39 protein-coding genes are annotated in these 52,425 nt (G+C 69.3%); 20 read left to right on the forward strand and 19 right to left on the reverse strand.

Features of this window, described 5'->3' with window-relative positions:
- Positions 1–37 precede the first annotated feature (37 nt).
- Complete coding sequence (locus tag ACFWF2_RS17755; protein ID WP_379308509.1) at positions 38–457, reverse strand: Ig-like domain repeat protein; 420 nt, start codon at positions 455–457, stop codon at positions 38–40.
- Positions 458–646: 189 nt separating this feature from the next.
- Here ACFWF2_RS17755 and ACFWF2_RS17760 point away from each other — a divergent pair, with 189 nt between their 5' ends.
- The 3 genes from ACFWF2_RS17760 to ACFWF2_RS17770 all read left to right on the forward strand — a co-directional run bounded on the left by ACFWF2_RS17760 (position 647) and on the right by ACFWF2_RS17770 (position 5,573).
- A complete protein-coding gene (locus ACFWF2_RS17760) occupies positions 647–868 on the forward strand; it encodes a hypothetical protein (RefSeq protein WP_379308510.1) in 222 nt (73 codons plus the stop codon).
- A gap of 175 nt (positions 869–1,043) precedes the next feature.
- Positions 1,044–3,647 (forward strand): LuxR C-terminal-related transcriptional regulator, encoded by a 2,604-nt coding sequence (locus tag ACFWF2_RS17765; protein ID WP_379308511.1) that lies wholly within the window; start codon positions 1,044–1,046, stop codon positions 3,645–3,647.
- A 30-nt stretch (positions 3,648–3,677) separates the two neighbouring features.
- Positions 3,678–5,573 carry an alkyl/aryl-sulfatase gene (locus tag ACFWF2_RS17770; RefSeq protein WP_379308512.1) on the forward strand — a complete coding sequence of 632 codons (1,896 nt, stop codon included), beginning with the start codon at positions 3,678–3,680 and terminating at the stop codon, positions 5,571–5,573.
- 58 nt (positions 5,574–5,631) lie between these two features.
- On the opposite strand, the gene ACFWF2_RS17775 is transcribed toward ACFWF2_RS17770, so the two are convergent.
- Positions 5,632–5,970, reverse strand: coding sequence for an SHOCT domain-containing protein (locus tag ACFWF2_RS17775; RefSeq protein WP_379308513.1), 339 nt, complete (start codon positions 5,968–5,970; stop codon positions 5,632–5,634).
- Positions 5,971–5,981: 11 nt separating this feature from the next.
- Positions 5,982–6,413 carry a DUF6325 family protein gene (locus ACFWF2_RS17780; RefSeq protein ID WP_379308514.1) on the reverse strand — a complete coding sequence of 144 codons (432 nt, stop codon included), beginning with the start codon at positions 6,411–6,413 and terminating at the stop codon, positions 5,982–5,984.
- A gap of 102 nt (positions 6,414–6,515) precedes the next feature.
- On the opposite strand from ACFWF2_RS17780, the gene ACFWF2_RS17785 reads away from it, so the two are divergent.
- On the forward strand, positions 6,516–7,142 hold the full coding sequence (locus tag ACFWF2_RS17785) for a DUF4203 domain-containing protein (protein WP_379308515.1): 627 nt from the start codon (positions 6,516–6,518) through the stop codon (positions 7,140–7,142).
- On the opposite strand, the gene ACFWF2_RS17790 is transcribed toward ACFWF2_RS17785, so the two are convergent.
- Positions 7,139–7,759 (reverse strand): TetR/AcrR family transcriptional regulator, encoded by a 621-nt coding sequence (locus ACFWF2_RS17790; RefSeq protein WP_379308516.1) that lies wholly within the window; start codon positions 7,757–7,759, stop codon positions 7,139–7,141. The two genes, ACFWF2_RS17785 and ACFWF2_RS17790, sit on opposite strands and share 4 nt — an antisense overlap.
- A 116-nt stretch (positions 7,760–7,875) precedes the next feature.
- Between ACFWF2_RS17790 and ACFWF2_RS17795 the strand changes: the two genes are divergently transcribed.
- The 6 genes from ACFWF2_RS17795 (at position 7,876) to ACFWF2_RS17820 (ending at position 15,280) form a co-directional block, all read left to right on the forward strand.
- The gene (locus ACFWF2_RS17795) at positions 7,876–9,246 is read left to right on the forward strand and encodes a flavin-containing monooxygenase (RefSeq protein ID WP_379308517.1); all 1,371 of its coding nucleotides are present in this window, start codon (positions 7,876–7,878) and stop codon (positions 9,244–9,246) included.
- Positions 9,246–10,391 carry a serine hydrolase domain-containing protein gene (locus ACFWF2_RS17800; protein ID WP_379308518.1) on the forward strand — a complete coding sequence of 382 codons (1,146 nt, stop codon included), beginning with the start codon at positions 9,246–9,248 and terminating at the stop codon, positions 10,389–10,391. The genes ACFWF2_RS17795 and ACFWF2_RS17800 overlap by 1 nt, the downstream gene beginning before the upstream one ends.
- 2 nt (positions 10,392–10,393) lie before the next feature.
- The gene (locus ACFWF2_RS17805) at positions 10,394–11,434 is read left to right on the forward strand and encodes an alcohol dehydrogenase catalytic domain-containing protein (protein ID WP_379308543.1); all 1,041 of its coding nucleotides are present in this window, start codon (positions 10,394–10,396) and stop codon (positions 11,432–11,434) included.
- An 11-nt stretch (positions 11,435–11,445) separates the two neighbouring features.
- Positions 11,446–13,092: a class I adenylate-forming enzyme family protein gene (locus tag ACFWF2_RS17810; protein WP_379308519.1), complete on the forward strand. Its 1,647-nt coding sequence runs from the start codon at positions 11,446–11,448 to the stop codon at positions 13,090–13,092.
- Between the two features lie 10 nt (positions 13,093–13,102).
- Positions 13,103–14,842: an amidohydrolase family protein gene (locus ACFWF2_RS17815; RefSeq protein ID WP_379308520.1), complete on the forward strand. Its 1,740-nt coding sequence runs from the start codon at positions 13,103–13,105 to the stop codon at positions 14,840–14,842.
- A gap of 90 nt (positions 14,843–14,932) precedes the next feature.
- A complete protein-coding gene (locus tag ACFWF2_RS17820; RefSeq protein WP_379308521.1) occupies positions 14,933–15,280 on the forward strand; it encodes a hypothetical protein in 348 nt (115 codons plus the stop codon).
- A 13-nt stretch (positions 15,281–15,293) separates the two neighbouring features.
- Here ACFWF2_RS17820 and ACFWF2_RS17825 read toward each other — a convergent pair whose 3' ends face one another.
- The 5 genes from ACFWF2_RS17825 to ACFWF2_RS17845 form a co-directional block, all read right to left on the reverse strand.
- Complete coding sequence (locus tag ACFWF2_RS17825) at positions 15,294–16,466, reverse strand: NADH:flavin oxidoreductase (RefSeq protein ID WP_379308522.1); 1,173 nt, start codon at positions 16,464–16,466, stop codon at positions 15,294–15,296.
- A 128-nt stretch (positions 16,467–16,594) separates the two neighbouring features.
- Positions 16,595–17,350 (reverse strand): respiratory nitrate reductase subunit gamma, encoded by a 756-nt coding sequence (gene narI / locus ACFWF2_RS17830; RefSeq protein WP_379308523.1) that lies wholly within the window; start codon positions 17,348–17,350, stop codon positions 16,595–16,597.
- Complete coding sequence (narJ, locus tag ACFWF2_RS17835; RefSeq protein WP_379082109.1) at positions 17,347–18,027, reverse strand: nitrate reductase molybdenum cofactor assembly chaperone; 681 nt, start codon at positions 18,025–18,027, stop codon at positions 17,347–17,349. The genes narI and narJ overlap by 4 nt, the downstream gene beginning before the upstream one ends.
- Positions 18,024–19,718: a nitrate reductase subunit beta gene (gene narH, locus ACFWF2_RS17840; RefSeq protein ID WP_379308544.1), complete on the reverse strand. Its 1,695-nt coding sequence runs from the start codon at positions 19,716–19,718 to the stop codon at positions 18,024–18,026. Before narH ends, narJ begins: the two co-directional genes overlap by 4 nt.
- A gap of 71 nt (positions 19,719–19,789) precedes the next feature.
- Positions 19,790–23,500: a nitrate reductase subunit alpha gene (locus tag ACFWF2_RS17845; RefSeq protein ID WP_379308524.1), complete on the reverse strand. Its 3,711-nt coding sequence runs from the start codon at positions 23,498–23,500 to the stop codon at positions 19,790–19,792.
- Positions 23,501–24,101: 601 nt separating this feature from the next.
- On the opposite strand from ACFWF2_RS17845, the gene ACFWF2_RS17850 reads away from it, so the two are divergent.
- Positions 24,102–24,845: a helix-turn-helix transcriptional regulator gene (locus ACFWF2_RS17850; protein ID WP_379308525.1), complete on the forward strand. Its 744-nt coding sequence runs from the start codon at positions 24,102–24,104 to the stop codon at positions 24,843–24,845.
- Here the strand turns inward: ACFWF2_RS17850 and ACFWF2_RS17855 are convergent.
- Positions 24,842–25,675 (reverse strand): alpha/beta fold hydrolase, encoded by an 834-nt coding sequence (locus ACFWF2_RS17855; protein WP_379308526.1) that lies wholly within the window; start codon positions 25,673–25,675, stop codon positions 24,842–24,844. The genes ACFWF2_RS17850 and ACFWF2_RS17855 overlap by 4 nt on opposite strands.
- 221 nt (positions 25,676–25,896) lie before the next feature.
- On the opposite strand from ACFWF2_RS17855, the gene ACFWF2_RS17860 reads away from it, so the two are divergent.
- A complete protein-coding gene (locus ACFWF2_RS17860) occupies positions 25,897–26,796 on the forward strand; it encodes a hypothetical protein (RefSeq protein ID WP_379308527.1) in 900 nt (299 codons plus the stop codon).
- Between the two features lie 9 nt (positions 26,797–26,805).
- On the opposite strand, the gene ACFWF2_RS17865 is transcribed toward ACFWF2_RS17860, so the two are convergent.
- From ACFWF2_RS17865 to ACFWF2_RS17885, 5 genes are all read right to left on the reverse strand, one after another.
- A complete protein-coding gene (locus tag ACFWF2_RS17865; RefSeq protein WP_379308528.1) occupies positions 26,806–27,924 on the reverse strand; it encodes a hypothetical protein in 1,119 nt (372 codons plus the stop codon).
- A gap of 46 nt (positions 27,925–27,970) precedes the next feature.
- Positions 27,971–28,663 (reverse strand): acireductone synthase, encoded by a 693-nt coding sequence (gene mtnC / locus ACFWF2_RS17870; RefSeq protein ID WP_379308529.1) that lies wholly within the window; start codon positions 28,661–28,663, stop codon positions 27,971–27,973.
- Positions 28,660–29,235 (reverse strand): acireductone dioxygenase, encoded by a 576-nt coding sequence (locus ACFWF2_RS17875; protein WP_379308530.1) that lies wholly within the window; start codon positions 29,233–29,235, stop codon positions 28,660–28,662. The genes mtnC and ACFWF2_RS17875 overlap by 4 nt, the downstream gene beginning before the upstream one ends.
- A 2-nt stretch (positions 29,236–29,237) precedes the next feature.
- Positions 29,238–30,977: an S-methyl-5-thioribose-1-phosphate isomerase gene (gene mtnA, locus ACFWF2_RS17880; protein WP_379308531.1), complete on the reverse strand. Its 1,740-nt coding sequence runs from the start codon at positions 30,975–30,977 to the stop codon at positions 29,238–29,240.
- A 151-nt stretch (positions 30,978–31,128) separates the two neighbouring features.
- Complete coding sequence (locus tag ACFWF2_RS17885) at positions 31,129–33,564, reverse strand: arylsulfatase (protein ID WP_379308532.1); 2,436 nt, start codon at positions 33,562–33,564, stop codon at positions 31,129–31,131.
- Between the two features lie 272 nt (positions 33,565–33,836).
- Between ACFWF2_RS17885 and ACFWF2_RS17890 the strand changes: the two genes are divergently transcribed.
- Genes ACFWF2_RS17890 through ACFWF2_RS17905 form a run of 4 tightly spaced genes read left to right on the forward strand, consistent with a single transcriptional unit; the run spans position 33,837 to position 39,287 of the window.
- Positions 33,837–35,414, forward strand: a complete 1,578-nt coding sequence (locus ACFWF2_RS17890; protein ID WP_379308533.1) for an ABC transporter substrate-binding protein — start codon at positions 33,837–33,839, stop codon at positions 35,412–35,414.
- Positions 35,411–36,370 (forward strand): ABC transporter permease, encoded by a 960-nt coding sequence (locus ACFWF2_RS17895; RefSeq protein WP_379308534.1) that lies wholly within the window; start codon positions 35,411–35,413, stop codon positions 36,368–36,370. Before ACFWF2_RS17890 ends, ACFWF2_RS17895 begins: the two co-directional genes overlap by 4 nt.
- Entirely contained in the window at positions 36,367–37,230 is an 864-nt protein-coding gene (locus ACFWF2_RS17900; RefSeq protein ID WP_379308535.1) for an ABC transporter permease, read from the forward strand. Before ACFWF2_RS17895 ends, ACFWF2_RS17900 begins: the two co-directional genes overlap by 4 nt.
- Positions 37,227–39,287, forward strand: coding sequence for a dipeptide ABC transporter ATP-binding protein (locus ACFWF2_RS17905; RefSeq protein WP_379308536.1), 2,061 nt, complete (start codon positions 37,227–37,229; stop codon positions 39,285–39,287). The genes ACFWF2_RS17900 and ACFWF2_RS17905 overlap by 4 nt, the downstream gene beginning before the upstream one ends.
- A gap of 50 nt (positions 39,288–39,337) precedes the next feature.
- Here ACFWF2_RS17905 and ACFWF2_RS17910 read toward each other — a convergent pair whose 3' ends face one another.
- From ACFWF2_RS17910 to ACFWF2_RS17925, 4 genes are all read right to left on the reverse strand, one after another.
- On the reverse strand, positions 39,338–39,496 hold the full coding sequence (locus ACFWF2_RS17910) for a hypothetical protein (RefSeq protein ID WP_379308537.1): 159 nt from the start codon (positions 39,494–39,496) through the stop codon (positions 39,338–39,340).
- A gap of 215 nt (positions 39,497–39,711) precedes the next feature.
- A complete protein-coding gene (locus ACFWF2_RS17915; RefSeq protein ID WP_379308538.1) occupies positions 39,712–41,454 on the reverse strand; it encodes an NTP transferase domain-containing protein in 1,743 nt (580 codons plus the stop codon).
- A gap of 136 nt (positions 41,455–41,590) precedes the next feature.
- Positions 41,591–41,881 (reverse strand): MGMT family protein, encoded by a 291-nt coding sequence (locus ACFWF2_RS17920; RefSeq protein WP_379308539.1) that lies wholly within the window; start codon positions 41,879–41,881, stop codon positions 41,591–41,593.
- A 3-nt stretch (positions 41,882–41,884) separates the two neighbouring features.
- Complete coding sequence (locus tag ACFWF2_RS17925) at positions 41,885–42,676, reverse strand: alpha/beta fold hydrolase (protein WP_379308540.1); 792 nt, start codon at positions 42,674–42,676, stop codon at positions 41,885–41,887.
- 88 nt (positions 42,677–42,764) lie between these two features.
- Here ACFWF2_RS17925 and ACFWF2_RS17930 point away from each other — a divergent pair, with 88 nt between their 5' ends.
- The 4 genes from ACFWF2_RS17930 (at position 42,765) to nudC (ending at position 52,332) form a co-directional block, all read left to right on the forward strand.
- Positions 42,765–46,511, forward strand: a complete 3,747-nt coding sequence (locus tag ACFWF2_RS17930; RefSeq protein ID WP_379308545.1) for an ATP-dependent helicase — start codon at positions 42,765–42,767, stop codon at positions 46,509–46,511.
- Positions 46,508–50,212, forward strand: coding sequence for an ATP-dependent helicase (locus ACFWF2_RS17935; RefSeq protein WP_379308541.1), 3,705 nt, complete (start codon positions 46,508–46,510; stop codon positions 50,210–50,212). The genes ACFWF2_RS17930 and ACFWF2_RS17935 overlap by 4 nt, the downstream gene beginning before the upstream one ends.
- An 85-nt stretch (positions 50,213–50,297) precedes the next feature.
- Positions 50,298–51,353, forward strand: a complete 1,056-nt coding sequence (locus ACFWF2_RS17940) for a potassium channel family protein (protein WP_379308542.1) — start codon at positions 50,298–50,300, stop codon at positions 51,351–51,353.
- An 85-nt stretch (positions 51,354–51,438) separates the two neighbouring features.
- The gene (gene nudC / locus ACFWF2_RS17945) at positions 51,439–52,332 is read left to right on the forward strand and encodes an NAD(+) diphosphatase (protein ID WP_379308546.1); all 894 of its coding nucleotides are present in this window, start codon (positions 51,439–51,441) and stop codon (positions 52,330–52,332) included.
- Positions 52,333–52,425: the final 93 nt, after the last annotated feature.

The following is a 52,425-nucleotide window of genomic DNA, read 5'->3' on the forward strand; positions in this document are numbered from 1 at the left end:
GATCGGTAGTCCGCGGCGGCCGTCGAGGCGCGGCGAGCTAGCCCGCCGAGCCGGTCAGCAGTCCGCCCAGGTCGGCCGATCCGGTGCCGCCGCCGGGGGTGGTCGGCGCGGCGCTGACCTCGACGGTGACGGTCTTGGCGCTGATCAGCTCCTGGACCGCCTTGATCTCGTGCGATCCGGGGGTCGACGGGGTCCAGGTGATGGTGGCCTTGCCGTCGGAGACCGCGACCGGCTCGCCGATCTGGGTGCCGTTGTCGGTGAAGGTCACCTTGAACAGGAACGACGTCGCGGTGACATCGGCGGTGACGGTGTAGGCGGTGCCCACGTAGTGGGTGGTGCCGCTGACCGTGACGCCCTGCACGAGCGCCGAGGCCTGCGGTGCCACCAGCACCGCGGCCGCGGCGACCGCGGTGAAAGCTGTGAGTCCGAAGCCTGCCCGCCGTGCGTTGGTCTTCATGGAGTTCTCCTGGTTCGCGCTGTCCCACCGCTGTGGGTGTGCGCGACACTATCGAGCCGATCACCGCGCTGTCCGGGAAACAGAAAAACGAATGTTTAAAACTGGGGCCGACCGGTTCGCCGCAGGTGGCGCCGGAATCATCCCGTGCGGATGAGGCGGTCGCCGCGGTGGGCGTCGACACTGGGGTACATGCCGACATCAGGTGCGGTTCGCTATCAGTTCGTCGTCGAGGGCGAGCTCACCGACCGTGCCGTCGCGGCTTTTCCCGAACTTCGGCGCAGCGCGCATTCGGCCACCGGCACCACCACCCTGTACGGCGAGCTCGCCGACAGCACCGCCATGCGCGGCGTGCTCGCCCGCATCGATGTCCTCGGTCTCACCCTGCTCGAGATGTCCCGGCTGCCCGACTGAACGCGACGATTGCCGCTCGTTAGCCGATGTCGGCAACCCGTCATGATGACGACGATCTGATAACGAGCACCGCGACGACGCACGACCCGCAAACGCGCAGGTCGTGTTTCGCCTACCGTCGAACCTGCTGGTGGATCGGCCCCGCAGGGTAGACGACGAGCTCAGGAGTGTGGTGGTGGCAACCTCGTACCGAGCGATAGCTGAAAGCCCGGCGGACGTCGATGCGAGCATCCCGGAACTGTCGTTCGCCTCCGTACGATCCGCCGAGATCAATGCCAGGCTCGACCGCGCCCACGCTGCCGCCGGGCACACGGTGCTGGTGTCCGGACCGGCGGGCAGCGGCAAGACGGTCGCCCTGGTCGACTGGGTGACCCGGTCGCGGCGCCTGCGCTCGGCCGCGGTCGGCTGGCTGACCGTCACCGACCGCCTGGCCGACCGCGGTGACCTGATCCCGGCGATCGCGCAGATCCTCGACCCGTCGGCCGATATCGTCGCCGACGGTGCGCTGCGCACTCCGGTCGACCAGGCGGCCGACCTGGTCGAGGCCATGACGATCACCCTCGATCGCGTGGTTCTGGTCATCGACGACGCCCACCTGCTCACCGACCCGCTGCAACTGGCCGGCCTGGAATACCTGCTCGCCCACCTGCCCCCGACGGTCACCGTGCTGATCGCGGGCCGGTTCGATCCGCCGTTGCGCTGGCACGCGCTGGAATTGGCGGGCAAGCTGACCCGGATCGGCGTCGCCGAACTGACGCTGTCACCGGAGCGGATCGCCCAGCTGTTCATCCAGCACGGCTGCAGGCTCGACGACGCCGAACTGGCCATGGTGCACACCCTCACGCGCGGCTGGGCCGCGCTGGTGCGCATCGCGGCGATCTATCTGGCCGCCAACGCCGAGGACCGCGACACCGCGCTCACCACCCTGGCCAGGCCCTCGCACGCGGTCGCCGATTTCCTCGTCGCCGAGCTGATGCAGTCGCTGCCCGCCCGCACCCTCGAATTCCTGCTCGTCACCGCGATTCCCGGCCGCTTCAGCCTGCCGCTGGCAGAGGAGCTGGCGGGGGAGAACGCGGGACGGATCATCGACGAGTTGCTGCGCGCCAACTTCCCCATGCACACCGTCGCGCACGCGGGCGAGCTGTGGCACACCTACCACCCGCTGCTGCGCGCGTACCTGCTGGCCGAGGCAACGCACACCAGGGCCGAGCGGCTGCCCGCCGTGCACCGCCGGGTCGCCGAGTGGTTCGGCGCCGCGGCGATGCCGGGTCCGGCGCTCGACCACGTCCTGGCCGAACCTGGTGCGCCCGGCCTGGTGCCGTTCCTGCGGGATTGGGGCCTGCGGATGGTCCTCGACGGCACCGGGCACCTGCTGCTCGCCGCGCTCGAGCACGTGCCCGAGCTGGCCGAGGACACCTTCGTGCGCCTGCTGCGCGCCGCCGTCGCGGTGGAGGCGGGCGAAATCGCCACCGCCGAGGTCTATCTCGAAGCCGCCCACGTCGGTCCCGCGCAGGTCCCGCAGCTGGTACCCGTCGGGTGGACCGATGCGCTCGACCGGGCCGTCAGCGCGGGAGTCGCCGTCCTGGTGGGTGATTCGGCCTCGATGAGCTGGCCGCTGCCCGCGGTGACCGGCCAGCCCGATCTCGACTGCTACGCGGCGTTGCACTGCGGCACCGCGCAGATCTCGGGCGGTGAGATCGACAGCGGCACAGCGGCGTTACGGCACGCGATCGTACACGCCGAGAAAACGGGACTCGGTCGCGTCGCGGTGCGCGCGCGGACCGCATCCGCCATCGCCGCGGGATACGTGTGCCGGGTCGGTGAGCTGCGCGCGCTGGCCGACGCCGCGATCGATTGCGCCGATCGCTACGACCTCACCCATTCGCCCGAGGCCGCGTTCGCCCGGGTGATCGCGGCCTACGGCGCCTACCACCAGGGCGAGTCCGTCGAGCTGCCACAGCCAGGCCTGCCCGGCGGGCCGCTGGTCGAGGCCACCGCGCCGGCGCCGGTGCGCCAGGCCGCGGTCATGGCCGGCGTGCTGATGTTCGACGCGGCCCCGGACCGCGCGGCCGCCGCGACCGCACTGTGCAAGCAGGTGCACCGGCTGCTCGACGATGCCCCTGGACTACTCGGCATCGGCGCGCTGGTCACCGACGTGCTGTGGCTGCTGCTGCGCCTGCAGGCCAGGGCCGACGCCCAGCACCTGGTCGATCACGCGACCCGCGTCTTCGGTCCGACGCCGCAGACGGCCGTCGCCGACGCGGGCCTCGCCGTCTACACCCATCGACCCGCCGCGGCGCTGACGCTGCTCGAGCCCCTGCTCACCGGTCCGCCGCCACTGAACACCCGATCGCTGGTCACGGCCTGGCTGCTGGTCGGCGTCGCCGCCGATCGCCTCGATCGCCCCCGCAAGGTCGACGACGCGTTCGAGCAGGCGCTCTCGCTGGCCTGCGGGGAACGGCTGATCCGCCCGTTCCTCGATGTGCCGGGCGCCGCCGAGGTCCTCGACCGGCTTGGCGGCCGCTTCGGCCGCTTCGACGCCTTCGTCGATCTGGTCCGCTCCCACCGCGCGCCCGCCGCCGACGCGCCCCAGCTCACCGACACCGAACTCGTGGTCCTGCGCCAGCTCCCCTCCGGCATGACCGCGGCCACCATCGCCGCGAACATGGGCGTCTCGGTGAACACCGTCAAGACCCACCTGCGCGGCATCTACCAGAAACTCGGCGTCAACGCCCGCGCCGAGGCCATCACCAACGCCCGCCGCGTCGGCCTGATCTGAGCCGTGCGGCCGCATCGGGAAGGGGATCTGATGACCAGTCAGCAGGATGCCTCGGCCGGCATCGAAGCGGGCAACGACACGGCATCGCGCACGCTACCGTTCGACGACACCCAGGATTTCGCCGACGCCGAACGCGGATTCGTCGCCGCGCTGACTCCGGGAGTGGTGCGCAATGCCGCGGGGGACGTGGTGTGGAGCAGCGACGCGTTCGCCTTCCTCGACGGCGAGTGCCCGCCCACGGTGCATCCGAGCCTGTGGCGGCAGTCGAAACTGTGCGCGATGCAAGGGTTGTACGAAATCACCGAGGGCATCTACCAGATCCGCGGACTCGACCTGTCGAACATGACCCTGGTCGAGGGCGACACCGGCGTGATCGTGATCGACCCGCTGATCTCGGTCGAGACGGCCGCGGCGGGGCTGGCGATGTACCGCGAGCATCGCGGTGAACGCCCGGTGACCGGGGTGATCTACTCGCACTCCCACATCGACCACTTCGGTGGCGTCAAAGGCGTGACCACGCAAGACGATGTCGACGCGGGCCGCTGCCCGATCCTCGCGCCGGTGGGATTCGCCGAGCACGCGGTGGCGGAGAACGTGTACGCGGGCACCGCGATGGCCCGCCGGGCGGCCTACATGTACGGCGCTGCCCTGCCGACCGGACCGCTGGGTTCGGTCGGCGCCGGTCTCGGGCCGACGACCTCGATCGGTCGGCCGACGCTGATCACGCCGACGATCTCCATCGAGCACACCGGCCAGGCCGTGACCGTCGACGGGGTAGCCATCGAATTCCAGATGACGCCGGGCACGGAGGCGCCCGCCGAGATGAACTTCTACTTTCCCGACCGGCGAGCGCTGTGCATGGCCGAGAACGCCACCCACACCTTGCACAACCTGCTCACCCTGCGTGGCGCGCTGGTGCGTGACCCGCACGTGTGGTCGAAATATCTCACCGAGGCGATCAACCGCTACGCGGGCCGCTCCGACGTCGTGTTCGCCTCGCACCACTGGCCGACCTGGGACACCGAGCGGCTCACCGAGTACCTCTCGATCCAGCGCGACCTCTACGGCTACCTGCACGACCAGACCCTGCGGGCACTCAACAAGGGCGCCACCGGCATCGAGATCGCCGAGACCATCGAGCTGCCGCCAGCCCTGGCGAACGCGTGGTCGACCCACGGCTACTACGGCTCGGTCAGCCACAACGTCAAGGCGATCTACCAGCGGTACATGGGCTGGTTCGACGGCAATCCGGCGAACCTGTGGCAGCACACCCCGGTCGAATCCGCGGTCCGCCACCTGGATTTCATGGGTGGCGCCGACGAGGTCGTCGCCAAGGCCCGAAAGTCCTACGCCGACGGCGACTTCCGCTGGGTGGCCCAGGTACTGAACTACGTGATCTTCGCCGAGCCGGACAACGCCGAGGCCAAGGCATTGCAGGCCGACACGCTCGAACAGCTCGGCTACGGTTCCGAGAACGGCACCTGGCGCAACTTCTTCCTGACGGGCGCCTACGAGTTGCGCAACGGAAGCGTCGGTACCCCGACGGTGAGCGCGTCGTCGGATATCGGCGCTGCGCTGTCGGTCGAGCAGCTCTTCGACGCGATCGCGTTGCGCGTCGACGGTCCGCGCGCCTGGTCGGCCACCATCGTCCTCGACTGGAAGTTCGCGGACACCGGAACCGTCCACCGCACCCAGCTCCGCAACGGCGTACTCGTGCATTTCGACGTCGAGGGCGATGCCGGACCCGCCGACGCGACCTTCACCCTCACCGAAGCGGACCTACACGCCATCCTGATCGGCGGCGCGGACCTGGGCCGGCTGATCGTCGACGGCCGCGTCACGATCGACGGCGACCCGACCACACTGGCCGAACTGGTCGGCTACCTGGACGACCCCGACCCCGACTTCGCCATCGTGACGCCCTGACGCTGGTCCCGATGAGCGCCCCCGGTCGACGAGACAGGGGCGCTTCGTCCGGGAGTTCTCAGCCGAGCAGCTGATTCTTGGCCGCGGCGAATTCGGCATCGGAGAGCGCGCCAGCCGAATGCAATTCGCTCAGTTGCTTCAACTTTTCGACCAGATCGACCGGCGGGGCGGCGGCGGGTGCGGGCGGTGGCGGCGCATAGGCCGCCTGCTGTTGCGCGTAGGCCTGCTGCTGGGCGGCGGCCTCCTGATCGGCATAGGCCTGCTGCTCGGCCGAGCGTCTGCGCGCACGATTGTTCATCGCGTTGGACGTGGCGGTGGCTGTGCCTGCGATGACCGCGGTCCGGGCCATCGTGCCCAGAAGTCCAGGCCGCCCCATGCGGCCCTGTCGTAGTGGCATGTCGCTTCCTCCTAGCCCGTCGCCGCGGCGGACACCGCGGACTCGACGACATCGCGCGGTATCGGCACGTGCAACGCGACCTCGCCCTCGGCGCCGCGCACCGCCGAGGCCAGCCGCGTCGCCCAGGTCTGTTCGAAGACGAGGATCACCGCCGTGCTGCCCGGCGCCATCGACCCGCGCACGACCTCCACATCGGCGTCGCTGACCAGGTCGATGTCGGCCGCGGTCAGGCCGGTGAGACCCACCTCGGCCAGATCGTCGTCGACCTCGGATTCGGTGACCGTCCCCGCGGCGTCCATGGTCAGCACGATCAGATCCAGCAGGGTCACCAGGCCTTTCCCGACGACCTCGCCTAGTGCGTCGGCGACTGCCTCGTCGACGGCGGTGCCGGGAAAGGTGAGGACGAGGAAATCGACCGGTCCCAGAGCAGCTGTTGATCCCATGGCGTGATCGTGCGCCGATCCGGCCACCCACGCCTCACCCGAATCGGGTGAACCGGCGCCGCCGCCCGCGCTCTAGCGTGGAGGTGTCGAAAGGAATGCCTTATGAACGGCATCGTGGTGGCGGTGGTCGGCGCACTGCTGTGCTTCTACGGCATCAGGTCGGTGAACCTGGGCGTCCTGGCGATCGGGTTCGGCCTCGGCTGGCTGATCGCCGACCTGTTCAATGCCACGTTCTGGTGGCTGGTGCTGATCGGGCTGATCGGCGCGATCTCGGCGTGGGTGGTGACTTCGCTGGTGTTCCGCTTCGCCTCGTACTTCATCGGCGGCCTCGCCGGCGCGATGATCGGCACGAAGCTGGCGACCGTCCTGCAGCCCGGCGACAAGAACGTCGCGCTGAGCATGATCGTCGCGCTGGCGATGGGCGTGGCCGGCGCGTTCCTCGCCGAGAAGTTCCGTGCCCGCGCACTGCTGTGGCTGACTTCGATCGGCGGCGCCAGTATGCTGCTCAGCGGCCTGGGCCGGATGAGCGATTCGCTGGCGTTCCTGCGCGAACCGGAGACCGGTTGGCAGCAGGTCACCTCGACCCTGGCCTGGATCGGCCTTTCGGTGCTCGGCTGGATCACCCAGCGTCATCTGTTCGCCGAGAAGCTCGGGATCCAGCACCTCGCCGGTGACGACGACAAGGCTGCCGAGCAGCGCAAACGCAACGGTGGCTGGCCGACGAGCTAGTCGGCGGGTGCTTGCAGCGCCGGAAACCAGACATCGGTGAGGACCGTGGCGGCCTTGTCGGTGGTGACGTCGATGGTGCCCTGCATGGCCCACCGGGTGAAGAACCGCTCGAGCTGGGCGACCAGCAGTTCGATCCGCAGCCGCGCCTCGTCGCGGCGGTGTTCGGGCCAGCGGGCGAGGTAAGCGGGCATGCTGTCGGCCAGTGTCATGATGCCCTCGCGCGCTACCGCGCGGAACTCCGGTTCGACCGCGGTGGCCTCGTCCCATGCCGGGAGCATGTCCTTGTTCACCAGAAACCAGTAGATCGCCCGGGTCATCCACTCCTCGAACGCCGCCCGGGAACCGGTGGTGAGCACCCGGTCGAGGTCGGCGTAGAACTCCCGGACACTGGTCAGCGTCCCCTCGTTGGCGATCGCCCGCAGCACCTCGCCCTTGCTGGTGAAGTGCAGATAGAACGTCGCCCTGCTGCATCCGACGGCGGCGGCGATGTCGTCGACGCGGACAGCGGAATAGCCCTGGGTCTCGAACAGGGTGCGCGCGGTCTCGACGATCCTGGCCTTGGTGAGGCGTTTCTGCTCCTCACGCAAGGATCCACGGCGGGCGGGTTCGGACGTCATGCGCCCATCCTAGACGATCCGCTCATTCACTAGACATGATGTCCAGCGAAGCGCTATCGTGTGTTCCACGTCACGCGGCATGGTCATCGGCGACCGCGGCCGCTCAGGAGTTGTGCATGGATACACGCGAATTGCCCAGGGTGTGCGTCATCGGCGCCGGACCTTCGGGTATCACCGTCGCCAAACGGCTTGCCGAGTACGGCATTCCGTTCGACTGCTACGAAGCCTCCGACGAGGTGGGCGGCAATTGGTACTACAAGAACCCCAACGGGATGTCGGCCTGCTACCAGAGCCTGCATATCGACACCTCGAAGTACCGCCTGCAATTCGAGGACTTCCCCGCACCCGAGGAATGGCCGCACTTTCCGCACCATTCCCAGCTGCTGCGGTACTTCAAGGACTACGTCGACCACTTCGGGTTGCGCGACCGGATCAAGTTCAACAGCCTGGTCACCGCGGCCGAGCGTGATGACGCAGGCCTGTGGCGGGTGACGACCGCGGCGGGCGGCACCGAGGTCTACGACGCGCTGATCGTCTGCAACGGCCATCACTGGAACCCCCGATTCCCCGACTATCCCGGCGAATTCGACGGTGTGCTGATGCACAGCCACGCCTACAACGATCCGTTCGACCCGATCGATATGCGCGGCAAGCGGATCGTGGTGGTCGGCATGGGCAACTCGGGCCTCGACATCGCTTCCGAACTGTCCCAGCGTTTCCTCGCCTCGAAGCTGTTCGTCTCGGCCCGGCGCGGTGTCTGGGTGCTGCCCAAATACGTGAACGGCCAAGTGGGTGACCGTCGTTCGATGCCCTCCTGGATTCCCCCGAAGGTCGCGCTCAAGCTCAAGCAGCGATTCGTGCGGAAGAACCGCGGCGACATGCGGAACTACGGCCTGCCCGCGCCCGATCACGAGCCGTTCGAAGCGCATCCCTCGGCGAGCGAGGAGTTCCTGCACCGGGCGGGCTGCGGTGACGTGGAGTGCAAGCCCGCGATCACCCGGTTGGACGGCGACACAGTGCATTTCGCCGACGGCAGCAGCGAGCGGGTCGACGTGATCGTGTGCGCCACCGGCTACCACATCAGCTTCCCGTTCTTCACCGACCCGGCGCTGGTGCCCGACGCGGCCAACCGGTTCCCGCTGTACCAGATGATGGTGCAGCCCGGCGTGGACAACCTGTTCTATCTCGGCCTGGCCCAGCCGATGCCGACGCTGGTCAACTTCGCCGAGCAGCAGAGCAAGCTGGTCGCCGCCTACCTGGCCGGCCGCTATCACCTGCCCCCGCGCGAGCAGATGGAGCAGGTGCTCGGCGAGCAGGAGGCCAAACGTGCCGGGCGCTATTACGATTCGCCGCGCCACACCATCCAGACCGAGTTCGAGCCGTACGTGCGCTCGCTGACCAAGGAGCTGGAACGGGGTGCGAAACGGGCCGCCGCCACGGGCAACAGCCTGCCGGTGCCCGCGCGCGCGACGGCGGGGGCGGTGTGATGAGCGGAACCTCCTCTGGCTTCTGTCTGGACGAATTCGCCGGTGTGCGTGCGGCATTCGACGAACAACTCGCCTCCGGCGCCGAACTCGGCGCGGCGCTGTGCGTCACCGTCGACGGCGATCCGGTGCTCGATCTGTGGGGCGGGTACGCCGATCCGGCGAAAGCCACGCGGTGGGGCGCCGACACCCTGGTCAACGTCTTCTCGGTCACCAAGACGATGACGGCGCTGTGCGCCCTGCTGCTGGTCGACCGCGGCGACCTCGACGTCGACCAGCGCGTGGCAGGCTACTGGCCCGAGTTCGCGGCCAACGGCAAGGCGGACATCCTGGTCAGGCAGCTGCTCTCGCACACCTCGGGCGTCTCCGGCTGGGACAAGCCGATCGCGCTGTCCGACATCTACGACCACGAGGAAGCCGCGGCCCGGCTCGCGACCCAGGCGCCCTGGTGGGAGCCGGGTACCGCCTCGGGCTATCACGCCATCAACTACGGACACCTGATCGGTGAACTGGTGCGCCGCATCACCGGTCGTTCGCTCGGCCGGTTCTTCGCCGAGGAACTGGCGGGCCCGCTCGGCGCCGATTTCCACATCGGCACCGGACCCGAGCACGCCGACCGGATCGCCACCCTGGTCCCGCCGGAACTGCCCGAGTTCGACCTGTCGACCCTGGACCAGGACAGCGTGCTCATCAAGACGCTCACCAGTCCGTGGCTCGAGGTCGCCGAGACCGCGACACCGGCCTGGCGCCAGGCCGAGATCGGCGGGACCAACGGACACGGCAACGCGCGCTCGGTGTCCCGGATCCAGTCGCTGATCGCCAACGGCGGCGAGCTCGGCGGCAGGCGGTTCCTGTCACCCGCCACCATCGACCTGATCTTCCGTGAGCAGGCCGACGGCATCGACCTGGCCCTGCTGACCCCGCTGCGGTTCGGCATCGGCTACGGCTTGCCGCGCCCGCAGACCTTCCCGCACATCCCCGACGGTCGGGTCTGCTGGTGGGCGGGCTACGGCGGCTCGATGGTCGTCAACGACCTGGATCGCCGGATCACCTTCGCTTACACCATGAACCGGATGGCGACGGGCTTGATCGGCTCCGACCGCTGCGACCGGTACCTGAAGGCCACCTTCGACGGAGCGGCCCGATGACCATGCGTGCGATGCAGCTGACCGCGCCGGGCACCCTGGAATTGCGGACGGTGCCCGTGCCCGACATCGGCCCGGACGATCTGCTGTTGCGGGTCGGCGCGGCCGGGATCTGCCACTCGGACTCGTTCGTGCTGAGCCTGCCGTTCCCGATGAGCGAGAAGCCACTCACTCTGGGCCACGAGATCGCGGGCACGATCGAGGCGGTCGGCGCGCAGGTGGCCGGGCGCCATGCCGGCGAACGCGGGATCGTGTACCTGTGCTGGTCGTGCGGTGAATGCCGGGAGTGCCTGCGCGGCAACGAGAATGTCTGCCTGGCCGCAGGGCGCACGGCCATGCCGCCGTGCCCAGGGCTCGGCCCGGACGGCGGTATGGCCGAATACGTCCGGATTCCCGCGCGTTCCTTCGTGCCCATCGGCGACATGGACTTCGCGCAGGCCGCGCCGCTGGCCGACGCGGCGCTCACCCCGATGCACGCCATCCGCGGCACGCTGGATCAGCTGTGGCCGGGCGCCACCGCGGTCGCCATCGGCATCGGCGGCCTGGGGCACGTGGCGGTGCAACTGCTGAAGGCGATGACGGAGACCCGGGTCATCGCCGTCGACGTGGATGCCGACAAGCTGGCCCTCGCCACCGCCTGTGGCGCCGATATCGCGCTGCGCGCCGGTGACGACACCGCGGCCACCATCCTCGAACTCACCGGCGGCCGCGGCGCCGAGGCGGTATTCGACTTCGTCGGTGCCGACGCCACCACGAAACTCGCCGTCGAAACAGTCGCGCCCAACGGCGCCTACCGAATGGTCGGGCTGGCGGGCGGCGTTCCCGGCATCGACTCCGGTCCGGCGGGTGGACCCGGCCTGCCGTGGGGCGCCACGGTGCGCAAGTCCTACGGCGGCACCAGAACCGACCTGCTCGACGCGGTGGCCCTGGCCGCCGCGGGCAAGGTGCGCGCCGAGATCGAACGCTTCGACCTCGCCGACGCCCGCACCGCCTTCGACCGACTCGACTCCGGCGCGATCCGTGGCCGCGCCGTCCTGATTCCCTGATGGAGAACACCATGTCCGAAGCCGTAGACCCGCAGGAATTCGTGGCGAAGGTCGCCGCGGGGCTCACCGCGCCCGGCGCGCCGTTCGAGCTGACCGTCGAACCCGTGCTCGGTGTGCCGATCCCGGTGCTGGCGCAGCGCCACCGCAGCCTGCGTGAACTCCTCGAACACTCGCTGACCTGGGGTGAACGCGACTACCTCGTCACCGAGGACCGCCGGACCTCCTTCGCCGAACACGCCGCGGCCGCGGGCGCGCTGGCCATCGCGCTGGCCCGCCGCCATGGCGTCGGCAAGGGCGACCGCGTCGGCATCCTGGCCGCCAACGGCCCGGACTGGGTGATCGCGTTCTGGGCCGCGCAGTGCCTCGGCGCGATCCCGGTCGGCTACAACGCCTGGTGGGCGCCGCCGGAGATCGCCTACGGACTCGACCACACCACGCCCACCGTGCTGATCGCGGACGCGAAAAGGGCCGCGCTGGTGCCCGGCACCGACATCCCGGTGCTCACCATGGAGACGGATCTGCCCGCACTGATCGCCGAGTTCGGCGGCGGCGAGATCCCCGCGACGCCGGTCGACGAAGACGACCCGGCCGTCATCCTCTACACCAGCGGGACCAGCGGCAGGCCGAAGGGCGTTGTGCATTCGCAGCGGAACATGGTGGCGATCAGCGACTATCACCGTTTCACCGACGCCATGCTCGCCGCGTTCGCCGGTCAGCCGCCCAGCGACGCGCCGAGCGATCGCCGGTACCTGGTCACCGCGCCGCTGTTCCACATCGCCAGCCTGCACAACCTCGTCGTCCCGCGACTGCTGACCGGCGCCGCCGCGGTGTTCCCGCACGGCGCGTTCGAGGTCGGCCGGGTGCTGAGCCTGGTCGAGCGCGAGCGGGTCACCAACTGGGCCGCGGTGCCGACCATGGCCGCCCGCCTGCTGGAACACGATGTCGCCCAGCATGATCTGTCCTCGCTGGCCGCGCTCTCCCTCAATTCCGCGCCGTCCTCGCCCGCGCTGTTGGCCAGCCTGCGCGAAAAGATTCCATCCTTGCAGTTCGCCCTGACCACCAGCTACGGACTCACCGAGAGCGGCACCGCGGCGACGGTCGCCACCCCGCTGGACCTGGTCGCCGACGACGCTTCGGTCGGCAAGCCGATCTTCGGTGTGGCAGTGGAGATCCGCGACGCCGATGGCAACGCGGTCCCGGACGGCGAGGAAGGCGAGATCTGCATCCGCAGCCCCTACGTGATGCTCGGCTACTGGAACGACGAGGCTGCCACCAAGTCCGCCATCGACGACGAACGCTGGTTGCGCTCCGGCGATTTCGGCACACTGCGCGACGGCAGGCTCACCGTGTCGGGCAGGCGTACCGATCTGATCCTGCGCGGCGGGGAGAACGTGTACCCCACCGAGATCGAGAACGTGCTGTGCGAGCACCCCGCGGTCGCCGAATGCGCGGTGTTCGGGGTCGCGCATCCCGATCTCGGCCAGGAAGTGGCGGCCGTGGTGGTCGCCGAGCAGGGCACGGTGGACCCCGAGGAACTGCGGGCCTTCGTCGCTGCCCGGCTCGCGTACTTCAAGGTGCCCGTCCGCTGGCGGATCACATCAGATGCTCTGCCGCGCAACGCGACAGGAAAGGTCACACGGCGCGATCTCGCGCTGTAAGGGGTGAAAAATGTTCGACAGCATCATTACCGGCGGCCGCTGGTTCGACGGCACCGGCGCGCCCTCCGCGATTCGTCATCTCGGCATCAAGGACGGCAAGGTCGCCGAGATCTCGGCGACACCGCTCGACGAGACCGGCTGCCCCCGGGTCGTCGATGCCACGGGCAAATGGGTCGTGCCGGGCATGGTCGACATCCACACCCACTACGACGTCGAGGTGCTGCTCGACCCGTCGCTGTCGGAATCGGTGCGCCACGGCGTCACGACCGTGCTGCTCGGTTCCTGCTCGCTGTCGACCGTGCATGTCGACGGGGAGATCGCCGGTGACCTGTTCGGTCGCGTCGAGGCGATTCCCCGCGCCCACGTCGTTCGCGCGATCGAGGAGTCCAAGAGCTGGCACTCCGCGGCCGAGTACGCCGCCGCGCTGGACGCGCTGCCACTTGGTCCCAACGTGGCCTGCTTCATCGGGCACTCCGACATCAGGTCCGCGGTGATGGGCCTGGACCGGGCCACCCGCAAGGACGTCGCGCCCACAGCGGCCGAACTCGCCGCGATGGCGGGCAAACTCACGGAGGCGCTCGACGCCGGGTTCGTCGGCATGTCCTCGCAGCGGCTGCTGTTCGACAAGCTCGACGGTGAGCTGTGCCGGTCCCGCACCCTGCCGTCGACGTATTCGACCAGGGCCGAACGCCGCACGCTCACCACGATCCTGCGCACGCGCGGTCGCGCGCTCCAGGGCGGGCCCGACGTCAACCGGGCCGACACGATGATCGCGATGGCGGCGAGCAGCATCGGCCTGTGGCGTCAGCCGCTCAAGGTGAGTCTGCTCTCCGCGGCCGACATCAAGGCGATTCCCGGTGTGGCCAAGGTATTTCCGCTGCTGGCCCGCGCCGTCAACGCCCTGCGGGGCGATTTCCGCTGGCAGCATCTGCCGGTGCCGTTCGAGGTCTACTCCGACGGCATCGACCTGCCGATCTTCGAGGAATTCGGTTCCGGCGCCGCGGCTCTGCACCTGGCGAACCACATCGACGAGCAGCGTCACCTCATGCAGGACGAGCGGTACCGGCGCGCGTTCCGCAAGGACTACGACCAGAAGTACGGCCCGCGCGTGTGGCACCGCGACTTCTTCGACGCCGACATCGTCGCATGCCCCGACCCCACCGTGATCGGCAAGACCTTCGGCCAGGTCGGCCTCGACCGGGGCGGTCTGCACCCGGTCGACGCCTTCCTCGACCTGGTCGTCGAGCACGGCGCGAAACTGCGCTGGCGCACCACCATCTCCAATCATCGGCCCGAGGTGCTCAACGTCCTCGCCGCCGATCCCGGCGTCCAGCTCGGCTTCTCCGATGCCGGTGCGCACCTGCGCAATATGGCCTTCTACAACTTCGGCCTGCGCCTGCTGCGGCGGGTCGCCGACGCCGAACGCGCCGGTACCCCGTTCATGACGATCGAGCACGCGGTGCACCGGATCACCGGTGAACTCGCCGACTGGTACGGCATCGACGCCGGTCACCTGCGTGTCGGTGACCGTGCCGACGCCGTCGTCATCGACCCGGCCCACCTCGACGACACCCTCGACGCCTACGCGGAGAACCCGATTCCGGAGTTCGACAATCTCCCGCGCATGGTCAACCGCAACGACGAGACCGTCACAGCGGTGTTCGTCGGCGGGCGGTACGTGTTCGGCGCGGGAGTCGAGGATCCCGTGCTCGGCGCCGAGCGCACCGGCCGGTTCCTGCGCGCCGGATAATCGCCTGTCGGGCGGGGCGGTGGGCGGTGCGGGAATCGCGATCTGGGACAGTCGTGGCAAGTCCAGGTCACGCCAGCGAGAGGATTCGACATGTCGGACGCGAAACGGATCACCTGGGGCAAGCCGCGCCGTCCCAGCGACGCCGATCGTGACGCGCTGCGCGAGGACCTGCTGGCCAAAGCCCGCGCCGTACGAGCCGACGGCTGGGACGACCACCGCGCGCAGTGGCCCGCTGGCCAGGTCGCGGTGGTCGCCTACCTGCTCGGCGACACCGAGGTCCTCACCGAACTCGACGAGAACGACGCGACAGTGCTCAGCCGCTTCGCCGCCGACCTGTTCGGCTTCGTCGGCGGCCGCAAGGACAACGAGAAGGGCCTCGTCGACACCCAGGCCTGGTTCGACTCCGTCCGGAAGGCCCTCGGCCCCGCCTCGCCGTGAGCAGCCGACCGGCTCAGGCGGGTGCGTCGGTGCGCAGGACGCATCGGGTGGTGCTGTAGATGGTGGGCATGCACTCGTTGCAGTGGGTGCACAGGGAGGTCGTGGCGGGGTTCGTCTGCCAGCGCCGGATCAGGTCCGGTTCGCGCAGGAGCGCGCGGCCCATGGCGACGAAGTCGAAACCGTCGTCGATGGCCTGCTGGGCGGTGGGGCGGTCGGTGATCCCGCCGAGCAGGATCAGCGGCAGGGTCAGTTCCTGCCGGAATCGCTGAGCCTTCTCCGCGAGATAGGCGGGGCGATAGGGGTATTCGCGCAGGAACTGCTTGCCGACCACCTGGAAACCCCAGCGCACCGGTATCGGCAGGGTCTTCGCGAAGTTCTTGCGCGGCGCGTCGCCACGGAAGATGGCCATCGGATTGAGCAGCGAACTGCCCGCGGTGAGCTCGAGCGCGTCGATCGCACCGTCGTCCTGCAGCCAGGTCGCGACCTGGAGCGACTCCTCGATCGAGAATCCGCCCCGCACACCGTCTTCCATGGTGAGCTTGGCCGTCACCGCCATGGTGTCACCGACCGCGTCGCGCACGGCCCGCACCAGTTCCCTGGCCATCCGCGCCCGATTGACCAGCGAGCCACCGTAGTCGTCCTTGCGGCGATTGAGCATCGGGCTCAGGAACGAGCTCGCCAGATAGTTGTGCCCGAGGTGCACCTCGACCGCGTCGAACCCGGACTCGCGCGCGAATCGCGCCGCCCGGGCGTGCGCCGCGACGACCTCGGCGATCCCCAGTGCGTCGGGAACCTTGGTGAACCGCATCCCGAGCGGATTGAACATCCGGCTCGGCGCCAGCGCCGGCGCCTGGTTGGACTTCGCGTTCGCCACCGGCCCGGCATGCCCCAGCTGCGCGCTGACCGCCGCGCCCTCCGCGTGCACGGCATCGGTGAGCCGGCGCAATCCCGGCACCGCCTCCTCGCGCATCCAGATCTGATGCCGATCGGTGCGCCCACCAGGGGCCACCGCGCAGTACGCGACGGTCGTCATCCCGACCCCGCCCGCGGCCACCTCGCGATGGAACTCGACCAACTCGTCGGTCGCCAGTGCATCCGGCGTCCGCCCTTCGAACGTGGCCGCCTTGATCACCCGATTCCGCAGGGTGAGCGGACCGAGGACAGCGGGCGCGAGAACATCGCTCATGCGCAAAAGTGAAACACGTTACAGTTCGCTCGGCAATGGGGGAGGTCCGCTCAGTGGACAACAGAAACGACGACGGCGCCCACCGAGTCGGATCGGAGGGCGCCGTCGAGGGCGAGATCGCGCGCGAACTACCAGCGGTCAGGGGTGACCGGTGCGTCCCACGCCTTGGCGAAGCGGGTCTTGTCCTTGGTGTCGACTTCCTTGCGCCGGTAGACGATGTACGGGCGGGTCAGGTAGCCGATCGGGGCGCTGAACATGTGGACGAGGCGGGTGTAGGGCCAGGCGAAGACCAGCGCCAGCACGACCAGGCCGTGCAGCTGGAAGGTCCACGGGACGCCGACCATGAGGCCGGGCTCCGGGTTGATCGAGAACAGGCTGCGGAACCAGGGGGAGACGGTGGTGCGGTAGTTGTAGGTGCCCCACAGCAGGTTGGAGCCCCAGGTGTTGAGCAGGCCGGTGACCAGGGCCAGCGTGAGCAGCGTGTACATCATGACGTCGTTGCGGCTGGTGTTCTTGCGCACGGCGGGGATGACGAGGCGGCGGTAGCACAGGATGGCGACACCCGCCACGACCATCAGGCCCGCGACGGAACCCGCGCCGACCGCGAGGAGGTGATACGCGTGCTCGGAGATGCCGATCGCGGCGGTCCACGACTCGGGGATCAGCAGACCCATCACGTGGCCGCCGAACACGCCGAGCATGCCGAAGTGGAACAGCGGGCTGCCCAGCTGCAGCAGCTTGGACTCGTAGATCTGCGAGGAGCGGGTGGTCCAGCCGAACTGGTCGAACCGGTAGCGCCAGACATGGCCGAGTACGAAGGATGTGGCGGCGATGTAGGGCAGGATCAGCCACAGGCCTTCGGGGAGCGGGATGGTGGCGTTCATCGGCGGCCTTCCGTGGCGTCGAACAACGAGGGGTCCATGGCGAAGGGTTCCAGCCCGACTTCCTCCTCGGGCGGGCCCTGCGCGGCGAGTTCGGCGATGCGGCGCCGATCGGCGGTGGTCACCGGCGGCAGCGTGGTCAGCACCGCCGCGAGCACGCCACTGTAGGGAGAGTTGTTGTCGCCCAGCGACAGTCGCAGCAGCTCCATGACCGGAACGTGCTCGCCGAGCAGGCGCTCGCCGCCGATCGGGTCGACGGTGGCGGCGAATTCCAGCAGCACCGGCAGGTGGTCGGGCAGTTCCTCGTCACCGAGCTCCACACCGGCCTGGCGGTAGGCGTGCTTGAACCGCAGCAGCGCCATGCCGCGCTTGCGGGTGTCGCCGAAGGCATAGAAGGTCAGGTGCAGGCTCGCGCGGCGGCGCATGTCGAAGGTCTCGACGTAGCTCTGGGCCACCTCGATCGACGGGGTGTCGCGCAGATAGGCGAGCACCGCGTCGAAGTGCGCGCGCACCTCGGCGGGCAATTCCGCTGCGGCGGCCGACATCTGGTCCAGCAGGGCCAGGGTCTTCTCGCCGGGATAGTCGAGCAGCAGCGCGGCCAGCCGCCAGACCACGCGCCGGTCACGCTCGGCCATGGCGGTGACCGGCTGCGGTCGCTTGCGGATCGAGAGCAGACTCATGGCGCCACGCCGCTGACCGTGGAGTCGGCCACGGCAGCGCCGTTGCTGCCGTTGCCGTTGCTCCCAGCGGCGGCGCCGTTGCCGTTCGCTGCGGGGGCAGTCTTGTCGGTGCCCGGCACGAGCCCGGAGGTGCTGCGACCGTCCCAGTTGAGCAGGTTGATCCGGCCCGACTTCTCCTCGGGCGCTGCCTGATTGGTGTCGGCGAGCGAGAACTTCTCCACGACCTGGTCGAACGCGGTCATGCCCGGTCCGCCGTCGGTGTCGAGGCTGCACCCCGTGGCCAGTGAATCCAGTTCGTGCGCACGGGAAGTCGCGCCGGAGGGGATCACGTAGCGGTGCTCGTACTTGGCGATCGCGAGCAGCCGGTACATGGCCTCGATCTCCTCGGGCTCGAGCCCGATCGACGGCGCGATACCGGGCTCGGGCTCCTCACCGAGATTGACCGACCGCATGAACGCCCGCATTCCGGCCAGCCGCTGCAGCGAGGCGCGCACCGGCCCGATCTCGCCTGCGGTGAACAGCTCGGCCAGGTATTCGATCGGGATGCGCAGCGCGTCGATGGCGCCGAACAGGTTGCCCGCGTCCTCGCCGTCGTGGCCGGTCTCGCTGAGCACGTCCACCACCGGCGACAGCGGCGGCACGTACCAGACCATCGGCATGGTGCGGTATTCCGGATGCAGCGGCAGCGCCAGCTGGTAGTCCACGATCAGCTTGTAGACCGGCGAATCCTGTGCGGCCTGAATCCATTCCGGCGAGATACCGGCCTTCTCGGCCTCGGCGATCACCCGCGGGTCGTGCGGGTTGAGGAACACACCCAGCTGCGACGGGTAGAGGTCCTTGTCATCGGTGACCGACGCCGCCTCGAGCACCGCGTCGGCGTCGTAGAGCATCACGCCGATGTAGCGCAGCCGGCCGACACAGGTCTCCGAGCACACGGTCGGGATGCCGACCTCCACGCGCGGGTAGCAGAAGGTGCACTTCTCCGCCTTGCCCGTCTTGTGGTTGAAGTAGATCTTCTTGTACGGGCAGCCGGTGATGCACTGGCGCCAGCCACGGCACTTGTCCTGGTCGACCAGGACGATGCCGTCCTCTTCGCGCTTGTAGATCGCGCCCGACGGGCACGACGCGGCACACGACGGGTTCAGGCAGTGCTCGCAGATGCGCGGCAGGTAGAACATGAAGGTCTCTTCGAACTCCAGTTTCACCTTGTCCTCGAGCTTGCCGAGCAAGGGATCCTTGCCGACCGCTTCGGGACCCGAACCGAGGTCGTCGTCCCAGTTCGCGCCCCAGGTGACCTTGGTGTCCTCGCCGGTGATCAGCGACTTCGGCCGCGCGACCGGCGTGGTGTCGGTGGGCGGGGACGCCAGCAGGTTGTCGTAGTCGTAGCTCCACGGCTCGTAGTAGTCCTCGACCGTGGGCAGATCCGGGTTGGCGAAGATGTTCATCAGGCGCTTGAACCGCGAGCCCGACTTGAGCGACAGCTTGCCACGCTTGTTGAGCGTCCAGCCGCCCTTCCACTTCTCCTGATCCTGGTACTGGCGCGGATAACCCTGTCCAGGACGGGTTTCCACATTGTTGAACCAGACGTACTCGGTGCCACCGCGGTTGGTCCATGCCTGCTTGCAGGTCACCGAGCAGGTGTGACAGCCGATGCACTTGTCCAGGTTCATGACCATGGCGAGCTGAGCCATTACGCGCATGTCAGTACTCCACGTTCTGGTTGCGGCCATTGGATACAGCGTGGTCACTTCGTCGCGTCATGTCAGTACTCCACGTTCTGGTTACGGCGACGGATCGTGGTCACTTCGTCACGCTGGTTTCCGGTGGGCCCGTGGTAGTTCAGGGCGAAGGACTGCTGGGCGTAGCCGCCGATCAGATGCGACGGCTTGATCAGCACCCGGGTGAGCGCGTTGTGGATACCGCCGCGCTTGCCCTTGGATTCCTTGGTGGTCTGCTCGGTGCCCTCGATGCGCGGCACGTCAACGGCGCGGTCCTGCGCGTGGTACATGAAGACCGTGCCCTCCGGCATGCGGTGCGAGACGATCGCGCGGGCGACGACGATGCCGTTGCGGTTGACGGCCTCGATCCAATCGTTGTCGGCGACACCGATCTTGGCCGCGTCCCGGTCCGACATCCAGATCGTCTGACCGCCGCGCGAGAGCGTCAGCATGTGCAGGTTGTCCTGGTAGGCGGAGTGGATGGACCACTTCGAGTGCGGGGTCAGGTAGCGCACGGTGACGCCGCTGCCGCTCACATTGCCGATGCTCGGCTCGGCGAACAGCGCGGTCATGTCCAGCGGCGGCCGGAAGATCGGCAGCTGCTCGCCGAGTTCGATCATCCAGTCGTGGTCGAGGTAGAAGTGCTGGCGCCCGGTGAGGGTGTGCCACGGCTTGAGCCGCTCGACATTGATGGTGAACGGCGAGTACCGGCGCCCGCCGCTCTCACTGCCCGACCATTCCGGCGAGGTGATCACCGGGACCGGACGGGCCTGGGTGTCGGCGAAGGTGATCTGCTTGCCCTCGGCCTCTGCGGCGAGGTCGGCCAGCTTGGTGCCGGTGCGGCGCTCGAGCTCGTGGAAGCCCTCGACCGCGAGGCGGCCGTTGGTGGTGCCCGACAGCGCCAGGATGGTCTCGGCGGCGAAGGTGTCCTTGGCCAGCGAGGGGCGCCCGGCGGCGACGCCGGAGACGACGGTGCCGTTCTTGCCCGCGAGGTATTCCACCTCTTTGTCCGGGTAGGTCGTGATGCCCTTGGTGGTCACGCCGAGGGTGTCGACCAGCGGACCCAGTGCCGCGAGCTTCTCCGCGATCTTGGTGTAGTCGCGCTCGATCTCGACGATCTTGGGCATGGTCTTGCCCGGAATCGGCTCGCACTCACCGGCTTTCCAGTCCAGCACCTTGCCGCCGGCCTGCGCCAGCGCGTCGGGCGAGTCGTGCTGCAACGGCACCGCGACGATGTCCTTGCGGGTGCCCAGGTGCTTCTCGGCCAGCCAGGAGAAACCGCGCGCGATCCGGTGGAACGCGTCGAAGTCGGTCTTGGCCTCCCACGGCGGGGAGATGGCGGGGGAGAAGGCGTGCACGAACGGGTGCATGTCGGTGGAGGACAGGTCGTGCTTCTCGTACCAGGTGGCGGCGGGCAGCACGATATCGGCGAACAGGGTGGTGCTGGTCATGCGGAAGTCCAGGGCGAGCAGCAGATCCAGCTTGCCCTCGGCGCCTTCCTCGCGCCATTCCAGTTCCTGCGGCCGGACGCCGTTGGCGTCGGTGGTCTGCAGGTTGGAGCCGCAGCCGAGCAGGTGCTTCTGGAAGTACTCGTTGCCCTTACCGGAGGAGCCGAGCAGGTTGGCCCGCCACACCGTGAGCACGCGGGGGAAGTTCTCCGGTGCGTCGGGGTCCTCGCAGGCGAAGCGCAGGTCGCCGGACTTGAGCTGGGAGACAACGTGTTCCGCCGGCGTAGCGCCCGCCGCCGCGGCCTCGTCGCTCAGGTCGAGGGGATTGCGGTTGAACGTCGGGTAGCTCGGCATCCAGCCGAGCCTGCTGGCCAGGGCGATATTGTCGGCGGCGGTGCGGCCCGCGAACTTGCCCTTGCCCAGCGGCGAGGCGAACGAGTCGGAGGTGAACGGGTCGTAGCGCCACTGGTCGTTGGTCAGGTACCAGAACACGGTGCCCTGCATCTGACGCGGCGGGCGCTGCCAGTCCGAGGCGGAAGCCAGTGTCGCCCAGCCGGTGACGGGACGGCACTTCTCCTGGCCGACGTAATGGGCCCAGCCGCCGCCGTTCTTGCCCTGGCAGCCGGTCAGCAGCGTCAGGGTGAAGAAGGCGCGGTAGATCTGATCGGAGTGGAACCAGTGGTTGGTGCCCGCGCCCATCAGGATCATCGAGCGGCCGCCGGAACGCTCGGCGTTGTCGGCGAATTCGCGGCCGATGCGCGCGGCCTGCACGGCGGGCACACCGGTGATGCGTTCCTGCCAGGCCGGGGTGTAGGGCGAGTCGGCGTCGTCGTAGCCCTTGGCCCACTCACCGGGCAGGCCGTCGCGGCCGAGGCCGTACTGCGCGAGCAGCAGGTCGAAGACGGTCGTGACGCGTTTGCCCGCAACGATTTTCGTCGGGACGCCACGCAGGATCGTCTCGGCGGTATCGGTGTCGAAGCGCGGCAGGGCGATCGTGGCCGGCGCGTCGGTGGAGTGGCCGAGCAGGGTGAGCAGCGGGTCGACGCCCTCGAGGTCGAGGTTCCACTTGCCCGCGCCGTCCTCGCCGAAACGGTGGCCCAGCGAACCGTTGGGCACCACCGGGTTTCCGGCCTGATCCAGCAGCACGGGCTTGTGCTCGACACCCTCACCGGTCTGCCCGAGATCGGCGGCGGTGAGGAACTTCCCTGGCAGGGAGCCGTCCTGATCCGCCGCCTCGTCGAGACAGATCAGGTAAGGCAGGTCGGTGTAGGACTTGATGTAGTCGAGGAACATCGGAGTCTGCTTCTCGAGGAAGAACTCCTTGAGCACGACATGACCCATGGCCATCGCCAGCGCGGCGTCGGTGCCGGGGCGCGCGGCCACCCACTCGTCGGCGAACTTGGTGTTGTCGGCGTAGTCCGGGGAGACCACGACGACCTTCTGGCCGCGGTAGCGCGCCTCGGTCATGTAGTGCGCGTCGGGCGTCCGCGTCACCGGGACGTTGGAGCCCCACATGATCAGGTAGCCCGCGTCGAACCAGTCGGCCGACTCCGGCACGTCGGTCTGGTCACCGAAGACCTGCGGCGATGCCACCGGCAGGTCGGCGTACCAGTCGTAGAAGGAGAGCATGTAGCCGCCGATCAGCGACACGAAGCGCGCGCCGGTGGCATGGCTGACCATCGACATCGCCGGGATCGGCGAGAAGCCGGCCACCCGGTCGGGGCCGTACTGCTTGATCGTGTAGACGTGCGCGGCGGCGGCGATCTCGGCGGCCTCCCACCACTCGGCCCGGACGAAACCGCCCTTGCCGCGCGCGGTCTTGTAGGCCTTGGCCTTGACCGGGTCCTCGACGACCGACTCCCAGGCCAGCACCGGGTCCTTGAGCTCGGCCTTGGCCTTGCGGTACAGGTCGAGCAGGGTGCCGCGCACATACGGGTAGCGCACGCGGGCGGGGGAGTAGGTGTACCAGGAGAACGACGCGCCACGGGGGCAGCCGCGCGGCTCGTACTCCGGCTTGTCCGAGCCCACCGACGGGTAGTCGGTCTGCTGGGACTCCCAGGTGATCACGCCGTCCTTGACGTAGATCTTCCAGGAGCACGAACCGGTGCAGTTCACGCCGTGCGTGGAGCGCACCACCTTGTCGTGTGACCAGCGGTCCCGGTAGAACGCGTCGGCATCGCGCCCGCCGACCTTGTAGACCGACCGGCTGTCCGGCGATACCTCACCGCGCTGAAAGTATTTACCCAGGTTCAGCAACGTGTCGCCGATATCGGTGGGCGACGGACCATGAGTGCGCGAATTAACCACGACGCCCCCTTCGAGCTGTGCATTCGGGCTGTTAGATGGCAACTGTAAAGAGGCGTACTGCTCCGGCAAAACGAACTTTTCACAACCTCCCTTGACGCTCGGTGAGCTGTGAGGTCGGCGCAATCTCGTGGTCATGGACCCGGCGCGCGGCCTAACCCGCGAATCGGGTCCGACCAGGGTGAACAGGCTCCGAGCAGCCGCGACGGTGTCGGCGGGGAGCATGGCGCGGAGTATGCGGTGATGCTTCCGAAACCGCCGCTTCTCGGGCGGTTTACATTTGTTTACACGCCTGAGAGGCCCGCTGAACAGGGCGGATGTGACGGCCCGCACAGTTCGGCCTGCGCGAACATGCCGGAATTCGACGCGGCCGTCGAGTCGGCGCGAGGGTGGGGCGCCTACCTGTCGCACGGAGTTGCCGGTCGGTAACTACCCAAGGCTTAACGCGTCAATATAAAGAAACGGCAACTTTTCCGTTCGGCGATTGGTTCGATGTTGAAACCTCATCCAGGATGAGGCGGTGCAGACAGGGAGGGTTGCGGTGCTACCGAAGACATCGTCCGGCGGTCCGGCTGGTCCACCGAGGCCGCCGACGCTCGGCGGGTTGCTGCGGCGCCTACGCGACGATCGGCGGATTTCCCGGGAAAAGCTGGCCTTCGCGGCCGGTGTCAGCTCGAGTTACATCACCCATCTGGAGAGCGGCGACCGGGACCGCCCCACGCAGGCCGTGGTCGAGGCGCTCGTGCGCTATCTCGACCGCATCGAGCCGGTGACCGATATCGAGCGCAGGCATCTGCTCGACCTGGCGGGTCTGTCCGCCGTGGGCAATCCGTCGGTCGAGGACCTACGCGCCGAGATCAATGCCGAGATGCGCCGCACCCTGGCGCTGCAGGAGCCGAACCTGGCGGCCTATGTCGATACGCGCTGGAATGTGCTGGCGGGCAACGAGTCCTACCATCGCGCCTTTCCCGGGCTGGTCGAGGATGTGAACATCCTGCGCTGGTTCTTCGGCAATCCGCTCTCGCGCAAGGTCATGGTGGAGTGGGAGAAGGAGTCGTCGCTGACCGTGCACTGGCTGCGCGGTCTGATCGGACAGCAGGGCGGCGGTGACTGGGCCGCGGACCTGCTCGACGAACTGGCGCAGTACCACGACTTCCGGCGGATCTGGGACGACGGCGACACCGTCTACGGTCGCGAGCACACCGCGATGCGGCTGTGCGATCTGGACACCGGCGAGTACTACACCATCGACGTCCAGCTGTTCCGGCTCGATTCCGTCGCCTACCCGGGCCGCATCCAGTACTACCTGGGCGTTCGCGGACCTGACGGGTCGCCCGTCGCCGGCTAGATCCCGGCGACGGCGACCGGCGCCGTGAGGTCCGGCGCGCACGCGGTCACCAGCTCGATCAGTGCGGCGGCGACCTGCTCGGGATGGGTCAGGGCGCAGCCGTGACCCGCCCCGGCCACCGTGCGCACACCGCGGGCTCCGGGCAATCCGGTCGCCAGCGCCGCGCATTTGTCGGCGGTGCTGTTGTGGTCGTGCTCGCCGCGCAGTACGAGCGCGGGCGCGGTGATCTCACCGAGGCGGTCGAGGACCGAATCGCGGTCGATCAGGCAGCGCGCCGCCGACTGGATCGCCGCGCGGTCGTGGGTGAGCCAGCGGGTGATCCACCACCGCCAGACATCCGGGCGGTCGCCGCCGATCAATTGCGGAGCGAGTTTTTCGGCCAGCGGAACCAATTCGCCGGTGCCGCACCATTCGTCGAAGAATTCTTCGTAATAGTTTTCGTCGGCCCTGGTGCAGGCGCCCGCCTCGGTATCGAGCAGAGCGAGTCCGCCGACCCGCTCCGGCGCGAGCAGCGCCATGCGCAGGGCGGCATATCCGCCCTGGCTCATTCCGCCGACGACGGCACGTTCGACGCCGACCGCGTCGAGCACGCGCAAACCGTCCTCGGCCAGATCCCAGTAGTCGAAGCGCGGGTCACGGCCGTAGCCGGTGCGGCCGTGACCACGGGCATCCCAGGCGATGACGTTGATATCGTTGTGCGCCAATATCGTTCGAATCGGGTCGAACATCGATTCGTCCATCAGGAAACCATGGGCGAGTAGTACGGTGGGACCGCGGACGGCGCCGGTGCGGAAATGGATGTTCACCGAATCGGAGTGCACGTAGGGCATGCTCGAAAGATACAAGCGTGGACGACGTTTCCGTGTGGTTGCCGGGCATTGTCGCTACCGCCCGTTCGGTGTACTGCCGGACCTGTGAATTCACTGGCGAGTGTATGTACCTCACGGGGGCGTGCGTATTCCACCGAAACTATGGACACCCGTGTTCATGGGCTATTGGATCGGAGGAGAACGACGTTCGGCTCGATCAGCACATTCCCGGGGAGAGACTGATGAGGGTGACGGAGTACGGAAACGACGCACACATATGGCTCGCCGCCGCGGGCGACGGCCTCTCGGACACCTTCGCGGTGTGTGGCGCGGAAGGCAGGGCGATCTGGTACGGCCCCTTTCTCGACGCCGATGTCGATCATCCACACGGTGACCGCGCCGCCGCGGCCATGAGCGCGGCAGGACGCGCGATCTGGCTGGCAGGCCGTGCCCGCGAAGACGCGGGGGCAGGCGAGGCGACACTGCATCTGTCGGTCAGCGCTGACGAGCTCGACGCCGTCACGCTGGCCTGCACCGCATCGATGGCCGGTCTGGCCCTCGACCTCGTTGTCACCGAAGACAATCCGGCGCTGGACTGGTGCCACGCCTTCGGCAGGCTCGACTGGACCACGGGCTGGCTCGGCGATCTCGTCGACCCCACCGAACCGCACGGTGCGCCGGCGCTCCGGTCGATCACCGGTGGCCTCGACCCGCAGACCGAACCACAGGAAAGGCCCGTCATGCAGGACAACGCTGGAGACCCTTGGACGGAACTGCGCTCTGCACTGGAGGGCCTGCTCCTGCACGACGCGGTCGGCATGGACGCCAAGATGCGCCACGCCGTCGCCGCCGTCGTCCACCTGACCGTCGACACCCCGCACGGACCGCCCGAGGACACCGAGGAGTTCCTCGGCCGCTTCGACGCCTCCTGGCTGGTCGCGTCCTGGCTCGGCCACGACACCGAACTCTCCCTGATCGCGACCCTGGTCGCGGGCGAGATCCCGGCCCTGTCCTGGTGCGAACTGATGTTCACCACCACCCTCGCCCCCTGGTCGACCAGCCCGGTCGCCGCCCACGCCCGCCGGGTGTTCGCCACCGTGCAGCGCGGGAAGCTGGGTGCGGTGCGCGCGCAGGTCGGCTGAGTTCGCCGGTCACCGTTCGACGACGGTCAGCCCGCGCTCACGCAATCCCGCCGTGATCGGCGGCGGAAAGAGTGCGCTCGGCAGCGCGATCGGCACCAGGCCGTACGTGAGGGCCGCGACGTCGGCTCGGAACGTGATCTTGCCGATCATGGCGTACGGCATCCGCATGACCCAGGCCGGTGTGGCGAGCAGAACGGCGTCGGTGCCGAAGTGCGCCGACAGGGTGGCGCCCGGGTAGGCCGCGCACTCGTGGTGGCGGACGACCTTCGCGGGCGGCCTGTTCGCGAGGTGCCAGCACGATGCCAGGGCCAGGGCTCCGAAGGCCAGCGGGAAGGTCACCCCGAGTGGGCCGTAGAGCCGCCCGCCGAAGAACGCGAACCCGACGGCGAGCACCGCGATAGCGGCGACCGCGATCAGCACAATGCGACTGAGCCAGGGTTCGCGGCGCTGTGCCACGGCGAGCCGGACAGCGGTATCGGGCCCGGCGACGACGGTGGTGTGTGGTTCCGCCGGTCTCGGCATCGGGGGTTGCGGCGGCGGATCGCTCGGCGCGGGCGTACGCCGCGGGTCGATGAGGTCACGCAGTCGCGCGACCACGGGGTCGGGCCACAATGCCCGGGGCATCGCCAGCCCCATTCCATCGAAGCGCAACGTCACGACCTCGCGATTGACGGTGATCGAGGTGATCCGGTCGTGGTCGATCCGCGAGTGGCTGGTGCGGTCGGCGAGATCGAGGGCGTCGGAGCCCAATCGAAGCGACTGGGTCGGCGCGGGCATCGCGTCGTCGATCGCGCTGCGCAGCACCTTGCGGAGTTTGAGATAGGTGCTGACGGAGAGCCAGGCGGTGAGCGCGACCACGACCAGCGCGATGACCACGGCCGGGACGCGTATCAGGACCAACGGGGCCACATAGACCGGCAGCAGGATCGCCAGCCAGAACAATGCGGGCCGGACGGCCATCCGGAGAGCGCCGTGGTGAACCAGCTGGTCGTTGGTGCCCGGCATCGTGGTGTAGGTGCTGTCGGGGTTCGTGATGGCCGGTAGCGCGGGCGCCGGGTGGGTGAACGGTTCGGTCGGTCCGTCGGCGGGTACTCCGCGCTGGTCGAGGCTATCCCCCGGGGTTGTCATTCCCGGAAGACTAATCAGTCGGCGGGCGTCCCGCAGAGCGTGGCTGTCAGGCTTCCGTGCCGACCTCGACCTCGGCGAACGAGCTGATCCAGCGATGCGGTGCCCGTGGCGGATTGGGCTCGCCCTCGCGGTGCACGCCGACGACCTGCCACCCCGCCGCCACGGCGGCGTCGAGTTCATCGGGGTGGTCGGACAGGAACAGGATCTCCTGTGCGGGGATGCCGATGCGGTCGGCGATGACGTCGTAGGACTTGGGTTCCCGCTTCGGGCCCGCGCTGACGAGGTCGAAGTGGTCGGTGATGAGCCCGGACAGGTCACCCGCCTCGGCGAAGGCGAACCAATCTCGTTGGTTGCGTTCGGAACCCGAGGAGTACACGTAGAGCGGGAGCCCGGTTTCGTGCCAGGCCGACAGCGCGGGCACCACGTCGTCGAAGAACCGTCCGTGCAGTGCGCCCGCGCGGAAACCCTGGGCGCAAATCGCGCCCTGGGCGGCCTTGAGCGGCTCGGCTTTGACGTCGGAACGCAGCCAGCCGGTGAGGATCTCGGCGATCCGGGCGGTGTCTGCGGTGGGTTCACCGGCCAGTTCACGGGTCTGCGCGATCACGGATTCGGCAGTGCCCGAGGCATTCTCGGCCAGCCAGGCGGGCAGGCGATGCTCGGTGTAACCGTAGAGGTCGTTGCGGACCGAGTCGGTGGGGCTGGTCGTGCCCTCGATGTCGAGGACGATGGCGCGGGTCACGGGGCGGTGAGCAGTTCGTCCAGCGTGGGGAAGCCCGCGCTGATCTTGTCGCCGGTGAAGTCGCCGATCCAGCCGTCGGCCTCCTCGAAGAAGCGGAGGGCGATGAAGTCGGGGCGGGTGCCCATGTCGAACCAGTGCAGGGTGCCCGCGGGCACCGAGAGCAGGTCGCCCGCCTCGCAGACCGTCGCCAGCACCGCGTCGCCGATGTGCAGGTAGAAGCAGCCGCGACCGGCGGCGAAGAAGCGGACCTCGTCCTCGGCGTGGCGGTGCTCGTCGAGGAACTTGGCGCGCGCGCCCGCCGCGGTGGCGGGCCACTCCGGGTTGTCGTCGTCGGGGTGGATGCGGGCGACGTCGATGTGCTCGTAGCGGCCCGAGGCGTTGAGCTCGGCGACCTGCGGGGCGTAGTGGGCGAGCAGGGTGTCGGAGTCGGTGCTCGCGGCGTCGGCGAGAACGTCCCAGCGGGAGAACGCGATGCCGTGCTTCGCCAGCTCGGCGTCGATCTCGGCGGTGTCGGTGGTGCGCACGCGGACGTCGGCCGCGTTGTCGGCGGCCATCACTTGCAGCAGGGTCATGATTATCCGATCTCGAGTGGCGTGGCGTCGGTGCGTCCGGTGCGGGCGATCAACTCGCACAGGGCTTCCAGGCATTCGGCGCGGTCACGCGCCTGAGCAAGAGTGTCACCCCAGGTGGTGATGCCGTGCCCGGTGATGAACAGAATCGGTGGGGCGGTGGGGTTGTCGCGCAGGTAGGTCTCGATGTCGGCGCCGATGCGCCCGACATCGGGCCAGTTCGGGAACACCGGCACGTCCACCGCGGACGGGTCGTCGAGGCCGAAGCCCTTGAGCAGCTCGTATCCGCTGATCCGCAGCGTGGTCACCGCGTCACCGGGCCGCGCCGCGGTGGTCGCCAGGGCGGTCGCGAACGGCGAGTGCACGTGGACGACCGCTCCCGCTGTCCGGGTGCGGTACACGGCGGTGTGAATGCTGGTCTCGGCGGACGGTTTACGGCTCTGTCCCGGCCTGGTGACCGTATCTGACACTCCGACGAGCACCGTATCCCGTTCGGTCAGTTCACCTTTGGACAGGCCGCTGGCGGTGACGAGTGCGTCGTCGCCTGCCCGGACCGAGATATTGCCTGCGGTGCCTGGCATCCAGCCGCGGTCGTAGAGCTGCCGCGCCGTTGCCGCGATCGCGTGTCCCTGCTCGGCCGACGGCTGTCGATGGTCCGCTGTGTCGGCGGTGTGGCTATGGCTGTCGAGCGGGGTGATGACGGCCGTCCCGGTCGGCGCGGTCGCCCGGCCCTGTGCATCGAAGGTGTCCGAATTGCGGTAGACCACACCGTTTTCCGTGACCACCGCGGTCACGAGGTCGGTAGGAGTCACGTCGAAGGCGGGGTTGAACACGGCGGTCCCGGCCGGCGCGCTCGCCACACCGCCGAAGCCGGTGACCTCGTCGGCGGCGCGCTGTTCGACCACGATCTGCGCGCCGGTCGCCATCGCGGTATCGCGGGTGGACTCCGGGGCGACCACGATGAACGGGATGCCGTGATGATGGGCGGCCAGCGCGAGGGCGAAGGTGCCGATCTTGTTGGCGACGTCGCCGTTGGCGGTGATCCGGTCGGCGCCGACCAGCACGGCATCGACCTGACCGGTGGCCATCGCCCAGGCGGCGGCGGAGTCGATGGTCAGCCGGTGCGGGATGCCCGCCTCGGCCAGCTCCCACGCGGTGAGCCGGGCGCCCTGCAGCAGCGGGCGGGTCTCGTCGACGATCACGTCCGCCACCGCACCGCGTTCGTGCAGCACCCGCAGCGCGCCGATCGCGGTGCCGACCGCGCTGGTGGCCAGGCGGCCGGTGTTGCAGTGGGTGAGCAGTTGTAGTGGCCCTTCACCGCAGAGGCGCTGCACCAGGTCGGCGGCGTGGGTGGCGGCGGCGAGGTTGACGCGACCGTCCTCGGCCAGCATGTCGAGGGTCTCGGCCAGCACCGCGTCGGCACCGTCGGCGATCCGGGCGCGCACCCGATCGACCGCCCAGGCCAGATTGACCGCGGTCGGCCGGGCCGCGGCGATGCGATCGGCCTCGGCCTCCACAGCGGCCACATCGACCACGCGGTCGCTCGTCTGTGCCCTGGTCGCGATGACCACACCGAACGCACCGGCGATCCCGATGGCCGGCGCGCCGCGGATGGCGAGGGTGGTGATCGCGTCGATGATCTCGTCGACGGTGCCAAGCCGCAGCTCGCGCACCTCGTGCGGCAGTCCACGCTGGTCGATGGTGACGAGCGCACCGTCGTCCCAGATCAGGGAACTGTCGTCCATTCGGGGGTCCTCACTGCGTGGCATTTTCCGGCTCGTAAACGGTATCCGACCTGGTCGGGGCTCGGCCTCCTGGGCCCGCGCTGAGCGCACACTCTTCGCGCGATCGGTCGCGCAGGCGGCGAGGAATGTGCGGAGTGAACGCTCAGCGCCGTCATTCCGCGGCGTACTCGGCCTCCCGCTCCACCGCATCGATCGTGCGCTGCGGGACCTGGATCGGGCCGGGCGTGTAGGTGATCGCACGCAGGCCACCGGTGTAGCGGAACGGTCCGCGGCGTTCGCGCAGCTCCCACGACACCGGTCCGCGCGCGTCGACGCCGACGGAGATGCCGGTCCACGGTGCCATGCCGACCAACTGCACCTGATCGGTGAGTTCGGCGACCTGGACCCCGTCGGCCTCGACGACGAAATCCCACCGCAGATGCGGCCGGACCGTGGCGCGCACGATGACCTCCCGCGCCCCGATCGGAAGCGGAGCCTGTGCCGAGGCGTAGCGGCCGTAGCTGTTCACACCGAGCACCACGTCACCGTTCTCGATGTAGAGCAGGTACCCGCCGAGCGGGTCACCGTGAGCCACAAGCACGCCCTCGTCACCCGGCTGGTAGCCCGCAGCGGATACAGACACCGCTGCTGCGTCGGGCGTCGACGCATCGTCGCCGATCGGCTGCGATGTGGAGCCGCCGGCGCGCAGCGATGGCGTTACCCGGTGCGGCCCGGCTTGTGGGCGGCGGCCGGTCAGATCAGCGGTGATCGTGAAGTCGCGATAGGCGATGAGTCGCTGGGAGCGGTAGCGCTCCAGAGTCGGGGTGCCGGGCAGCAACCGGACCGGTGCGCCGAACCGTGCCTCCTCGGGACGCCGGCGGAACAAGTCGGCGCGCGTCAGCAGTGGGAAAACGGTATTGGCCCAGGCGGATTCGTCCCAAGCCGCAGCCAGCTCAGCGGCCTTTTCCGGGTACTGATCCGAAAGATCATGGAGTTCCGTCGGATCCGCTCGCACATCGAACAGCTGCCAGTTCGGTGCATCGAGATCAGCTCCGGACTCATACAGCGACAGCAGCTTCCACCCGTCGCGGTAGAAGCCGCGATGACCGGTCATCTCCGAGTACTGCTCGGTGTGCCGGGTCGGCGTGGCCGGATCGCGCAGCAGCGCGGCCGCCGACACGCCGTCGAAGTTTTTGGCGGGCAGACCGTTCCGCACGGTCGGCCGATCCAGTCCCGCCAGCTCCAGCAGCGTCGGAGCGAGATCGGTGACGTAGGCGTACTCGTGGCGGATACCCGAATCGGCCTCGGTGCGCGGCAGACCTTTCGGCCACGAGACCACCAGCGGCACCCGGACACCACCGGCGAAGGTCTGGCCCTTGTAGAACCGGAACGGCGTATTGGACGCCTGACCCCAGCCCCGCGGGTAGTGCACACCCAGCTTCGCGGTTCCGATCAGGTCCTCGTCGTGCGGGACGTCGCGGACCCAATCGGGGTCGTCGATGTGGGCGAACTCGGCGAAGTAGGAGCGAGTGCCTTCCGGTCCGCCCTCGGCGGTGCCACCGTTGTCGGAGGTGAACACGATGATGGTGTTGTCGAGTTCGCCGAGGTCTTCGAGCAGGTCGACGATGCGGCCGAGGCTCTGGTCGATGCTGTCGACCATGCCCGCGTACACCTCCATGTACTTGGCGTAGCGGCGCTGCTCGTCGGCCGACAGCGAATCCCATTCGGCCGCTTCGTAACCGGGTTCGGTATTGCGCGGCTTCTGCTCGGTGCCCTTCGGGAAGAGCCCCTGCGCAAGCTGCGCCGCGAACCGCTTCCTGCGCAGTTCATCCCAGCCCGCGGCATACCGGCCGCGATATTTGGCCTGGTCCTCGGCCTTGGCTTGCAGCGGCCCGTGCATCGCCACATGCGCGAAGTACAGGAAGAACGGTTTCGTCGCATCGTGCGCGCGCAGATCCTTGATGTAGGACAGCGCCGTGTCGGTGAGATCGTCGGTGAGGTAGTAGCCCTCCGGATACTCCTCGACATCGACCACCGAACTGTCCGAGACCAGCTGGTTCGGATAGTAGAAGGAGTTCAGTCCCTCCAAAGAGCCGTAGTAGCGGTCGAATCCGCGCTGCGTCGGCCACGAATCCCGATGGGCCGACGGATTCATCGTGGCATCACGCACGAGATGCCACTTGCCCACCGCGTAGGTGGCATAACCGTTGCCGCGCAAGATCTCCGGCAGCGTGAGCACATCGTCGGCCAGCTCCAGCCGCAACCCGGGATAGCCGGGATCGGCATTGGCGACGAAGCCGAAACCCGCACGGTGGGAATTGATCCCGGTCAACAGCGCCGCGCGCGACGGCGAGCACAACGGCGTCGTGTGGTAGTTCGACAGCCGCACGCCACCGGCCGCGAGCCGATCCAGCGTCGGTGTCTCGATCTCGGAACCGAACGGGCCGATATCGCTGTAACCCATGTCATCGACGAGGACGACGACGATATTGGGCGCACCGGCGGGCGCGGTCGGCGGCGAGGTCCAATCCGGTGTGGAATCGGCCGAGGTGCGACCGGCTGTGCCGCCGAAGGATTCGTAACCGCGAGCGTGGGGTGGAACAGGCATCCTGGCAGTAAAGGTGACATATCCGCTGGTCACCAGGGTTATATGCAGGATGCGTGGAATCGGTGACCCCCGTGGCGCTACTTGTTAGCGTCACTGCCGTGCCCACGAATCAGCCCTCCTGCTGCTGTTCGTGTCGCGTCCTGCGTGGCTGACGTACGTCTGCTGACGTGCGCGGCCGAACGAGCCGATGTGTCCCCTTCCCCACGGTGTGCCCTGCCCTGCGCGCCGATCGGCCCGCACCGCGGGTCGACGTGTCTTCGAGGAATCCCACGATGAGCTTTACCCCCGGCGGCCTCGACCGCCGTAACTTCCTGCGCGCCGGCGGCATCGCCGCGGCGGCCATCTTCGGCGGCGCGGCGCTGGCGGCCTGCACCTCGGCCGTGTCGGAGCAGAAGGCAGGCGGCGACGGTGCCACGCCGGTGCGTGGCGGCACCTTGAAGGTGGGCATCCGCGAGGACCTGGTGCCCGCCAACCTGCTCACCAACACCGCCGCGACACCGGTGCTCATCGGCCTGGTCTACGAATCGCTGATCCGCTATCCGAACGACAAGCTGGAACCGCAACCGCTGCTGGCGAAGTCGTGGCAACTGGCCGCCGACGGCCGCTCGCTGAGCCTGGACCTGCGCGACGACGTCACCTTCCACAGCGGCCGGGCGTTCACCGCCAAGGACGTGGAATTCTCGATCCGCACCTACGCCGATGCCAAGTGGTCCGCGCAGCTGCGCGGCACCGCGGCCGCCGTCACCGGGTTCGACATCGTCTCGCCGACCCGGATCGTGCTGCGGCTCGCGAACCCGCTCAGCAATATCTTCGACCTGCTCGACACCGTTCCGATCCTGGACAGCGAAACCGCCGATCAACTCGGCAGCGGCGAAAAGTACATCGGCACCGGGCCGTTCAAGTTCGTACAGCGGGTGCCGAATTCGCAGATCGTCTTCGAGAGGAATCCCACCTATCGGGTGCCCGAACGGCCCTATCTCGACCGGGTCGAGGTGTCGATCATCCCGGATCCGCAGGCGCTGTTGAACGCGCTGAAGTCCGGGCAGATCAACGTCGCGAGGGAACTCGCCTACCGTGATGCCGAAAACCTCGGCAAGACTGGCGGATTCCAGGTCCAGAACCTCGACGGCGCCGAACTGCAGGCCTATGTCGGCGTCAATGTCACCGAACCGTCGCTGGCCGATGTGCGAGTGCGGCAGGCCATCGCGTACGCGCTCGACCGCGAGCGAATCGTCGCCGAGGTGTTCCGTGGCGCGGGCTACCCGCTCAATGTGCCGTGGCCGAAGAACTCGCCCGCCTTCGACGAGGCGCGCAACACCCGCTACAGCCGTGACATCGGGAAGGCCAAGCAGCTGCTTGCCCAGACGGCCACACCGTCGAAGCTGCCGCTGACCTTCTATACCGCGCACGAGGAGATCGCCCAGATCGTGCAGGCCAACCTCGCCGAGGTCGGCATCGAGGTGACGCTCGACCCGGTGGACTCCGCGACCTTCGTCAAGCTGCTCACCGGCCAGCAGTTCCGTGGCCTGTGGGTCACCGATCACTCGTGGGCGCAGTTCGTGCCGTCGACGCTGACGGTGAGCGCGTACCCGTTCAATGCCCGCCGCAACGCCTCGCGCTACGAATCGCCCGCCTACACCGCGGCCGCGGATGCGGCATGGCAGTTGCCGCAGGGCACCGGACCCGATGCGGTGCGCGCCTTCCACGCGATCAGCGACCAGCTGCTCGAAGGCCTGTTCCTGATCGAGATCGGCGTGCGGTTCCAGCAGTACGCGAGCTCGAACAAGGTGCACGGTTTCGGCTGGACCAAGCGCCGCGAAACCCTGCTCACCGACACCTTCCTGTCATGACCCGCTACCTGCTGCACCGACTGCCCTCGGCGCTGCTGGTGCTGTTCGGCGCCTCGGTGCTGATCTTTCTGCTGCTGCGTCTGGTGCCGGGCGACCCGGCGACCATCCTGGCGGGCAACGACGCGACGCCCCAGTCGGTCGAGGCGATCCGGCACCAGCTGGGGCTGGACCGGTCGATTCCGGTGCAATACCTGAGCTGGCTCGGCGACCTGGTCACCCTCGACCTGGGCCGCTCGTATCTCATCGGCGGGCAGATCAGCGACCTGGTCGGGCGGGGCGCCACCAACACCCTGGTGCTCACGGTGACCGCGCTGCTGCTGGCGGTGGTGGTGAGTCTGGCTGTCTCGACCGCGTCGGTGCTGTGGCCGAGCCGGTGGCTGAACACCGTTGTCGCCGCGGCGAATACGGTCGCCGTCGCGCTGCCGACCTTCGTCGTCGGGCCGTTGCTCGTGCTCGTCTTCGCGGTCGCCATCCCGGTGCTGCCCGCGGGTGGTGTGCCACCGGACGGATTCATCGCCAGACCTGACATCGCCGTGCAATATCTGCTGCTGCCCGCGATCTGCCTCGCCCTGCCGGTAGCGGCGGCGCTGACCCGGTTCCTCACGGAGTCGCTGCGCACCGAACTCGCCAAACCCTATGTGCTGACGGCGCGTTCGCTCGGTGTCGGGCATCGCGAGATCGTCACCCGTGGTGCGCTGCGCAATGCCCTGCCGACCATGCTGACCGTGCTCGGCATCCAGACCGGGCAACTGCTCGGCGGTGCGGTGCTGGTGGAGGCGGCGTTCGTCTGGCCCGGTATCGGACAGCTCATCGAACAGGGCATCAGCCGCCGCGACTACCCGCTCGTGCAGGTGCTGCTGCTGTTGTCGGTGGCGGTGTTCGTGGTGATCCAGCTGATCACCGACATCGCGCACGCCTGGCTGGATCCGCGGATCCGGATCGGAGGACGATCATGACTGCGGTCGTCGAGAAACCGACTGTTGCCGAGAAGAATTCGCGCAAGTTCGGTTCGTTGCGTGCCTTGCGGAGCGGGCAGGGTCTGGCCGGCGTCCTGCTGGTCACCCTCGTCGCCGTGGCCGGTGTCTCGGCCGGGGTGCTGAGCGCCTACGACCCGCTCGCCCAGATCCCCGGCGCCAACCTCCTCGGGCCGAATGCCGAGCACTGGCTCGGCACCGACCACCTCAATCGGGACGTGGCGGCGCGCGTGCTCGCCGGCATCCGCATCAACCTGCTGATCGTGCTGCTCGCGGTACCCATCGGCGCGGTGATCGGCTCGCTGGCCGGGCTGGCGGCGACCACGCACCCGATCGCCGACGTGGCCGCCCAGCGGGTCTTCGACCTGATTCTGGCGTTCCCCTCGCTGATCTTCGCGATCGCGCTCGCCGCCATCACCGGGCCCGGCTGGCACGCGGTCGTGATCGTCATCATCGCCGCCGAGATCCCGATCTTCGGCCGCCAGATCCGCACCGCCGTACTCGCCGTGCGCGAGCAGCCGTTCGTCGAAGCGTCCGAGGTGATCGGCGCGGGCACCTGGTGGACACTGCGAAAGCATGTGCTGCCCAATGTGATCGAGCCGCTGGGCGTGCAGTTCGCGCTGTCGCTGTCGGTGGCGGTGTTCATCGAAGGGGCGATGAGCTTCATCGGCATCGGGGTGCGGCCGCCGGAGCCGTCGCTCGGCTCGCTCATCGGTGAATCGATCGCCAACCTCGACGCCAACCCGTGGATGGCGATCGGACCGCTGACCGTCGTCGCCGCGCTGACCCTCGGATTCCTGTTGATCGCCCAGGCATTGGGCCGGGCTAGGAGAGTGGCATGAGCACCCAGGCTGATCGGCCGGGCACCGACGACCCGGTGCTCGATATCGACGAGTTGATCGTCAGGTTCGGCGAGCGGACCGTCGTCGACCGGGTGAGTCTGCGGGTTCGCCGAGGCGAGGTGGTCGCGCTGGTCGGGGAATCCGGTTCAGGGAAGTCGCTGACCGCGCGATCGGTGCTCGGTCTCCTGCCCGGGACCGCCCACGCCGCGGGATCTATCCTTCTCGCGGGCACGGAAGTCGTCGACGCGACGGAACCGGTGCTGCGTGGACTGCGCGGGACCACGGCGGCCATGGTGTTCCAGGAGCCGCAGACCGCGCTGAACCCGGTCCAGAAGATCGGCACCCAGCTCGTGCAGGCATTGCGGGCGCACGGCACGACCGACAAGGGCGCCGCCCGGGCTCGCGCGATCGAACTGCTCACCGCCGTCGACATCCCCGAGCCCGAGAAGCGGCTCGACTGGTATCCGCACCAGCTCTCCGGCGGTCAGAAGCAGCGCGTCGTCATCGCCCTGGCCCTGTCCGGCGACCCCGCGCTGCTCATCGCCGACGAACCGACCACCGCGCTCGATGTGACCGTTCAGGCCGAGATCCTCGACCTGCTGCGGTCACTGCAGCGTGAGCGGGGCACGGCCATCCTGTTCATCACCCACAACCTCGGTGTGGTCGCGGAGATCGCCGACCGGGTCGTGGTGATGCGGGCTGGGCAGGTGGTTGAGCAGCAGACGGTGTTCGGGTTGTTCGGTGCGCCGGGGGAGGAGTACACGCGGACCTTGCTCGCTGCGGTGCCACGTCTGCCCGCGGTCTCTGTGCGCGGGGCTGGTCCGCATGCGAGTGGGGCCGGTGAGCCGGAGTCGACGCGGGGTGCTGATGACGGACCCGCGGCCATATCCGGGGCGGGCGATGACGGGCACCCTTCGGGTGATGTGGAGGCCGCGGAACACGCAGCGGGCGATATCGAAGCCGGCGGGCATGCTGTGGGGGCCGACGGTGACGCGCTCGCTCCGGGTGATGATGGTGGCAGTGCCGGTGATACGGGCGGATCGGCTATCGCCGAGTCCGCTGGAACGGCGAGCCGCGGCAACGCCGGTGGTGCTGCCAAGGACGCGACCGGGGACGAAGCCGGGATGACGGAACCGGCTGTCCGGCGGATCCTGCGTCGAGTGATCCTGCGCGAACCCGCGGTCGTCGCCGAAAAGGGCGGCGGTGCAACCGAACCCGTCTATCGCGATGTGTTGCGCATCGACGACCTTTCGGTGGTGTATCCGGGATCCCATGGCGCAGCCGCTTTCCCCGCGCTGCAGGATGTCTCGCTCACCCTCGGTCCGCGCGAGGTGCTGGGTCTGGTGGGTGAATCCGGTTCGGGCAAGAGCACTCTGGGCCGCACCGCGCTCGGACTTGTGCCTGCGACATCGGGAACTGTCGAGCTGCAGGGTGTTTCACTGGCCGGATTGTCGCCGCGCGAGATACGTGGGTTGCGCAAGAATGTCGCGCTGGTCCATCAGGACGTGAGCGCCTCGCTCGATCCGCGGCGCAGCGTCGCCGACGCGATCGGGGAACCGCTGCGGGTGCACCGGGCCGCCTCGGGTGCGCTCTTACGTGCCAAGGTCGGGGACCTGCTCGAATCCGTCCGGCTGCCAAGGGATTACGCGCAGCGGCGGCCGGGAGAACTGTCCGGTGGGCAGCGTCAGCGGGTGGCTTTGGCGCGCGCACTCGCGCTGGCGCCGCGACTGCTGGTGGCCGATGAGCCGACCAGTGCGCTGGATGTGTCGGTGCAGGCGCAGGTGCTCGATCTCTTCGCCGACCTGCGTGCCGAATACGGCTTCGCCAGCCTGTTCATCAGCCACGATCTGGCCGTTGTGCACCAGGTCGCCGACCGGGTTGTGGTGCTGCGGCAGGGCCGGATCGTCGAAACCGGCGAGGTAGGTGCCGTGTTCGCCGCACCGGCCCAGGAGTACACCCGCCGCCTGCTCGCTGCGGTGCCCGTTCCCGATCCTTCGACGGCTCGCCGTCAGCGGGACGAATCCGCGGCGACCGCGCTACAGCGCGTCGGGGCCTGACGTGGACGAGCCGCCGGAAGGGGAACCGGCGGCTCGTCGACACACGTAGATCAGTGATGGCCGGGGCGGCGCTGTTCACGCCGATCGTCCTGGCCAGCTCGCGTCATGCCTTGCGAGTCATCGCCCATCTGGTCCTGCCGCTGTTGCTGCTGCTGCCGCGGCATCTGCTTGGGCATTTTCTTAGGCGCTTTCTTAGACTTGTCAGCCATCTCCACACGGTCCTTTCCGAGGGATAGTGTTTCGCCTAACGCGCCTACGATAACCAGCGCAATTGCACTCCGGTAGAGGTGCGCGAAAAATGGCATTCCGACCAGGGAATTCGCGGCGTGTCGATATCCGCCGATTAATCCACGATCATTATTTGCCAACGCATGAATTGCGCGAAGTTCCCCCGTCGTCGACGGTTTGTGATTCGGTATGGGGCTCAATTGTGTAGCGGTAGGAACTCGACGACGGTGCCGTCGGTGGCTTCCGGGGGGACGATGACCAGGCCGTCGCGGTCGATCAGGCCGGCGAGGTGGGCGGTGCGGACGGAGGTGTCGCCGGTGTAGCCGCCTTCGGGGGCGTGGCGGGCTGGGGTGATTCGCTGGATGGGACCTGCGATGTCGGCGGCGTTGTGCAGGGGGCCGCGGACAGAGCGGGGTGGGGGTGCTGCGGTGCGGCCCGCGACTATCGAGGGGGTGAGGGCCAGGAGGACGGCTATGGCGGCGAAGGGGTTGCCGGGGAGGCCGAGAATGGTTGGGCCGGTGGGGAGTTCGGCTACGACGGTGGAACCGCCTGGGCGCATGGACAATCGCGGGACCACGATGCGGGCTTCGGCGCGGGCGATCGCGGTGCGAAGTTGATCGGCCGCCCCGCCGCCGGTGGCGCCGACGACCACCAGGAGGTCGAAACCTGCGGTGGCGGTGAGCATGTCGTCGAACCCGTGGGCGGTGTCGCGGAGGTGGACGCGGTCGACGACGTGGACGCCGAGACCGGCGAGGATGTCGGGGAGTACCGGGCCGATGGAGTCGCGGGTCTGGCCGGTTTGCAGGGGGCCGGTGCTGCGGATCTCGTCGCCGGTCATCACGATGCGGGCGCGGACGGGACCGCGAACCAGGCCGGAGGTGACCTCTACCGAGGCGGCCGCCGAGCGGAGCGCGGTGGTGACCCGGGTGCCCGCGGGGGCGAGGAGGTCGCCGACCATCTGGTCCTCGCCGCGCTTGCGGACGTCGCCGCGGTGCGCCGTGCCGGGGCGGCGGCCGAGTTCGTCGCCGGTGATCGCGGCGAACTCGTCGCGCAGGACCGACGTGGTGCCGTCGGGGACATGCGCACCGGTGGCGATCCGGATAGCCTCACCGGGCAGCAGGCCGACCGGCCGGGCACCGCCCGCGAAGCCGATGTCGCGGCGCAGCCGCCAGGGGCCGTCGCCGCACACGGCGTAGCCGTCCATCGCGGAGACGTCGAAGCGGGGTAGTGCGCCCGCGGCGGTGATCGGTGCGGCGAGCGTCGCGCCGCCGACCTCGCTCAGGTTGGCCTCGTAGGCGACCAACGGGGTCAACTCGGCGGTCAGGCGCGCTCTGGCTTCGGTGAGGTCGAGCCGGGTCGTCGGTTGGTGGGCCATCATCTCGCGGGCGCGGTGGACCTCTTCGTCGGTGTCGCAGTCCGCGGTGCCGGGTAGCGCGACGAAAGTCGTCTCGGTGGGCACGATCGCCTTCATCGGCTGGTTCACCAGGGAATCGAGCCCGGCCAGCGCGGCCGCGAGGGCGGTGCGCCGCCAGACGCCGACGAGATACTGGGGCCGTCCGGAACTGTCGATCGCGAAGACCGCGTCGGTGGTGGATTCGGCTGCCCGGCGGAGCAATTCGCGCACGGTGTCGGCGGTGAGGAACGGCATGTCCGCGGCGAGCACCACGATCCAGGGCGCCGAATCGGGACCGAGCGCGCTCAGGCCGGTGCCGATCGCCGCGACCGGCCCCGAACCCGGCGGCACCTCACGGACCTGCTGAATCCGGGCAGCCAGCTCCGGCCGATGCGGCCCGACCACCACCATCTCGCCGCACTCGCGCACCGAGTCCAGCGCCGCGTCGAGCATCGACCGGCCGCCGATCACGATCGCGGGCTTGTCGACCCCGCCCATCCGGCTGGCCCGCCCGCCCGCGAGCACGATCGCGTCGGCGGCGGTCATCGGCTGATTCGGCGTTGGGGGATCGGCACAAATGTCATGCTAGCGGGGCGTGAAGCCGACGCCCGGCGCCCGGCGGCTGAGTTCCGCGCATGAGGTCGAGGTTCTCGCGAATACTGCGGCGTGCCTGGGCCGAGCGTCACAGCCTGGCTGTGCGGAGCTCTACCCGGCCGTCGGTGATCGGGACGCCTTCCTCGGCGAGCAGCCGCAGCTGGCGGGCGGCCAGATGGGCGGCGGGGCGACCGGAGGCGCCGATGACCCGGTGCCAGGGGAGGTCGGCGGAGTCGGTGCGCATGATCCAGCCGACGGTGCGGGCGGAGGACAGGCCCGCGGCATGGGCGATGTCGCCGTAGGTGGCGACGCGGCCGGGCGGGATCGCGGCGACCAGCGCGCGGACCCGTTCGACCTGTTCCTCCGTGGTGGCCGCCATCGCCTACAGGGCCGCGGCGATCAGGGCGGCGGCTTCGGCGGGTCGCGCCTGGGCGACCATGTGATCGCAGTCCCAGACTTCGACGGTGAGCCGGTCGCCGAGGTGGGCGGACAGCGCGGCGAGGAACTCGCCGGTGACATACGGCGGCTGCACCTTCGCCGCCCGCACGAGCACGGTCGGCAGATCGGCGGGCGGCAGCACGAACGGCCGGGCCAGCTGACCCCAGTAGGAGGTGATCGCCGGCTGGAAGATCCGCCAGCCGACCCGGCCGCCCTCGGTGGGCACCAGGTGCTCGGCCAGCTCGCGCTCCAGGACCGCCGGGTCCACCTCGTCGGGACTCCAGGCGCTGTGCTGCTTGTCCGACCTGGCCTCGGCGATGTCGGTGTAGTCGGGGGAGGCCAGGTTGGCGAGCGCGACCTGTTCGATCAGCTTGGGATCGATGCCGATCGCGGGATCGAGCAGGACCAGCGCGCGCACCAGCTCGGGATGGCGCCGGGCGAGGTGGATGCCCGCCGCGCCGCCGAAGGAATGTCCGGCCACGACGACCGGGCCGTCGGTCTCGGCGCGCAGCAGCGTGGCGAGGTCGTCGACGATCGTCTCGAAATCCCACGGCGGCAGCGAGCTGGATCGGCCGTGTCCGCGCAGGTCGGGGGCGATGACCCGGGCCCGGGGAAGGTGCTCGGTGGCGAGGGTTTCCCAACGGTTGCCGTGGCCGGTGAGACCGTGCAGGGCGAGGACGACGGGGCCGTCGGCGGGGCCGAAACGGTGCACATGAAGCGAGGACACGACAGCCATTCTGGCCGGTCGCGCACGGTCGCGCAGCGTGTCTGTCCGGCAGGGGGGTGCTGGCGTGTCGTACTGGTCTGTTGCAATAGCCGACGTGGTGCGATCGGATAGCTCGGTGCGACTCGTGCGCCGGACGACGCGGGCGCCCCGGCCGCGGGCCTGGGGCGCCCCTGTTCGCGCGCTGTTCGCCGAGCAGGCCCAGCCGGCGCCACCACGTCCGGGCTGGCTGCCGTGGCAGGTCCTCGGCGGGCCGGGCACCGGGAAGACCGCCCTGCTCGTCGACCTGGTGACCGCGCGGATCACCGACGGCGCCGACCCCGCATCGATCCTGGTCCTGACCCACACCAAGCAGGCCGCCGCCGCGCTGCGCGACGCGATCACCGCCCAGCTCGGCCCGCACGCAGGCGGCATTCCCGGCGCGAGCAGGGAACCGATGGTGCGGACGCTGCACTCCTACGCGTTCTCGGTGCTGCGCCGCCACGCCGACCTGCACGGCAATCCGCCGCCCCGGCTGCTCACCGGCGCCGAACAGGACGCGGTGCTGCGCGAGATGCTGCGCGGCGACCTCGCCGACATCGAGGCGGGCGCGCGCGGTCTGTGGCCGCCGCGGCTGCAACCCGCGCTGGCGCTGGGCGGATTCGCCGAGCAACTCCGCGACCTGATGTTGCGGGCCACCGAACGCGGGCTCGGTCCCGAAGACCTGATGGCGCTGGGGCGCGAACACGACAACGACGCCTGGGTGGCGGCGGGCCGGTTCTTCCAGCGCTATGAAGAGGCGTCGATGCTGCGGTGGTCGGTCGGTGTCGCGGCGCCGGAGGCGACAGCGCCCGCCCTCGACGCGGCCGAGCTGGTCGGGGCGGCGCTCGACGCGCTGGCCGGTGACCGGAACCTGCTGGCCGCCGAACGTGACCGGACCCGCTCTCTGCTCGTCGACGACGCCCAGCATCTCGACCCGCAGGCCGCGACCCTGGTGCGCGCCATCGGCAGTGGTAGTGCGAGCACGGTGATCACGGGTGACCCGGATCAGAGTGTGTTCACCTTCCGCGGTGCCGATTCGCGCTTCCTGGTCGATATCGACACGGTGCCGCAGCGGCGAATCATCTTGCGGCACAACCATCGCAGTGGTGCGCCGATCCGCCTCGCGACCGCCCGGATCGCGGCGCGGTTGCCGGGCAGCGCGCGTCATCGGGTGCTGCCAGGGCAGGAGTCGCGACCGGCGGAACCCGCGACGCCTGCCGACTTCGAAGGCGCGGAGCCGGATTCGGCGATCAGTGGTGAGATACCGGAGCTGTTCGCGCACGGCGGTCCGGATCTCGAGGACCAGAGCGGTGCGACCGAGGTCGACGAGTCGAGCGTGCGGGTTCGCGTGCTGTCGACAGCGGCCAAGGAGGCCGCGCTCATCGCCGACCATCTGCGGCGGGCGCACCTGACCGACGGGATTCCGTGGTCGTCGATGGCGGTGATCGTGCGGTCGGTGCCGCTGTCGCTCGCACCACTGCGGCGTGCGCTGCTGGCGGCGGGTGTGCCGGTGCGCAGGCCCGCGGTGGCCGAGCCGCTCGCGCGCAGGCGCGGTGCGGCGTGGATGGTGCTGGCACTGCGGGTACTGCTGGCGGGTGATCCGTCGCGGCCGGGGTCGCGCCGCGCGATCGATGCCATGTTCTCGCCGGAAGACGCGATGGATCTGCTCGCCGGACCGCTCGGTGGCGCCGATCAGATCGCACTGCGCCGGTTGCGTCGCGGTGTCCGACGCACCGTCCTCGATCTGGAACGCACCGGGGCGCTGGCCGCCGCCGACCCGTACGCCGACGCCGCCGACCAGTTCCTGCTGTGGGGCGAGGCGCCGCCACCGCCGCCGGAAATGCCTGAGCCGGAACCGAACCCGATCGATGACGAATGGCTGCCGCCGGAACCCGACCCCGAGGATCCGCTGCGTCCCGACCCCGAACCCGACTGGGACGTCGCCGAACGCCTTCCCGACGACATCGACATCCTCGACGCCGAAACCCTGCCCGCCGCACCGCCGGTCGACCTGGGTCCGCCACGGCCGGAACCGGAACCGCCCGCGGTACCGCTGATCGACCAGTCCTCGGCCGAAGTGCTGCGCGACCTGATCGTCGGCATCGGCGAGGAGCGGCTGCTCGACGGACTCACCGAGGTGGAGGCCGCGCCGCTGCAACGCGTGCTGCGCGCCGTGCGCAAAGCCAGGGAGACCCAGGCGAGGGGGCAGAGTCTCGAAGACGTGCTGTGGACCCTGTGGACCAGCTCGCGGCTGGAACGGCGCTGGTTCCGCCAGTCCCGCCGGGGTGGCGCCGCGGGCATGCAGGCCGATCGCGATCTCGACGCGGCTGTCGAATTGTTCGACGCCGCAGCGGCTTACGTCGACCGGTTGCCCAAGGCCAGTATCGAGGGTTTCGTCGAATATCTGCTGCACCAGCAGATTCCGCAGCAGGGCAGGCCGCTGACCGCCGAGGGTGAGGCGGTGTCGCTGCTCAGCGCGCACGCCGCGGCCGGGCGGGAATGGGATGTGGTGGCGGTCGCCGCTGTGCAGGAGGGTATCTGGCCCAATCCGCGCGCCAGGGGCACCCTGCTGCACACCGAGGACCTCGTCGACCTGGTCGCCGGGGTGGATCCCGGTGCGACGACCAGCCGGGCCGCGCCGATCCTCGCCGAGGAACGCAGGCTGCTGCTCGTCGCGTGCAGCAGGGCGCGGCGATCGCTGCTGGTCACCGCCGTCGAATCCGCCGCAGGGGACCAGGATCTCGTGCCGTCGCGGTTCCTCACCGAACTGCTCGGCGACGACGACACCGGCGAACCCGGCGCACTGCCCGTCGCCGATCCCGGTCGCGCGCTGGTGATGCACGCGCTCGTCGCCGAATTGCGCGGCGTGGTCTGCGATCCCACCACCGCACCCGACCGGCGCGACCGGGCCGCCCATCAGCTGGCCCGGCTCGCCGACGCCGGTGTCCCCGGCACCGACCCCGGCGACTGGTACGGCACCGCCGACCTCAGTTCCGACCGGGAACTGTGGGACGACGACGATTCCCCGATCGGGCTGTCCCCGTCGACGGTCGAATTGCTGCGCACCTGCCCGCTGCGCTGGGCGCTGGAACGCCATGGCGGCACCGACGGCGACAACCCGCACGCCGTCAAGGGCAACCTCGTGCACACGCTGGTGCAGGCGCTGGCCGGTGAGGTGCCGGAGGCGCAGGTCCGCGCCGCGCTCGACCAGGCGTGGAAGACGGTCGACCCGGCCACCGGCTGGCATTCCCGGCAGGAACTGCGCCGCACCGAGGCGATGCTGGAGACCTTCCTCGCCTGGGTGCGCACCACCCGCGGCGAGCTCACCCAGGCCGGTGTGGAGGTGCCGGTGGACTGCGTGCTGCCCGCGCGGGCGGACGACGAACGCGCCGTGCGGATCCGCGGCCGCATCGACCGGCTGGAACGGGATGCGCAGGGCCGGTTCGTGATCGTCGACGTGAAGACCGGCAAGACACCGGTCAGCGCGAAGGCCGTCGCCGATCATGCCCAGCTGGCCACCTACCAGGTGGCGGCCGCCCACGGCGCGCTGAACGAGGAGGAGTCCGACGGGTCGCCGGTCGCCGATCCCGGTGGCGCGCGGCTGGTCTATGTCGCCAAGCCGCACAACAAGACCGGCGCCACCGAACGCGCTCAGACCGCACTGGACGCCGAAGGTCTCGAGACCTGGCGCGACACGATCCACGACGCCGCCGGCGCCACGCGCGGGCCCGGATACCTGGCCGTGCGCAACGACGGGTGCAGGCACTGTCCCGTCGCGGGCAGTTGCCCGGTGCAGGACACCGGACGGCAGGTGACCGACGAGTGAGCGGCGTGCGCGTCACCCCGCAACGGCTGGCCGACGCGCTCGGCCTGCCGCCACCGACCGCCGAACAGGCGGCCGTCATCGCCGCGCCGCCGGGACCGACGCTGGTCGTGGCGGGCGCGGGCGCGGGCAAGACCGAGACGATGGCCGCGCGCGTGGTGTGGATGGTGGCCAATCAGCTGGTGGCGCCCGACGAGGTACTCGGCCTCACCTTCACCCGGAAAGCCGCCCAGCAGCTGACTTCCCGCATCCGCACCCGGCTCGCGCGGCTGGCAGGCGCGCCGCTGGTCCGCGAGATCGACCCGACCGGTGCGCTGCGGACGCTGATCTCCGGCGCCGAACCCGAGATCAGCACCTATCACTCGTACGCGGGCAGACTGCTCACCGCGCACGGTCTGCTGCTGCCGGTGGAGCCATCGGCCGCGCTGCTCACCCAGACCCAGCTGTGGCAGCTCGCGCACGAGGTGGTGCGGTCCTGGGACGGTGACCTCGACACCGATCGCACGCCGGTATCGGTGACCGAGGCGGTCCTCGCGCTGTCCGGGCAGCTCGCCGAGCATCTGGTGGAACCGGAACAGCTGGCCGAGGCACACGCCGAGCTGGAAAAGCTGGTCTACACGCTGCCCGCCGGGCCGCGACAGCGCGGCGGGCCGAGCAAGGCGCTGACCGCCGTCGTGGATGCGCAACGGGAGCGGGTGGAGCTGCTGCCCCTGGTCCGCCAACTCGCCGAAGCCCTCAATCGCCGTGGCGCACTCGATTTCGGCTCGCAGATGTCCCTGGCAGCGCAACTGGCGGTCGACCACCCGGAGGTCGCCGCTGCCGAACGCGCGAGATTCAAACTGGTCCTGCTCGACGAATACCAGGACACCGGCCACGCCCAGCGAGTGCTGCTGTCGGCCCTGTTCGGCAACGCCGAGGCCGTGCGACATGACCGCCCTCGCCCGGTGCGCGTGCGTGGACGTGCGCCTACCGCCCAGACGCCGGACGCCGACATGTTGTGGGGCCCAGCGGATCACCTGGACTCGGCGGAATCTGGCCAGCTCACCGAAGTTCGCGGCGACGACCGGGATGGCGGGCGCGCCCACGGTGCTGTCGACGGTGACCTCAGCAGCGCACCCGAAGGCGGCATGGTGGGGCGCGGGGCCGGCGCGGTCTCGGATGAGCAGCCACCTGGCCGCAAGGCCAGACCAGGCGCTGGGCAATTCGTTGCAGGCACGAGCGAACCGGCGGAAGCTGCGTCGGGTGGTGACACCCTCGCCGTGACAGCGGTTGGTGACCCGATGCAGTCGATCTACGGCTGGCGTGGCGCATCGGCAGCCAACCTCCCTCGCTTTGCGACCGATTTCCCCACGGCACCGGGTCTCCCCGCACCGATCCTGCCGCTGCTGACCAGTTGGCGGAACCCGCCGGAGGCACTCGCACTGGCGAACCTGGTTGCCGATCCGCTGCGACTGCGGGCCAAGGCCGCGGGTGGGGCGACGGTCGACGCGTTGCGGGCCAAACCGGAGGCGCATCCGGGGGTTGTGGAGCTGGCGCTCACCGAAACCGTTGCCCAGGAGCGTGACTGGATCGCCGAGCGGATCGCGCGGGAATGGGCGGCGGCGCGGGAAGCCCAGCAGCCGCCACCGACCTCGGCGGTGCTGATCCGGCGCAATGCGGACGCGGCTCCGATCGCGGAAGCCCTGCGCGAACAAGGGCTACCGGTCGAAATTGTCGGCCTCGGTGGACTACTGGCGACACCGGAGGTCGCCGATATCGTCGCCACCCTCCGGTTGATCGCCGAACCAGGCACCGGAAGCGCCGCGATCCGGATTCTCACCGGTGCGCGCTGGCGGCTCGGCGTCGCCGACCTGGCCGCGCTGGCCCGGCGTGCGCGGATGCTGTCGATCGGCAGCCTGTCCGGCGACGCGTCCAGCGCCATCACCGACGCGGCCGGACTGGCGACGGCACTGCGTGAGGTCGCACCGGAACCCACCGAGCAGGCAGGACTGGCCGACGCCATCGCCGATCCCGGTGCGCCGGACCAGTATTCGGAAGCTGGATTCGCACGCATCCTCGCGCTGGGCGAGGAGCTGGCCGCATTGCGTGAACGCAGCGGTCAGCCGCTGGTCGAACTCGTCGCCGATGTCGAACGCACCATCGGCGTCGGTGTGGAAACCCAGGCCAGACGTGCCATCGCCGGCGGTGGTGCCGGTCGTGAGCACCTCGATGCCTTCGCCGAGGTGGTGGCCGGATACGCGGCCGACTCGCGGGCGTCGCTGAGTGGCCTGCTGGCGTTCTTCACCGCCGCCGAGTCGGTCGAAAACGGTTTGGAGCCTGGTGAAGTGGAGGTCGCGCGCGATCGTGTGCAGGTGCTCACCGTGCACGCTGCCAAGGGCTTGGAATGGGAGGTCGTCGCCGTGCCGCACGTGAGCGCGTCGGTGTTCCCGTCGACGACCGCGCTGAGCACCTGGCTCGGCGCGCTCACCGAACTGCCCACCTCCCTGCGCGGCGACCGCGCCCAGCCCGACGCGTCCGAGGGCGTCCCCGTTCTAGACCTGAGCCGGGTGGGGGATCGCGCCGAACTCGAGCACGCCATCGCCGGGCACAAGGAGGCGCTCAAGAGTCGCCGGCTCGACGAGGAACGACGGCTGTTCTACGTGGCGCTGACCAGAACCGAACGGGTACTGCTGGTTTCGGCCTACTACTGGCCCGAGACCGGCACCGCGCAGAAGGGGCCATCGGAGTTCCTGCTCGAACTGAAACAGGCCAACGAGGACCCCGGCAGCGCGGCCTTCGGCGTCGCCACCATCGCCCGCTGGGACGACCAGCCGCCGCCCGACGCCGTCAACCCGTTCGCCGACAATCCGCCCACCGCCCAGTGGCCGCGCGACCCACTCGGCGGCCGCCGCGACCCGATCGAACAGGGCGCCGCGCTCGTCCGCGAGGCGCTCGAACAGTTGCGTTCGGGCCCAGCCGATCCCGAGACGGACGACGAGGACGACCCGGAGGGCTGGGCCACCGACGTCGACGCCCTGCTCGCCGAATTCACCGCCGCCGAACTCGCCGAACAACAGGTGGAGCTGCCCGGCCAGCTGCCGGCCACCGCGCTCGTCGAACTGCGTGCCGACCCCACCCGGCTGGCGGCCCGCCTGCGCCGCCCGCTGCCCTATCCGCCGAACCCGATGGCCCGGCGCGGCACCGCCTTTCACGCCTGGGTGCAGTCCTGGTTCGGCACCGAGCAGCTGCTCGGCCTCGACGAACTGCCCGGAGCCGCCGACAGCACGACCGAACTGGGCCGCGCCGACCAGGAACTCGCCGCCATGCAGGCTGCGTTTCGCCGGTCGCCGTGGGCGCACCGCAACCCGATCGACGTCGAGGTGCCGTTCGAGACCAGCATCGCGGGCACCGTCATTCGCGGCCGGATGGACGCCGTGTTCGCCGAACCCGGCGGTCGCTGGCTGGTGGTCGACTGGAAGACCGGCGCCGAACCCGGCCCCGCCGACGAAGCCGCCGTCGCCGTGCAGCTGGCGGTCTACCGCCTCGCCTGGGCGCGGCTGATGGCCGCCCGCACCGGCGCCACCGAGGACCAGATGCTTCAACGAGTCGGCGCGGCATTCCATTACGTCCGTTCCGGCCGCACCATCGCCCCCGCCGACCTCGCGGGACCGCAGGAGCTCGAGCAGCTCATCCGCGACGCCGCTCCGGCCCCGGATGTCGAATGAGCCCGGCGCGCGGGAACACAGTAGGCTCCCGGTTTGTGCCGGAGCCTGACGAAATCGGTGCCGGGCCGAGCGAAAGGAGGGGGCGATGTTAGGGGACAAGGTCGGCCCGATCGGGCTCAGTAGCAGCCCGGACTACGCGCTGGTCGGTTTGTTGCGGATCCCCGCGGCACAGACCAGTCCGTGGTGGTCGCTCACCCGCCGCGTCCTGTTCGCGATCGCCCTGCTGTTCACCGCGGCGATCGTGGTGTATGTCGGCCGCGACGGCTACAACGACAACGCAGGCGGCGAGCTGTCGTTCCTCGACGCGCTGTACTACGCCACCGTCTCGCTGTCGACGACCGGCTACGGCGACATCTCCCCGTTCTCTCCGTCGGCGCGACTGATCAACACGATCGTCATCACCCCCCTGCGCATCCTGTTCCTGATCGTGCTGGTCGGCACCACCCTCAGCGTGCTCACCGAACGGTCGCGGCAGGCGTTCAAGATTCAGCGATGGAGGCACACCGTGCGCAATCACACCGTCGTCGTCGGCTACGGCACCAAGGGACGCACCGCGATCGACGCCATGCTCGGCGACGGGGTGCAGCAGTCGGAGATCGTGGTGGTCGACACCGACGCCGTGGCACTCGAACAAGCCGCGAACGCGGGCCTGGTCACCGTGCACGGCTCGGCCACCAAATCCGATGTACTGCGGCTGACCGGTGTGCAGCGGGCCGCCTCCGTCATCGTCGCGACCAATCGCGACGACACGGCCACGCTGGTGACGCTCACCGCCCGCGAACTGAACAAGACGGCCAAGATCGTCGTCGCCATCCGCGAGGCCGAGAACACCCACCTGGTGCGCCAGTCCGGCGCCGACTCGGTGGTCGTGTCCTCGGAGACCGCGGGCAGGCTGCTCGGCATCGCCACCACGACGCCCACCGTCGTGGAGATGATGGAGGATCTGCTGACGCCCGAACAGGGGTTCGCGGTCGCCGAACGTGAGGTCGAACCGGGTGAGATCGGCGGATCGCCGCGGCACCTCAGCGACATCGTGCTCGGCGTGGTGCGCGGCGGCGACCTGATCCGGGTGGGTGAACCCGAGGTGGACGCGCTCGACGCGGGCGACAAGCTGCTCTACATCCGGCGCGCCGGGAAGTAGTCAGCGGCCAGGCGTACCTCCGCATCGCTCCTGCCATGCGCAGGTCTTCGGACGGCTGCGCCGGGCAGCGCCCACTATGCTCGGCATTGTGCCGTTCCGACTGAAAGACGTTCCGCTGCTGTCGCGTTCCACCATCGATCGAGCCGAGCACGTCCGGCTCGATCCCGATGCCCTGCGCGAAGGCTGGGGTAAAGCGAAGGTCCTGCGTGTCGACGCGCGCGGGCGGGTGCGGGTCGAGAGCGCCGGTGTCGTCCTCGACGCGGCCGTCACGATCGCCGAACAGCCGGGTCCCGGCGCGGTCTTCCTCGGCGTCGTCGAGGGCAGCCACCTGTGGGCCGTGCGCGAGCCCGAACTCGACGGAACGCTGAAGGATCTGCGAGCGCTCGGCGCTGTCGACGACTTCACCGCCGACCTGCTCGCCACGGCCTACGCACTGCTGAACTGGCACGATCACGCCGGATTCCACGGCGGCGACGGCACTACGACCACGCTGGCGCGGGCGGGCTGGTCCCGGCTCACCGCGGACGGTGTCGAGGAGTTCCCGCGCATCGACCCCGCCATCATCTGCCTGGTGCACGACGGCGCCGACCGCGTGCTGCTTGCCCGCCAGCACACCTGGCCCGCGACGATGTTCTCGCTGCTGGCGGGGTTCGTGGAGGCGGGCGAGTCGCTCGAGCACTGCGTCGAGCGTGAGGTCCGCGAGGAAGTGGGCGTCGACGTGCGCGAGGTCACCTACCTCGGCAGCCAGCCGTGGCCGTTCCCGCGCTCGCTCATGGTCGGCTTCGCCGCGGTCGGCGATCCGGAGCAGGAGCTGGTGTTCTCCGACGGCGAGATCGCCGAGGCGCACTGGTTCACCCGCGACGAAGTCCGAGCCGCACTCCAGATCGGGGACTGGTCGGCGAAGGACACCGGCGCGCGGCTGCTGGTGCCCGGTTCGATCTCGATCGCACGCACGATCATCGAATCCTGGGCGGAATAGTTGGAGCGCTGGCGCGCTCGAGTTCGCGGCCCCTTGTGTCCCGCCGGTCAGGTACCGGTGCTTGCTCCTTCGTCGCCTACGCACCGGCACCTG

It is taken from the genome of Nocardia sp. NPDC060259 (assembly GCF_042728775.1).
GTDB lineage: Bacteria > Actinomycetota > Actinomycetes > Mycobacteriales > Mycobacteriaceae > Nocardia.

Bases quoted from the DNA above. Each gene is read 5' to 3' on its own strand.
- ACFWF2_RS17755 (WP_379308509.1), bottom strand. From the start codon at position 457: ATGAAGACCAACGCACGGCGGGCAGGCTTCGGACTCACAGCTTTCACC.
- ACFWF2_RS17760 (WP_379308510.1), top strand. From the start codon at position 647: ATGCCGACATCAGGTGCGGTTCGCTATCAGTTCGTCGTCGAGGGCGAG.
- ACFWF2_RS17770 (WP_379308512.1), top strand. From the start codon at position 3,678: ATGACCAGTCAGCAGGATGCCTCGGCCGGCATCGAAGCGGGCAACGAC.
- ACFWF2_RS17775 (WP_379308513.1), bottom strand. From the start codon at position 5,970: ATGCCACTACGACAGGGCCGCATGGGGCGGCCTGGACTTCTGGGCACG.
- ACFWF2_RS17780 (WP_379308514.1), bottom strand. From the start codon at position 6,413: ATGGGATCAACAGCTGCTCTGGGACCGGTCGATTTCCTCGTCCTCACC.
- ACFWF2_RS17785 (WP_379308515.1), top strand. From the start codon at position 6,516: ATGAACGGCATCGTGGTGGCGGTGGTCGGCGCACTGCTGTGCTTCTAC.
- ACFWF2_RS17790 (WP_379308516.1), bottom strand. From the start codon at position 7,759: ATGACGTCCGAACCCGCCCGCCGTGGATCCTTGCGTGAGGAGCAGAAA.
- ACFWF2_RS17795 (WP_379308517.1), top strand. From the start codon at position 7,876: ATGGATACACGCGAATTGCCCAGGGTGTGCGTCATCGGCGCCGGACCT.
- ACFWF2_RS17800 (WP_379308518.1), top strand. From the start codon at position 9,246: ATGAGCGGAACCTCCTCTGGCTTCTGTCTGGACGAATTCGCCGGTGTG.
- ACFWF2_RS17805 (WP_379308543.1), top strand. From the start codon at position 10,394: ATGCGTGCGATGCAGCTGACCGCGCCGGGCACCCTGGAATTGCGGACG.
- ACFWF2_RS17810 (WP_379308519.1), top strand. From the start codon at position 11,446: ATGTCCGAAGCCGTAGACCCGCAGGAATTCGTGGCGAAGGTCGCCGCG.
- ACFWF2_RS17815 (WP_379308520.1), top strand. From the start codon at position 13,103: ATGTTCGACAGCATCATTACCGGCGGCCGCTGGTTCGACGGCACCGGC.
- ACFWF2_RS17820 (WP_379308521.1), top strand. From the start codon at position 14,933: ATGTCGGACGCGAAACGGATCACCTGGGGCAAGCCGCGCCGTCCCAGC.
- ACFWF2_RS17825 (WP_379308522.1), bottom strand. From the start codon at position 16,466: ATGAGCGATGTTCTCGCGCCCGCTGTCCTCGGTCCGCTCACCCTGCGG.
- narI (WP_379308523.1), bottom strand. From the start codon at position 17,350: ATGAACGCCACCATCCCGCTCCCCGAAGGCCTGTGGCTGATCCTGCCC.
- narJ (WP_379082109.1), bottom strand. From the start codon at position 18,027: ATGAGTCTGCTCTCGATCCGCAAGCGACCGCAGCCGGTCACCGCCATG.
- narH (WP_379308544.1), bottom strand. From the start codon at position 19,718: ATGGCTCAGCTCGCCATGGTCATGAACCTGGACAAGTGCATCGGCTGT.
- ACFWF2_RS17855 (WP_379308526.1), bottom strand. From the start codon at position 25,675: ATGCCCTACGTGCACTCCGATTCGGTGAACATCCATTTCCGCACCGGC.
- ACFWF2_RS17860 (WP_379308527.1), top strand. From the start codon at position 25,897: ATGAGGGTGACGGAGTACGGAAACGACGCACACATATGGCTCGCCGCC.
- ACFWF2_RS17865 (WP_379308528.1), bottom strand. From the start codon at position 27,924: ATGACAACCCCGGGGGATAGCCTCGACCAGCGCGGAGTACCCGCCGAC.
- ACFWF2_RS17875 (WP_379308530.1), bottom strand. From the start codon at position 29,235: ATGACCCTGCTGCAAGTGATGGCCGCCGACAACGCGGCCGACGTCCGC.
- mtnA (WP_379308531.1), bottom strand. From the start codon at position 30,977: ATGGACGACAGTTCCCTGATCTGGGACGACGGTGCGCTCGTCACCATC.
- ACFWF2_RS17885 (WP_379308532.1), bottom strand. From the start codon at position 33,564: ATGCCTGTTCCACCCCACGCTCGCGGTTACGAATCCTTCGGCGGCACA.
- ACFWF2_RS17890 (WP_379308533.1), top strand. From the start codon at position 33,837: ATGAGCTTTACCCCCGGCGGCCTCGACCGCCGTAACTTCCTGCGCGCC.
- ACFWF2_RS17895 (WP_379308534.1), top strand. From the start codon at position 35,411: ATGACCCGCTACCTGCTGCACCGACTGCCCTCGGCGCTGCTGGTGCTG.
- ACFWF2_RS17900 (WP_379308535.1), top strand. From the start codon at position 36,367: ATGACTGCGGTCGTCGAGAAACCGACTGTTGCCGAGAAGAATTCGCGC.
- ACFWF2_RS17905 (WP_379308536.1), top strand. From the start codon at position 37,227: ATGAGCACCCAGGCTGATCGGCCGGGCACCGACGACCCGGTGCTCGAT.
- ACFWF2_RS17910 (WP_379308537.1), bottom strand. From the start codon at position 39,496: ATGGCTGACAAGTCTAAGAAAGCGCCTAAGAAAATGCCCAAGCAGATG.
- ACFWF2_RS17915 (WP_379308538.1), bottom strand. From the start codon at position 41,454: ATGACCGCCGCCGACGCGATCGTGCTCGCGGGCGGGCGGGCCAGCCGG.
- ACFWF2_RS17920 (WP_379308539.1), bottom strand. From the start codon at position 41,881: ATGGCGGCCACCACGGAGGAACAGGTCGAACGGGTCCGCGCGCTGGTC.
- ACFWF2_RS17925 (WP_379308540.1), bottom strand. From the start codon at position 42,676: ATGGCTGTCGTGTCCTCGCTTCATGTGCACCGTTTCGGCCCCGCCGAC.
- ACFWF2_RS17940 (WP_379308542.1), top strand. From the start codon at position 50,298: ATGTTAGGGGACAAGGTCGGCCCGATCGGGCTCAGTAGCAGCCCGGAC.